At 42.4% G+C, this 57671-nt stretch carries 59 protein-coding genes, 2 tRNA genes and 3 pseudogenes (1 of these 64 cut by a window edge); 57 read left to right on the top strand and 7 right to left on the bottom strand.

The features are described from left to right. The 9 genes from A3I3_RS11005 to dnaJ all read left to right on the top strand — a co-directional run. Positions 1-741, top strand: a 741-nt coding sequence (locus A3I3_RS11005) for a MucBP domain-containing protein (protein WP_018371928.1), incomplete at its 5' end; no start/stop codon positions are given. 336 nt (positions 742-1077) lie between these two features. After that, positions 1078-1359 (top strand): PadR family transcriptional regulator, encoded by a 282-nt coding sequence (locus tag A3I3_RS0106560; RefSeq protein WP_115275960.1) that lies wholly within the window; start codon positions 1078-1080, stop codon positions 1357-1359. Beyond that, positions 1359-1913 (top strand): DUF2812 domain-containing protein, encoded by a 555-nt coding sequence (locus A3I3_RS0106565; protein WP_018371930.1) that lies wholly within the window; start codon positions 1359-1361, stop codon positions 1911-1913. Before A3I3_RS0106560 ends, A3I3_RS0106565 begins: the two co-directional genes overlap by 1 nt. Next, positions 1910-2464, top strand: a complete 555-nt coding sequence (locus A3I3_RS0106570; protein ID WP_018371931.1) for a DUF2812 domain-containing protein — start codon at positions 1910-1912, stop codon at positions 2462-2464. Before A3I3_RS0106565 ends, A3I3_RS0106570 begins: the two co-directional genes overlap by 4 nt. 164 nt (positions 2465-2628) lie before the next feature. Next, positions 2629-3663, top strand: a complete 1035-nt coding sequence (gene hrcA / locus A3I3_RS0106575; RefSeq protein WP_018371932.1) for a heat-inducible transcriptional repressor HrcA — start codon at positions 2629-2631, stop codon at positions 3661-3663. 39 nt (positions 3664-3702) lie between these two features. Continuing rightward, on the top strand, positions 3703-4245 hold the full coding sequence (gene grpE / locus A3I3_RS0106580) for a nucleotide exchange factor GrpE (RefSeq protein ID WP_018371933.1): 543 nt from the start codon (positions 3703-3705) through the stop codon (positions 4243-4245). A 381-nt stretch (positions 4246-4626) separates the two neighbouring features. Then, positions 4627-6459, top strand: a complete 1833-nt coding sequence (dnaK, locus tag A3I3_RS0106585) for a molecular chaperone DnaK (protein WP_018371934.1) — start codon at positions 4627-4629, stop codon at positions 6457-6459. A 21-nt stretch (positions 6460-6480) separates the two neighbouring features. Continuing rightward, on the top strand, positions 6481-6825 hold the full coding sequence (locus A3I3_RS0106590) for a hypothetical protein (protein WP_018371935.1): 345 nt from the start codon (positions 6481-6483) through the stop codon (positions 6823-6825). A 386-nt stretch (positions 6826-7211) separates the two neighbouring features. Then, positions 7212-8345 carry a molecular chaperone DnaJ gene (dnaJ, locus tag A3I3_RS0106595; protein ID WP_018371936.1) on the top strand — a complete coding sequence of 378 codons (1134 nt, stop codon included), beginning with the start codon at positions 7212-7214 and terminating at the stop codon, positions 8343-8345. 38 nt (positions 8346-8383) lie between these two features. On the opposite strand, the gene A3I3_RS0106600 is transcribed toward dnaJ, so the two are convergent. Next, the gene (locus A3I3_RS0106600) at positions 8384-9622 is read right to left on the bottom strand and encodes an acyl-CoA thioesterase/bile acid-CoA:amino acid N-acyltransferase family protein (protein WP_018371937.1); all 1239 of its coding nucleotides are present in this window, start codon (positions 9620-9622) and stop codon (positions 8384-8386) included. Positions 9623-9678: 56 nt separating this feature from the next. Continuing rightward, a complete protein-coding gene (locus tag A3I3_RS0106605) occupies positions 9679-10131 on the bottom strand; it encodes a MarR family transcriptional regulator (protein WP_018371938.1) in 453 nt (150 codons plus the stop codon). Positions 10132-10326: 195 nt separating this feature from the next. Here A3I3_RS0106605 and A3I3_RS0106610 point away from each other — a divergent pair, with 195 nt between their 5' ends. Beyond that, a complete protein-coding gene (locus tag A3I3_RS0106610) occupies positions 10327-10521 on the top strand; it encodes a hypothetical protein (RefSeq protein WP_018371939.1) in 195 nt (64 codons plus the stop codon). 50 nt (positions 10522-10571) lie between these two features. Here A3I3_RS0106610 and pepF read toward each other — a convergent pair whose 3' ends face one another. After that, on the bottom strand, positions 10572-12368 hold the full coding sequence (gene pepF, locus A3I3_RS0106615; protein ID WP_018371940.1) for an oligoendopeptidase F: 1797 nt from the start codon (positions 12366-12368) through the stop codon (positions 10572-10574). Between the two features lie 228 nt (positions 12369-12596). Between pepF and pnp the strand changes: the two genes are divergently transcribed. From pnp to A3I3_RS0106660, 9 genes are all read left to right on the top strand, one after another. Next, positions 12597-14786, top strand: a complete 2190-nt coding sequence (pnp, locus tag A3I3_RS0106620; protein ID WP_018371941.1) for a polyribonucleotide nucleotidyltransferase — start codon at positions 12597-12599, stop codon at positions 14784-14786. Positions 14787-14808: 22 nt separating this feature from the next. Continuing rightward, entirely contained in the window at positions 14809-15393 is a 585-nt protein-coding gene (gene cysE / locus A3I3_RS0106625) for a serine O-acetyltransferase (RefSeq protein WP_018371942.1), read from the top strand. A 93-nt stretch (positions 15394-15486) separates the two neighbouring features. Continuing rightward, positions 15487-16752, top strand: a complete 1266-nt coding sequence (locus A3I3_RS0106630) for an AAA family ATPase (protein ID WP_018371943.1) — start codon at positions 15487-15489, stop codon at positions 16750-16752. Continuing rightward, positions 16745-17293 (top strand): hypothetical protein, encoded by a 549-nt coding sequence (locus tag A3I3_RS0106635; RefSeq protein ID WP_018371944.1) that lies wholly within the window; start codon positions 16745-16747, stop codon positions 17291-17293. The genes A3I3_RS0106630 and A3I3_RS0106635 overlap by 8 nt, the downstream gene beginning before the upstream one ends. A gap of 61 nt (positions 17294-17354) precedes the next feature. Beyond that, positions 17355-18698, top strand: coding sequence for a cysteine--tRNA ligase (gene cysS / locus A3I3_RS0106640; protein WP_018371945.1), 1344 nt, complete (start codon positions 17355-17357; stop codon positions 18696-18698). Continuing rightward, positions 18691-19098: a Mini-ribonuclease 3 gene (locus tag A3I3_RS0106645; protein WP_018371946.1), complete on the top strand. Its 408-nt coding sequence runs from the start codon at positions 18691-18693 to the stop codon at positions 19096-19098. The genes cysS and A3I3_RS0106645 overlap by 8 nt, the downstream gene beginning before the upstream one ends. A gap of 364 nt (positions 19099-19462) precedes the next feature. Then, the gene (locus A3I3_RS11250) at positions 19463-19588 is read left to right on the top strand and encodes a hypothetical protein (protein ID WP_263399431.1); all 126 of its coding nucleotides are present in this window, start codon (positions 19463-19465) and stop codon (positions 19586-19588) included. Then, complete coding sequence (locus tag A3I3_RS11010; RefSeq protein WP_018371948.1) at positions 19588-19728, top strand: hypothetical protein; 141 nt, start codon at positions 19588-19590, stop codon at positions 19726-19728. The genes A3I3_RS11250 and A3I3_RS11010 overlap by 1 nt, the downstream gene beginning before the upstream one ends. Before the next feature lie 581 nt (positions 19729-20309). Further along, complete coding sequence (locus A3I3_RS0106660; RefSeq protein WP_018371949.1) at positions 20310-20831, top strand: DUF308 domain-containing protein; 522 nt, start codon at positions 20310-20312, stop codon at positions 20829-20831. A 33-nt stretch (positions 20832-20864) separates the two neighbouring features. Here A3I3_RS0106660 and A3I3_RS0106665 read toward each other — a convergent pair whose 3' ends face one another. Then, entirely contained in the window at positions 20865-21818 is a 954-nt protein-coding gene (locus A3I3_RS0106665) for an aromatic acid exporter family protein (protein WP_018371950.1), read from the bottom strand. Between the two features lie 90 nt (positions 21819-21908). On the opposite strand from A3I3_RS0106665, the gene rlmB reads away from it, so the two are divergent. The 4 genes from rlmB to rpsI all read left to right on the top strand — a co-directional run bounded on the left by rlmB (position 21909) and on the right by rpsI (position 24202). Continuing rightward, positions 21909-22637: a 23S rRNA (guanosine(2251)-2'-O)-methyltransferase RlmB gene (gene rlmB / locus A3I3_RS0106670; protein WP_018371951.1), complete on the top strand. Its 729-nt coding sequence runs from the start codon at positions 21909-21911 to the stop codon at positions 22635-22637. After that, complete coding sequence (locus tag A3I3_RS0106675) at positions 22634-23152, top strand: NYN domain-containing protein (protein WP_018371952.1); 519 nt, start codon at positions 22634-22636, stop codon at positions 23150-23152. The genes rlmB and A3I3_RS0106675 overlap by 4 nt, the downstream gene beginning before the upstream one ends. Before the next feature lie 191 nt (positions 23153-23343). Next, entirely contained in the window at positions 23344-23790 is a 447-nt protein-coding gene (gene rplM, locus A3I3_RS0106680) for a 50S ribosomal protein L13 (RefSeq protein WP_018371953.1), read from the top strand. 19 nt (positions 23791-23809) lie between these two features. After that, positions 23810-24202, top strand: a complete 393-nt coding sequence (gene rpsI / locus A3I3_RS0106685) for a 30S ribosomal protein S9 (protein ID WP_018371954.1) — start codon at positions 23810-23812, stop codon at positions 24200-24202. Between the two features lie 106 nt (positions 24203-24308). On the opposite strand, the pseudogene A3I3_RS0106690 reads toward rpsI, so the two are convergent. Beyond that, positions 24309-24503 (bottom strand): annotated as a pseudogene (locus A3I3_RS0106690) (tyrosine-type recombinase/integrase); the annotation flags it as partial. A 696-nt stretch (positions 24504-25199) separates the two neighbouring features. Between A3I3_RS0106690 and A3I3_RS0106695 the strand changes: the two are divergent. The 25 genes and pseudogenes from A3I3_RS0106695 to A3I3_RS0106815 all read left to right on the top strand — a co-directional run bounded on the left by A3I3_RS0106695 (position 25200) and on the right by A3I3_RS0106815 (position 45457). Continuing rightward, entirely contained in the window at positions 25200-25415 is a 216-nt protein-coding gene (locus tag A3I3_RS0106695; protein ID WP_018371956.1) for a hypothetical protein, read from the top strand. Positions 25416-25489: 74 nt separating this feature from the next. Beyond that, the gene (locus A3I3_RS0106700) at positions 25490-25810 is read left to right on the top strand and encodes a hypothetical protein (protein ID WP_018371957.1); all 321 of its coding nucleotides are present in this window, start codon (positions 25490-25492) and stop codon (positions 25808-25810) included. Positions 25811-25837: 27 nt separating this feature from the next. Further along, complete coding sequence (locus tag A3I3_RS0106705) at positions 25838-26194, top strand: hypothetical protein (RefSeq protein ID WP_018371958.1); 357 nt, start codon at positions 25838-25840, stop codon at positions 26192-26194. A gap of 457 nt (positions 26195-26651) precedes the next feature. Then, positions 26652-27182, top strand: a pseudogene (locus tag A3I3_RS0106710) (DDE-type integrase/transposase/recombinase); the annotation flags it as partial. A 221-nt stretch (positions 27183-27403) separates the two neighbouring features. Next, a complete protein-coding gene (rpoE, locus tag A3I3_RS0106715) occupies positions 27404-27994 on the top strand; it encodes a DNA-directed RNA polymerase subunit delta (RefSeq protein ID WP_026129830.1) in 591 nt (196 codons plus the stop codon). A 161-nt stretch (positions 27995-28155) separates the two neighbouring features. Next, positions 28156-29766 (top strand): CTP synthase, encoded by a 1611-nt coding sequence (locus A3I3_RS0106720; protein ID WP_018371961.1) that lies wholly within the window; start codon positions 28156-28158, stop codon positions 29764-29766. Positions 29767-29877: 111 nt separating this feature from the next. Next, positions 29878-29963: transfer RNA gene (locus A3I3_RS0106725), tRNA-Leu, on the top strand. Between the two features lie 154 nt (positions 29964-30117). After that, positions 30118-30999, top strand: a complete 882-nt coding sequence (locus tag A3I3_RS0106730) for a class II fructose-bisphosphate aldolase (protein WP_018371962.1) — start codon at positions 30118-30120, stop codon at positions 30997-30999. A gap of 100 nt (positions 31000-31099) precedes the next feature. Beyond that, positions 31100-31172 (top strand) — tRNA-Thr (locus A3I3_RS0106735). A 228-nt stretch (positions 31173-31400) separates the two neighbouring features. Further along, a pseudogene (locus tag A3I3_RS0106740) lies at positions 31401-31775 on the top strand (GNAT family N-acetyltransferase); the annotation flags it as partial. 143 nt (positions 31776-31918) lie between these two features. After that, positions 31919-32365, top strand: a complete 447-nt coding sequence (locus A3I3_RS0106745) for a LytTR family DNA-binding domain-containing protein (protein ID WP_026129829.1) — start codon at positions 31919-31921, stop codon at positions 32363-32365. A 3-nt stretch (positions 32366-32368) separates the two neighbouring features. Further along, positions 32369-33055, top strand: a complete 687-nt coding sequence (locus A3I3_RS0106750) for a LiaF transmembrane domain-containing protein (RefSeq protein WP_018371965.1) — start codon at positions 32369-32371, stop codon at positions 33053-33055. 115 nt (positions 33056-33170) lie between these two features. Further along, positions 33171-33359, top strand: coding sequence for a 50S ribosomal protein L28 (gene rpmB, locus A3I3_RS0106755; protein ID WP_018164578.1), 189 nt, complete (start codon positions 33171-33173; stop codon positions 33357-33359). Positions 33360-33490: 131 nt separating this feature from the next. Beyond that, complete coding sequence (locus A3I3_RS0106760) at positions 33491-33856, top strand: Asp23/Gls24 family envelope stress response protein (protein WP_018371966.1); 366 nt, start codon at positions 33491-33493, stop codon at positions 33854-33856. 2 nt (positions 33857-33858) lie between these two features. Next, a complete protein-coding gene (locus tag A3I3_RS0106765) occupies positions 33859-35523 on the top strand; it encodes a DAK2 domain-containing protein (RefSeq protein ID WP_018371967.1) in 1665 nt (554 codons plus the stop codon). Positions 35524-35830: 307 nt separating this feature from the next. Then, positions 35831-36721 (top strand): ABC transporter ATP-binding protein, encoded by an 891-nt coding sequence (locus A3I3_RS0106770; RefSeq protein WP_018371968.1) that lies wholly within the window; start codon positions 35831-35833, stop codon positions 36719-36721. A gap of 6 nt (positions 36722-36727) precedes the next feature. Further along, positions 36728-37462 (top strand): ABC transporter permease, encoded by a 735-nt coding sequence (locus A3I3_RS0106775; RefSeq protein WP_026129828.1) that lies wholly within the window; start codon positions 36728-36730, stop codon positions 37460-37462. After that, positions 37463-38563, top strand: a complete 1101-nt coding sequence (locus tag A3I3_RS0106780) for a sensor histidine kinase (RefSeq protein ID WP_018371970.1) — start codon at positions 37463-37465, stop codon at positions 38561-38563. Then, positions 38560-39159, top strand: coding sequence for a response regulator transcription factor (locus A3I3_RS0106785; RefSeq protein ID WP_018371971.1), 600 nt, complete (start codon positions 38560-38562; stop codon positions 39157-39159). Before A3I3_RS0106780 ends, A3I3_RS0106785 begins: the two co-directional genes overlap by 4 nt. A gap of 179 nt (positions 39160-39338) precedes the next feature. Beyond that, positions 39339-41045: an acetolactate synthase large subunit gene (locus tag A3I3_RS0106790; protein ID WP_018371972.1), complete on the top strand. Its 1707-nt coding sequence runs from the start codon at positions 39339-39341 to the stop codon at positions 41043-41045. Next, the gene (ilvN, locus tag A3I3_RS0106795; RefSeq protein WP_019231888.1) at positions 41038-41514 is read left to right on the top strand and encodes an acetolactate synthase small subunit; all 477 of its coding nucleotides are present in this window, start codon (positions 41038-41040) and stop codon (positions 41512-41514) included. Before A3I3_RS0106790 ends, ilvN begins: the two co-directional genes overlap by 8 nt. A 151-nt stretch (positions 41515-41665) precedes the next feature. Further along, positions 41666-42688: a ketol-acid reductoisomerase gene (gene ilvC, locus A3I3_RS0106800; RefSeq protein WP_018371974.1), complete on the top strand. Its 1023-nt coding sequence runs from the start codon at positions 41666-41668 to the stop codon at positions 42686-42688. A gap of 106 nt (positions 42689-42794) precedes the next feature. Next, complete coding sequence (ilvA, locus tag A3I3_RS0106805; protein WP_018371975.1) at positions 42795-44045, top strand: threonine ammonia-lyase IlvA; 1251 nt, start codon at positions 42795-42797, stop codon at positions 44043-44045. Between the two features lie 193 nt (positions 44046-44238). Beyond that, on the top strand, positions 44239-45135 hold the full coding sequence (locus A3I3_RS0106810) for an SPFH domain-containing protein (RefSeq protein ID WP_018371976.1): 897 nt from the start codon (positions 44239-44241) through the stop codon (positions 45133-45135). 106 nt (positions 45136-45241) lie between these two features. Next, entirely contained in the window at positions 45242-45457 is a 216-nt protein-coding gene (locus tag A3I3_RS0106815) for a capsule biosynthesis transcriptional regulator (protein ID WP_018371977.1), read from the top strand. A 77-nt stretch (positions 45458-45534) separates the two neighbouring features. Here the strand turns inward: A3I3_RS0106815 and A3I3_RS0106820 are convergent, their stop codons facing one another. Both A3I3_RS0106820 and A3I3_RS0106825 read right to left on the bottom strand, forming a co-directional pair. Continuing rightward, positions 45535-46275: an amino acid ABC transporter ATP-binding protein gene (locus A3I3_RS0106820; protein WP_018371978.1), complete on the bottom strand. Its 741-nt coding sequence runs from the start codon at positions 46273-46275 to the stop codon at positions 45535-45537. After that, entirely contained in the window at positions 46272-47837 is a 1566-nt protein-coding gene (locus tag A3I3_RS0106825; protein WP_018371979.1) for an ABC transporter substrate-binding protein/permease, read from the bottom strand. The genes A3I3_RS0106820 and A3I3_RS0106825 overlap by 4 nt, the downstream gene beginning before the upstream one ends. A gap of 124 nt (positions 47838-47961) precedes the next feature. On the opposite strand from A3I3_RS0106825, the gene A3I3_RS0106830 reads away from it, so the two are divergent. The 9 genes from A3I3_RS0106830 to sufB form a co-directional block, all read left to right on the top strand. After that, on the top strand, positions 47962-49848 hold the full coding sequence (locus tag A3I3_RS0106830) for a DUF2207 domain-containing protein (protein ID WP_018371980.1): 1887 nt from the start codon (positions 47962-47964) through the stop codon (positions 49846-49848). Positions 49849-49936: 88 nt separating this feature from the next. After that, positions 49937-50779 carry an undecaprenyl-diphosphate phosphatase gene (locus tag A3I3_RS0106835; RefSeq protein WP_018371981.1) on the top strand — a complete coding sequence of 281 codons (843 nt, stop codon included), beginning with the start codon at positions 49937-49939 and terminating at the stop codon, positions 50777-50779. A gap of 103 nt (positions 50780-50882) precedes the next feature. Next, entirely contained in the window at positions 50883-51620 is a 738-nt protein-coding gene (gene mecA / locus A3I3_RS0106840) for an adaptor protein MecA (protein WP_018371982.1), read from the top strand. Next, positions 51617-52777 carry a glycosyltransferase family 4 protein gene (locus A3I3_RS0106845; RefSeq protein ID WP_018371983.1) on the top strand — a complete coding sequence of 387 codons (1161 nt, stop codon included), beginning with the start codon at positions 51617-51619 and terminating at the stop codon, positions 52775-52777. The genes mecA and A3I3_RS0106845 overlap by 4 nt, the downstream gene beginning before the upstream one ends. Before the next feature lie 91 nt (positions 52778-52868). Continuing rightward, positions 52869-53639, top strand: coding sequence for a Fe-S cluster assembly ATPase SufC (gene sufC, locus A3I3_RS0106850; RefSeq protein WP_018371984.1), 771 nt, complete (start codon positions 52869-52871; stop codon positions 53637-53639). A 113-nt stretch (positions 53640-53752) separates the two neighbouring features. After that, entirely contained in the window at positions 53753-55015 is a 1263-nt protein-coding gene (sufD, locus tag A3I3_RS0106855) for a Fe-S cluster assembly protein SufD (protein ID WP_018371985.1), read from the top strand. Positions 55016-55027: 12 nt separating this feature from the next. After that, positions 55028-56260, top strand: a complete 1233-nt coding sequence (locus A3I3_RS0106860) for a cysteine desulfurase (RefSeq protein ID WP_018371986.1) — start codon at positions 55028-55030, stop codon at positions 56258-56260. Then, complete coding sequence (gene sufU / locus A3I3_RS0106865; RefSeq protein ID WP_018371987.1) at positions 56247-56684, top strand: Fe-S cluster assembly sulfur transfer protein SufU; 438 nt, start codon at positions 56247-56249, stop codon at positions 56682-56684. Before A3I3_RS0106860 ends, sufU begins: the two co-directional genes overlap by 14 nt. 15 nt (positions 56685-56699) lie before the next feature. Then, a protein-coding gene (gene sufB, locus A3I3_RS0106870) for a Fe-S cluster assembly protein SufB (protein ID WP_018371988.1) crosses the window boundary here: on the top strand, positions 56700-57671 show its 5' portion. Its footprint extends 441 nt past the window's final position; 972 of the gene's 1413 nt are visible here — the first part of the coding sequence; its start codon is at positions 56700-56702; the stop codon falls past the right edge of the window.

Here is a 57671-nt window from a genome sequence, read left to right on the forward strand (position 1 = left end):
GACTACGCTACAAGTCAAAAGACCTTCAACGGTTATGAATTCAAGGGTATGTCATCAGATTCCGCTTCAGCGAGTGGTAAGGTGACGGAAGGCGACAGCCATGTCATTTATGTCTATAAGAAGAAACCAGCTCCACAACCAAAAACTGGTAATGTAGATGTGAAATATGTTGATGAAGACGGCAATGAAGTTGCTCCTTCAGAGCAAGTGAAGACTAATGCCCCAGTGGGTGAGGACTACACTACAAGTCCGAAAAATGTTGACGGCTATGAATTTGTGAAATTATCTCCAAATTCTGCTCCAGCAAATGGTAAAGTCAAAGAGGGTGACACCAACGTTATTTACGTTTACAAGAAGAAAGCGCCAGCTCCTCAACCAAAGACTGGTAATGTAGACGTGAAATACGTTGATGAAAACGGCAAGGAAATTGCTCCTTCAGAGCAAGTGAAGACTAATGCCCCAGTGGGTGAAGACTACACAACAAGTCCGAAAGAAGTTGACGGCTATGAATTTGTGAAATTATCTCCAAATTCCGCGTCAGCTAATGGTAAGGTGACGGAAGGCGACAGCCATGTCATTTATATCTACAAGAAGAAAAAAGTTTTACCAACAGACGAACCAAAACAAAAACAACTTCTTCCTAAGACGGGAGAACAAGTGAATGTGTGGTTTACAATTGCAGGATTTGCTCTTGTAGCGGTATTAAGCTTATTCGCGAAATATCAACTTCGTCGTGACTAAAACAAGGGGTTATACCCTAGAGAGTGCATCTGCACTCTCTTTTTTGTTGTGAAAAGCAATTATTTATATGTGTTTGGCTCTAGACTTTTTAAATTTTGAGGGTGGTAATCGCCTCATTTCTTCCAATTTTATATTCGCTGAAATACCTGATTTTTCGCCTATTTGAATTATTCTGTGTGGGATTGGGGGAGGCAAAATAAATATTGCTTAATATAAGATTTTACATAGTATAGATACTTGACAAGTATATCGAACTGCGATATACTAATTATATCAAGGTTCGATATATCGAGGTGAGAAGTAGTGGATAAAAAATTAAAAAGAATTTACGTGCCTATGACCGAGACAGGCTTCTACATTCTTTTTTGTCTGAGAGAGGCCATGCACGGCTACAGCATTACACAAAAGGTCAAGGAAATGACCGAGGGACAAGTGACAATTAGCCCCGGTACCATGTACGGCACCCTGTCCAAAATGGAAAAGGACGGTTTGATTGTCTTTGCGCGCGAGGAAAATAAACGCCGCATTTACCACATTACCGATGTTGGGCGGGAAATTCTTGATTTGGAACTCAAGCGTATTGAACGCCTCTACCGCAATATTCAGGAGGAACCATGATGAAAAATAAAAAAGTGTTTATGACGTTTCAGACTTCCGATGCTTTTGTAAATAGCGACTGGCTGGAGGAGCGTCTGCGAAAGGAGCACGCTCAAGGCTGGAAGTTGATTAACTATAGTTGGTGGGGCCTTTTCACCTTTGAGGAATGTGAGCCAGCAGATGTCGTTTATCGTTTTGATTTTGCCCAAGATGTCTGGACACCTGGCATGGTTCGGATTTATCAAGATGCTGGTTGGACCAAGGTTTTGGATAAAAGTGGCATTTTGCTGCTGAAAAGAAAGTTGGCAGAAGGAGAGCTTGCTTCTAGCGCCCTCCTCTATGAAGATCGTCGTACCCAGCTGGAGGCAAGATTGCCTATGTTGAAAAGGCTCGTCTGGTTGGAAATTGCTAGCTTCTGTTTCATCCTTTATCTTTTGTACACTATTTTTACAGATAATCATTTTAGTACAAAGATTTATTGGTTATCAATCCTGTTCTTCTTATCTTATCTATCACTATCAAGATTAAACGTTTTTCGAGCCTATTATCGCGCAAAAAAGGAGTTGACTGAATGATGAAGACTAAAACAAAATGGCGGATTTTTACAATCGCAGATTACGAAAGAGAGGGAAAATGGCTGCGCAGCATGCACGCTCAAGGCTGGAAGTTTGTTGGTTTCAACGGTTTCTTTCATTTTGAGGAATGCCAGCCAGAAGATGTGGTCTACAAGCTAGACTATTGTCAGCTTGCAAGCGAAGAAAGGGACTCTTATGTCCAGCTGTTTACAGATTATGGTTGGGAATACATTGATACTTACGTCAATTTTTCTTACTTCAGAAAGCCAGCCAAGGACGTCCAGCAGGAGGAAGAAGGGGACTTGTACAATCCCCAAAGTAAGACCATGATGATGCAGCGGATTGCCAGACAATTTGCTTTCATTTTACTGTCTATGATTTTTTCAGGCTACCTATTTTGGGAGCGCCTGCTTCACCGTTCGTTTGGTAAAGAGTTGTTCTATGATGCCTTTTATATCTTGCTGACAGGTTTTTATCTATTTATCGCCTGGCTTGCTGTGCGCTTTTTGCTGCAATATGTAAAATTGAAAAGGGAATTTTCTAAGTCTTAAGATGTATTTTTAGCACTCTTTTTACAAGAGTGCTAATTTTTTGAGTTTTTGTCTTGACTTTAAAAATGAACCGTGTATAATAGAATCATAACTTAGCACTCGGGTATGTAGAGTGCTAAACAAAAAATCTCATATTCCAGCTCAAAGCTGAAAGGGGTGATGTCATGGTAACGGAACGTCAGAATGAGATTTTAAACTTGATCATTGACATCTTTACAAAGACCCATGAGCCAGTCGGCTCCAAATCCCTACAAGAATCAATCCAGTCTAGCAGCGCGACGATTCGTAATGACATGGCTGTTCTTGAAAAGCAGGGGCTTTTGGAAAAAGCGCACACATCAAGTGGACGCAAGCCAAGTGTGGCGGGGTTTCAATACTTTGTCAAGCATTCGCTGACCTTTGAAAGCCTAGCGGAAAATGAGGTTTACGAGGTTGTCAAAGCCTTCGACCAAGAATTTTTCAAGTTGGAAGACATCTTGCAGCGAGCGGCGGATGTGCTGTCGCAACTGACCGATTGCACGGTGGTGACCCTAGATGTGGAGCCTAGTCGGCAGCGGCTGACTGCTTTTGACATCGTGGTTATCAGCCAGCATGCAGCTCTAGCCGTCTTCACCTTGGATGAGTCGTCTACCGTCACCAGTCAATTTAGAATTCCTAAAAATTTCTTGCAAGAGGACTTGCTTCGCTTACGCGATTTAATTCAGGAGCGATTTTTGGGACAGACGGTTTTGGATATTCATTACAAGATTCGGACGGAAATTCCGCAGATTATCCAGCGTTATTTCACAACGACAGACAATGTTCTGGATTTATTCGAACATATCTTTGCGGAGATGTTCGCAGAAAAAGTTCAGATGTCTGGCAAGATGCACCTGCTTCAGTACGCAGACTTAGAGACCTATCAATTCTTCGACCATGAGCAAAAGGTGGCTTTCGAGCTACGTGAGAGCTTAGCTGAGGAAGAAATGCAGACGGTACGTGTCGCGGACAGTCGGGAGGTTAGCCTTGCCAATCTCACCCTGATTACTAGTAAGTTTCTAGTTCCTTATCGTGGCTTTGGTTTGCTGGCCTTGATTGGACCGATCAATCTGGATTATCAGCACTTGGTCAGTCTGGTCAATGTGGTCAACCGCGTCTTGACGATGAAGCTGACGGATTTCTATCGCTATCTTAGCAGTAATCATTATGAAGTTCATTAAATCTGCCAATTTATTATCATATATAAAGGAGGTCACCTAGTGGCAAAAGACCAAAAAGAAAAGAATGAGCAAGTCGAGGACTTGAAAGAGGAAGTGGTGGAAGAAGTTCTTGAAAAAACGGAAGCTGCTCCTGAAAAATCAGAACTAGACTTGGCAAAGGAACGCGCTGACGACTTTGAAAACAAGTACCTGCGCGCTGTCGCGGAAATGCAAAATATTCAGCGACGCAGCAATGAAGAACGGCAAAGCTTGCAAAAATATCGCAGTCAAGATTTGGCGAAGGCTATCCTGCCTTCCTTGGACAATCTCGAGCGGGCTCTCGCTGTTGACGGTCTAACCGACGATGTCAAAAAAGGGCTTGAAATGGTGCAGGAAAGTCTCGTTCATGCTCTGAAAGACGAGGGTATTGAAGAAATTCCTGCGGAAGTTGGCGGCGACTTTGACCACAATTTCCACATGGCCATTCAAACCGTGCCTGCTGATGAAGAACATGCGGCTGATACCATTGCGCAAGTCTTCCAAAAAGGCTATAAACTACATGAGAGGGTGTTGCGCCCTGCCATGGTAGTAGTTTACAACTAAGAGGCTGATTTTCTCTGACTCGTCGTTAAGTTGCTTCGGCATACTTTAGTATAGCCCGCAGCGACTTGCCTAGATTTAGAAAAAATCATCACCCTTAGCGACTCGACCGAAAAGTCGCTAAACTAGGCGGTAAGTCAGAAATCTATGATTTCGTTGACGCACCTCCGCAAGGATGTCTAGATAGGTGTTGAGTGATAGCGAAAACAGCTATCAGACAGCTACTGCGACAAATAAAGTAAAGAAAAAATAAATTTAAATATGTGAAAGGAATTGAACCCGAACGAAATGCTCGGAAAATAGATAAACCGCCTGGCATTCATCGAATGCTTCGTTGGTTCCCTAATTTTCAGTCGCATTGTCGGCGTTCTTGGTATCATTATTATGTCTAAAATTATCGGTATTGACTTAGGTACAACAAACTCAGCAGTTGCAGTTCTTGAAGGAACTGAAAGCAAAATCATCGCAAACCCAGAAGGAAACCGCACAACTCCATCAGTAGTGTCATTCAAAAATGGCGAAATCATCGTTGGTGATGCTGCAAAACGTCAAGCAGTAACAAACCCAGATACTGTTATCTCTATCAAATCTAAGATGGGGACTTCTGAAAAAGTTTCTGCAAACGGCAAAGAATACACTCCACAAGAAATTTCAGCGATGATTCTTCAATACTTGAAGGGCTACGCTGAAGAATATCTTGGTGAAAAAGTAACTAAAGCAGTCATCACAGTTCCAGCTTACTTTAACGATGCGCAACGTCAAGCGACTAAAGACGCTGGTAAAATCGCTGGTCTTGAAGTAGAACGTATCGTTAACGAACCAACAGCAGCAGCCCTTGCTTACGGTTTGGACAAGACTGACAAAGAAGAAAAAATCTTGGTATTTGACCTTGGTGGTGGTACATTTGACGTATCTATCCTTGAATTGGGTGATGGTGTCTTCGATGTATTGGCAACTGCAGGAGACAACAAACTTGGTGGTGACGACTTTGACCAAAAGATTATCGACCACATGGTTGCAGAATTTAAGAAGGAAAATGGTATTGACTTGTCTACTGACAAGATGGCTCTTCAACGTTTGAAAGATGCTGCTGAAAAAGCTAAGAAAGACCTTTCAGGTGTGACTTCAACTCAAATCAGCTTGCCATTCATCACAGCAGGAGCTACAGGACCTCTTCACTTGGAAATGACTCTGACTCGTGCCAAATTTGATGATTTGACTCGTGATCTTGTAGAACGTACAAAAACTCCAGTTCGTCAAGCCCTTTCTGATGCAGGCTTGAGCTTGTCAGAAATCGACGAAGTCATCCTTGTTGGTGGTTCAACTCGTATCCCAGCTGTTGTAGAAGCTGTTAAAGCTGAGACTGGTAAAGAACCAAACAAATCAGTTAACCCTGATGAAGTAGTTGCCATGGGTGCGGCTATCCAAGGTGGTGTCATCACTGGTGATGTCAAAGACGTTGTTCTTCTTGACGTGACTCCATTGTCACTTGGTATCGAAACAATGGGTGGCGTATTCACAAAACTCATCGACCGCAACACTACTATTCCAACTTCTAAATCACAAGTCTTCTCTACAGCAGCAGACAACCAACCGGCCGTTGATATCCACGTTCTTCAAGGTGAACGCCCAATGGCAGCGGATAACAAGACACTTGGACGTTTCCAATTGACAGATATCCCAGCTGCACCTCGTGGAATTCCTCAAATCGAAGTAACATTTGACATTGACAAGAACGGTATCGTGTCTGTTAAGGCCAAAGACCTTGGAACTCAAAAAGAACAAACAATTGTCATCCAATCTAACTCAGGTTTGACTGATGAAGAAATCGACCGCATGATGAAAGATGCAGAAGCAAACGCTGAAGCAGATAAGAAACGTAAAGAAGAAGTAGACCTTCGTAACGAAGTAGACCAAGCTATCTTTGCAACTGAAAAGACTATCAAGGAAACTGAAGGCAAAGGCTTTGATGCAGAACGTGACGCTGCTCAAGCTGCTCTTGATGAACTTAAGAAAGCCCAAGAAGACAACAACTTGGACGATATGAAAGCCAAACTCGAAGCGCTCAACGAAAAAGCGCAAGCCCTTGCAGTCAAACTCTACGAGCAAGCAGCGGCAGCCCAACAAGCCCAAGCAGGTGCTGAAGGAACAAGCCAAGCAAATACAGGCGACAACAAAGGCGATGATGTCGTAGACGGTGAGTTTACGGAGAAGTAAACTATAAGTCAGGAGGATTTAATGAAAGTTGATGAATTAATTGCCAAACTTGAGAAAAACTGTTTAGAAATCTACCGTAAGAATAATGAACAACAAATTTCTTTGTATTATTTGGATGATATCGTTGGTAATAAATTTTTAGAAATCTATTATAGTCAAGATGATGAAATTACAAGAGTAAAATTTCATACAGATACAGTCTTTCCAACATATTTAGAAGGTATCGAGGAAAACTCAGGTGATGACGATTATTCTATAACACGACAAGTAAGGGCTGAGAATTACAGTAATGAAGACATTATTATGATTGCAGTTGCTAGCTATGACGCAGTAGAGAAAAAGTATCAGTTGAAGTATAAAAAATAAAAGAGTCATTTCAATTTAAATGGATTAATTAATACAAATTGGAAATCCAGAGGTTGCAACCCAGCCTCTGTTTTTCGGTGAAAAGGGATAGGACTTGAGTGGTTTGGGTTTTATCTCATCAATATAAAAGAAAGGAAATGAACCCGCCCTAAAAGCTCGGAAATTAGATAATTGTCTTGCTTTCATCGAAAGCTATATCGATTTCCTAAATTTCAGTCGTGGGTAGGAGCAGCTCTTTCTTAGAATTTACAGAAAGGAATACAGGTGTTCTCTGAAATGAACACAGGCTAAGCGCTGTGTAAAAAAGATAAATCGCCTAGTGCGCAAGCGCACATCGTTGATTTCCTATTTTTACTTTGCGCTTCACGCCTTTTGTATCTTACATTATGAACAACACAGAATTTTACGATCGTCTAGGAGTGTCAAAAAATGCTTCGCAAGACGAGATAAAAAAGGCTTACCGTAAGCTGTCCAAGAAATATCATCCCGATATTAACAAGGAGCCGGGTGCCGAGGAAAAATATAAGGAAGTCCAAGAGGCTTATGAGACCTTAAGCGATGAGCAAAAGCGGGCTGCCTATGACCAGTACGGTGCGGCTGGGGCCCAGGGCGGCTTTGGCGGCGGCGCAGGCGGTTTCGGTGGTTTTGACGGTGCAGGCTTCGGCGGCTTCGAAGACATCTTCTCTAGCTTCTTTGGCGGTGGTGGTACTCGCAATCCTAATGCTCCGCGTCAGGGCGATGATTTACAATATCGGGTGCAGCTCAAGTTTGAAGAAGCGATTTTTGGTGTGGACAAGGAAATCAAGTACAATCGCGAAGCGACTTGTCATACCTGTGACGGCTCAGGTGCTAAACCGGGCACTAGTCCAGTGACTTGTAGCCGCTGTCATGGCGCAGGGGTGATCAATGTCGATACCCAAACTCCGCTTGGCATGATGCGCCGTCAGGTGACTTGTGATGTCTGTCATGGTCGTGGGAAAGAAATCAAAGACCCATGTACGACTTGTCACGGTACCGGTCATGAAAAGCAGGCGCACAGCGTCCATGTCAAAATCCCAGCAGGTGTGGAAACTGGTCAACAAGTTCGCTTAGCTGGTCAAGGAGAAGCAGGATTTAACGGCGGACCTTATGGCGACTTGTATGTAGTCGTTCAGGTAGAGCCTAGCAAGGAATTTGAGCGCGACGGATCAACGATTTACTATAAATTAAATCTAAACTTTGTCCAAGCAGCACTGGGTGACAGTGTCGAAGTGCCGACTGTTCATGGCAAGGTTGAGCTGACCATTCCGGAAGGAACGCAAACGGGCAAACGTTTCCGCCTGCGTGGAAAAGGTGCGCCGCAGTTGCGCGGCGGCGGAACTGGCGACCAATTTGTCACGGTTAATGTGGTGACGCCGACAGGCCTTAACGATAAGCAAAAAGCAGCGTTGCGCGAATTTGCGGCAGCTGGTGATATAAAAGTCAATCCTAAGAAAAAAGGCTTCTTCGACCATATCAAAGACGCCTTTGAAGGGGAATAAAAAATGGACTGAAACATGATTTTCAGTCTTTTTTGCTTTTATAAATATCTTTTGAAGAAGTTGACAGTCTTTTGCCAAGAGTCCGTGTTGTCCTGTAAAATTCTTTCCCAAGGAATACGTTTATAGCGACTGTTAGGCTGATAAGCGAGGGTCATCATGTGCCCGCAGTTAGGATAAAGAGCGATTTCTAGCGTTTTACTACTTGCTCGCTCCTTAATTTTCCAAGCCGCCTGAGTAGCAGGCCAAATTTCGTCACAGGTAGAGGCAATGACTAGTAGTGGCGCTTCAACCCTTTCTACTGGAAGAATACTAGCAGGATTGATAGGTAAATCAGACTTTCCTAACCATTTTTCCTTTAAAAAATATCGCCATGAAAAACGCGTGTAAGGTAGTTCCTGACCGTCATAAGTCCAAGAAGAAGTCTTGGAATTTTTCCAGCCCTTAATCCCTTCTAAACTGATATTAGTCGGAGAATTCAGGACAAGGCAGGAAATCTGGTCGGGGAATGTCGTTGCAGCAAGTAGGGCGAATTCAGCGCCTTTGGAGCGTCCGTAGAGTCCAATCCTAGTAGAATTAAGTTGAGACTGAGCTTGTAGGAAACTGAGAGCGTCTTTGATGATTTCCAGTGGAATTCTTTCCAAATGTTGGGCAAGACCCTCAAAACCAAAATAAGCCAACGCCAAGCTGGCAAACCCATGGCTGGCAAGAACTTGCGCGATATTTTGAGCCTTTTCAATCCGACCGTCACTGCCGCTCAACACAATAATGCTAGGGAGCGCAGTCTGATTTTCTGGATAAAAGAAACGACCATAAGCTCGCTTGAAAGTTAGATTTTGACTGACAATATTGGGTATTTGAAAATAACGTTTGAAACAGCGCGTCGCGATAATTTTCCCTTTCACTATCACTGTGATTTTAAGTTCAAAGTCAGCAAAAAGGGGAACCTCAGCCATATCAGAACTTAACTGTATCAACTTTTGTTTACTGGGCTTGGCATTGAAGAAAAGCCCCATTTGAGCAATCCCTGTATAAGAACCGACTAGGGCGGGTGTGCTCTTGCAGGATACCTTACCTTTGACATCTGATAAAAAGCTTGCTTCAGAAGTCCAAGGAACTTTGGGATCTAGACGCATAGGAGCGTTAATATTATAGTAATTGTCAAGTCTCATTTGAATGGTCGTTAACTGTTGCGGTGGCAACCCTCTAATTTCGATGTTAAAGGGTTGGTCTGCTAGCGGGCTAGCCTGTTCTAGTAAAATTTCAATATCTTTTGTCATTATCTTTATCCTTTTAGTTAATATACTTAACAAATGACTAAAAATTACTCTTGCAACTAAGGTAATTTCTGCCAGATCTTTTCCAAATCATCCATAAGCGCTTTAAATTCTTCTAATCTAGCTGTAGGATAATTCTTTAAAACATCCAAGAGTTGCTGATTTAGATAGGCATGTTGTTGCTGATGAATCTGATAGACTTCCCTTCCTTTACCAGTCAATCGTAGCTGATAGCTAGCTTTAAACTGCCGATTTTCCTCTCGAAAAATCAATCCTTTCTTTTCCAGTCGCTGAATCATTTGGGTAATGGCACTACGAGAAACCTCTTGTAGTTTGGCAAGCTCGGTCAGACTTGTGCCTTCATTGCGGGCAATGCTGACCAGCGTATGGACTTCTGCCAGTGTCAAGTCAGGGAAGTTTGCAATATAGTGCTGTCGCTCTTTTAGTTGTAAGTATTGGTCGGTAAATGCTTGCAATTTCTGACTAAATTGCAATAAATCTTCTTCTTTCATCTTTATTTTCCTTTTTCGTTAAGCTGCTTAACATTGTAAAACAATTTCTCGACTTGGTCAAGTGAAAATCATGAATAAATCTGTTCCCCGTACAGTTGAATCTTTTCTGTCTTGAGGCTGGCTTTCATTCTTTTTAAAATAAAAACATGACACGATATCCTGAATTTACAAGATAAAACCTCCTATTTTGTTGATTTGACTGATTTTGGATTGTCCCATGGCAAGGATTGGATAAAAGACATTAAGCGTTATGATGAGCGTAGACTTCTCGTTTTAGCTGGAGATCAACTTTTACTCTATGATATTCAAGAGAAAAAGGTTGTCCTTAAAGAAAAAGTCGCTTCAGGTAAAAATGAATCTTTCCATGTTTGGGTAAATCACAAAAATTAGCATACAAAAAGACACAGAGTTTTTTAGTTCCGTGTCTTTTTTTGTGAAAGTTATTCCCCGAGCTCTTCGCTATAAGCGATAATCTGGTCAACTGTGTCAGAAAGAAACTGGATTGTATCTCGGAGTGGTTTGTCTGTAGAGATGTCAGCTCCGATGATCAGAGCTGTGTCAAGCGGTGTTTTGCTGCCGCCTGATTTGAGGAAGTTTAGCCAGTCTTGTGCGCCATTTTCAGAGTTTTTAAGGTGGAGATAACCAGCCGTTGAGATGACAAGCCCTGCTGAGTAAGTGTAACTGTAAAGCCCCATGTAGTAGTGGCTTTGACGCATCCAAGTCAGAGCAGCATCATCATCAATTTCCACAGCGTCACCCCAGAAGTCAGTCAAGACTTCCTTCATAATACTGTTAAGCTTGCTTGCACCGAAAGTTTCGCCATTTTCCACCAGCGTATAAACCTTGCGTTGGAAAGCGGCTTCGAGTAAGTGGGTGATGAAGTTGTGGAAGTAAGTATCGGTCAGGCGATGTGCTAGGGCAAAGCGTTTTTGGCGCGGATTGTCAAACTGGTGCTCCAAATAATCGCTCAAGAGCAGTTCATTAAAAGTAGACGGTGCTTCAACATAGTAGGTAGACATGCCTGTGTTGAAATAGCTTTGGTGATTGTCTGAAAAGATAAACTGTCCAGAATGGCCGATCTCATGGATCAACGTGTAGACATCACTCATGCGACCTGTCCAGCTCATGAGAACATAAGGGTGAATGCGGTAAGGATCTGTCGCATAGCCTCCAGAGTCTTTTCCGGCATTTGCTGCAAAATCAACCCAACGCTCGCTCTGATAGCGCTCGATTTCGCGCGTGTATTCTTCTCCTAGCGGAGCAACAGATTTCATAACAAGATCGTAAGCGTCGTTGATGGTTACATCAGGATTGAGCTCGCTGTCAAGATCTAATTTCCAATCGGCGAAGGTCATCTTTTCAAGTCCATTGACCTTGGCAACATGTTTGAGAAATTTTTGTGCGACAGGAGCAAACTCACTCATGATCAGATCAATCTGACGGTCAAACATCGCCCGATCCACTTCTTGCTCTGCAAGTAGATAGTCAAAAACAGAGTCGTATCCCCGCATATCGGCAATGAGTTTTTCAGATTTGACTTGAGCAAGATAACTGGCTGCTGCGGTATTTTGGTGCTTGCGTAGACCTTCTGAGAATGAACGGAAGGCTTGCTCGCGAATTTGAGCATTTTCGTGATTTTGATAAAAGTTTTCATAGGTGACAAAGCTGTTTTTGTAAAGTTTGCAGTCTACTTCAAAGTCGGCCATTTCAAAGTCACTGGCTCGCATTTTTGTATAAATATCCTGTGGTCCGTAGAAAACCTCACTCAGATGTGTCAATGTTTTTTCAGCTTCTGCCCCCAGATAATGAGCTTTTTTGATCTTTGCTTGACGAATAGCACTGGTAAGTTGTGGCAGTTGGGCTAATTTTTCTAAAACCTGCTCGTCAGCATTGACTAAAGCATCGTCGAAAAAGGCAAGTTCTACATTTGCCCATGTTCCAAAATCCATGCCGGCTTGGGCGATTTGGGCAAAACTCTCGTCGTTGTAGTCAGTGGTCTGTGGCATGAAAGCGTAGTTGCCGATATGGCTGAGCTGGATGTAGATTTGTTCCAGTTCTGCAAAAGCTTGCTCAAAGTTTGTAAAAGTTACTAATTTTCCTTTATAATTACGGCTAAATTGCTGAATGTCCTCGCGACATTTCTCAATGGCACGCAAGAAATCTTCCCGATCTTGGTAGAGAGCGGTCAGATCCCAAAGTTCGTTTTCTGGGAATTCTGAACGTAGTTTTTGTTCCATAATAGTCACCTCATCATGTTTTTTTACTAGTATATCAAAAAAATTCGTTTTTAGGCTGTTCTCGCCTTTTTCTTTTGCCTTAAAATATGGTAGAATAAAGTCTGTACGTGCTTGATTACAAAGATGAGTAGCGCAGATGAGGAGAAGCTGCCTATTGATTTTTGTAGACAAGACGTATAAAAATACCGAGCAAGAGGCTCTGCCTTTTGTATCTAAAAAGGAGTCTATATGACAAAACAAATCTTTGAAACCACCTTTGCTGGTAAAAAGTTGGTGGTTGAGACTGGCCAAGTGGCTAAGCAGGCAAATGGAAGCGTTCTAGTGCGCTATGGCGACAGCACCGTGCTGACAGCGGCTGTTATGTCCAAGAAAATGGCGACCAGTGATTTCTTCCCGCTCCAAGTCAACTATGAAGAAAAGATGTATGCGGCTGGGAAATTCCCCGGCGGCTGGAATAAGCGCGAAGGTCGTCCGTCAACCGACGCTACTTTGACGGCTCGTTTGATTGACCGTCCTATTCGCCCTATGTTTGCAGAAGGCTTCCGCAATGAAGTGCAGGTCATCAACACCGTGCTTTCTTACGACGAAGATGCTTCTGCTCCAATGGCGGCCATGTTTGGTTCCTCTCTTGCTCTGTCTATTTCAGATATTCCTTTCAATGGGCCAATCGCAGGTGTCCAAGTCGGCTATGTAGACGGTGACTTGGTCATCAACCCTGACAAGGAAGCAGCGGAGCGTTCTCTGCTCGAATTGACCGTTGCAGGTACCAAGGAAGCCATTAACATGGTGGAGTCTGGTGCCAAGGAATTGTCCGAAGACTTGATGCTCGAAGCCCTACTCAAGGGGCACAGAGCTATTCAAGACTTGATTGCCTTTCAGGAAGAAATTGTAGCAGCAGTCGGCAAGGAAAAAGCTGAGGTCGAGTTGCTCCATGTGGACGAAGAATTGCAGGCTGAAATCATCGCTTTTTACAATGAAGATTTGAAAAAAGCTGTGCAGGTCGAAGAGAAGCTGGCGCGTGAAGCTGCGACAGAAGCAGTCAAAGAGCAAGTAATAGCGACTTACCAAGAAAAATATGCGGATCACGAAGAACTTGAGCGGATTATGCGCGATGTGGCAGAAATCTTGGAGCAAATGGAACACGCAGAAGTGCGCCGCCTCATCACTGAAGACAAGGTGCGCCCTGACGGTCGTCGGGTGGATGAAATCCGCCCGCTGGACGCCGAAGTCGACTTTTTGCCAAAAGTGCACGGCTCAGGTCTCTTTACGCGCGGACAAACTCAAGCCTTGTCAGTCTTGACTTTGGCGCCAATGGGTGAGACGCAAATCATTGACGGGCTTGACCCGGAGTACAAAAAACGCTTCTTGCATCACTATAATTTCCCGCAATACTCTGTAGGAGAAACAGGTCGTTATGGTGCTCCAGGTCGTCGTGAAATCGGTCACGGTGCTCTTGGTGAGCGTGCCCTTGCTCAAGTCTTGCCAAGTTTGGAAGAATTCCCATACGCTATCCGTCTGGTAGCAGAAGTCTTGGAATCAAATGGTTCTTCATCTCAGGCTTCTATCTGTGCAGGAACTCTTGCCCTTATGGCTGGTGGTGTGCCAATCAAGGCGCCAGTAGCTGGGATTGCCATGGGGCTTATCTCAGACGGTACCAACTACACAGTCTTGACCGACATTCAAGGTCTCGAGGACCACTTCGGCGACATGGACTTCAAGGTTGCGGGAACTCGTGAAGGGATTACCGCCCTGCAAATGGATATTAAGATTGAGGGAATTACGGCTGAAATCTTGACTGAGGCTTTGGCGCAGGCTAAGAAAGCTCGTTTTGAAATTCTTGATTTGATTGAACAGACCATTCCTGAAGTTCGTCCAGAATTGGCACCGACTGCACCGAAAATTGATACCATTAAGATTGATGTGGACAAGATTAAGATTGTCATCGGTAAGGGTGGTGAAACCATTGACAAGATTATCGCAGAAACTGGCGTGAAAATCGATATTGACGAAGAAGGAAATGTAGCGATTTACTCTAGCGACCAAGACGCCATTAACCGTGCCAAGGAAATCATTGCAAACTTGGTGCGCGAAGCCAAGGTGGATGAAGTCTACCATGCCAAGGTCGTCCGCATTGAGAAGTTCGGCGCTTTTGTCAATCTTTTTGATAAGACAGATGCCCTCGTGCATATTTCAGAAATGGCTTGGAGCCGCACCAATAATGTTGAAGATGTTGTCCAAATTGGCGACGAAGTTGATGTGAAAATCATCAAAATCGATGCTAAAGGACGCGTGGATGCTTCTATGAAGGCTTTGCTGCCTCGTCCGCCAAAACCAGAGAAAAAAGACGGCGACAAGGAGCACCGCGGCCACAAACGTCATCACAAGCCAAAAGCAGAAACGGCTGAAAAATCAGACTAAAGATTTAAAAGAGAGGAAAATTATGGGTTGGTGGAAAGAAACCATTGATATTGTAAAAGAAAATGACCCGGCTGCCAGAACGTCACTGGAAGTTCTTTTGACCTATCCAGGGATTAAGGCCTTAGCGGCGCACCGCCTTTCTCATTTTTTGTGGAAGCACGGCTTTAAGCTCCTCGCTCGCATGCACAGCCAGTTTTGGCGCTTTTGGACTCAGATTGAAATTCATCCGGGCGCAGAAATTGCCGAAGGGGTCTTTATTGACCACGGGTCGGGGCTAGTGATTGGCGAGACCGCTATCGTGGAAAAAGGCGCTATGCTCTATCATGGCGTGACGCTTGGCGGGACAGGAAAAGATGTCGGCAAACGACATCCAACCATTCGGCGAGGCGCCTTGATTTCGGCGCATTCCCAGCTGATTGGACCGATTGAGGTCGGAGAAAATGCCAAGGTTGGTGCGGGGGCGGTCGTTGTGGCAGATGTACCGAGCGATGTGACCGTTGTTGGCGTGCCTGCCAAGATTGTCCGCGTTCACGGTCAAAAAGATGAGCCGACCATTAAATCTTTGGAAGAAATCCGCGAGGAAAGCTATTATTCGTCCAAGTTGTGAGGGGATTACGAATAATAAGTAAATGAAGGATGATTTATATCTGATGGTAAAAATAATTAGGGGGAACATATCCTGATTATAGAGGTAAATAATATGAAATTAAGTATCACAAATATTGCAAAAATAAAAGATGTAGATATTGAAATTAATGGTTTGACAGTATTAGCTGGGGAGAATAATTCAGGAAAGAGTACAATAGGGAAAGTTCTATTTGCGATTTTTCAAAGTTTTAATAACCCAAAGAGTAATTTTTATAGAGACAGGCAGCAATCAGTAAGTAGAGAGTTAAATGAATTACAGTTAGAACTATCAATGAAGAGACTTTCTGAGGACATAGATATTGATTTTGATAATATCATCAGCCAAATAATCTCAGACTTTGATAAATTTGATCAAGTAAAAAATACTGATATTATAGAAGTTTTAAAAGATACTTACTCTACTGAAGGATATCAAGAAAAGTTAAATTCTGTTAAAAAAATTCTCTCTATATCTGAGGAAACGGTAATTAATGGCTTTTTACAACGAACGTTGGATTTAGAATTTAATGGACAGATAAACTCAGTTTTCTCACGAGATTTAGGAAAAGTAGAATTAAAAATCAAAGAGTCAAGAATCTCATTTGAAATTGACGAAAATAAAGTAGAAAATGTAGCTGGAGTTATTCCTTTGGCTACAGATATAGTCTATATAGATAATCCTCTTATTATTGAAAACTTTGTGGATAGTCATAGTTTTACTCGTACACTCATTAAAAATTTAGAAAATAGTGGTACAATGAGAGCTCATGCTCAGCAACTAGAGGTGCAATTTGAGAGAGAACCATCATCTAATATTGTAGATTTAACTTTGATTAAAAATCGTTTTGAGGGTATTGAGCAACTTTTATCTAAAGTATATGACTGGGATTTGATTTCTGATAATCAACATATTAAAACGACCGAGCAAAAAAATAAACTAAATATTAAGAATATTTCTTCGGGAATGAAATCATTCTATTTGATTAAAAAATTGATTGAGAATGGCACAATTAAAGAAAATGGAACAATTGTATTAGACGAACCAGAAGTTCACTTGCATCCCGAATGGCAATTAATTTATGCTGAAATTATAGTTCTGTTACAGAAAGAGTTGGGATTGCATATTCTGTTGAGTACTCACAGCCCCTATTTTTTAAATGCTATTGAAGTTTTTTCTAAAAAATATGGAACAGAAGATAAATGCAAGTATTATCTTTCAGAGAATAATGGGTATTACTCTACCATAACAGAAATGACTGACGGGAACGAGCCAATTTATAAAAAACTTGCAGCTCCATTACAATATTTAGAAAATGTGAGGTTTTCAGAAGATGATTGATGGAAGCTTATTCAAAAATGAGTTTTTTGATAGTGCAAAGAAAACATTAGATTTGGCTACGGATAAAATGATTACTCATAATTTTGAAGTTTATGACTTTGATGATGTTAAAAAAAATTATTGCAATAAGTATAATTCTTCAAATGAAGCTTCAAAATCAGTGGACACAATTTTAATAAATAAGCAACATGATAGGATAGTTTTTATCGAGTGTAAATCGGGTTCCTTAATAGGTAGGAATAGTGGTAAGAAAAAATCAGATATAAAAAGTAAGTTAAGAGATAGTTTATTAATTTTTAATGATATCAATTCTAAAAATTTAGATTTTTCAAGAGATAAAGCAGAATTTATATTGCTTTATGATGAGTCTGAAAATCCTAGTTTAGGTGCCATTCAAAAAAGATTATCCCAAAAAGCAGGAGAAGAATTTATAAAGTTTGATTTAGGAATTATGAGAGGAGTATTTGTTAAAAATGTACATACCTATACGGTTGACGAATTTAACAAATATCTTGCTGATAATAATGTTCAATGGACCTAGTATAACGTTAATCTTTATAAAAATGTTTTGCAAAAATATTGTATGCTCATAAGGAGTTACTATGATTAAAATTTACGATACCATGACCCGGAGCCTGCGTGACTTTGTGCCGCTGGAAGCTGGCAAGGTCAAGATGTATGTCTGTGGGCCGACGGTTTACAATTATATCCATGTTGGAAATGCTAGAAGTGCGGTGGCTTTTGACACCATTCGCCGTTATTTTGAATATCGCGGTTTTGAGGTGGATTACATTTCCAACTTTACCGATGTGGACGATAAGATTATCAACCGCGCCAAGGAAGAGGGGATTAGCCCTAAAGAAGTGGCTGACAAATACATCGCCGCCTTTCTAGCCGATGTGGCGCAGCTCGGGGTCAAGCCTGCTAGTCAAAATCCGCGTGTCATGAATTTTATGGAGCAGATTATTGAGTTTATCAAGGTTTTAGTGGATAAGGGCTTCGCTTATGAAAGCCAGGGGGATGTCTATTTCCGCGTGGAAAAATCCCACAACTATGCCAAACTTGCCAACAAGTCCCTAGAAGACCTGGTGCAGGGAGCGTCTGGGCGGACGGATGAGGAGACCGAGCGCAAGGAAAATCCGCTGGACTTTGCCCTTTGGAAGAGAGCCAAGAGCGGTGAGATTTTCTGGGATAGCCCTTGGGGGGCTGGACGTCCCGGCTGGCACATCGAGTGCTCGGTTATGGCGACAGAAATCTTGGGCGACACTATTGATATTCATGGTGGCGGAGCCGACCTGGAATTTCCCCACCATACCAATGAAATCGCGCAATCCGAAGCCAAGACTGGGCGAACCTTTGCCAACTACTGGATGCACAATGGTTTTGTCAATATCGACAATGTCAAGATGTCCAAGTCACTGGGCAATTTTATCACCGTTCACGATGCGCTTGAGATCATTGACGGACAAGTGCTGCGCTTTTTCTTTGCTAGCCAGCACTATCGCAAGCCCATTAACTTTACGGAAAAAGGGGTAGCAGATGCGGAGACAAATCTCAAATATCTGAAAAATACTTACGAGCAGACTTTTGCTACAGATGTTGACACAGAGCCGCTTGAGGCTTTGCTGGACAAATTCACGACTGTTATGGATGAGGATTTCAACACGGCAAACGGGATTACAGTGGTCTTTGAGATTGCCCGCTGGATTAACTCTGGCAACTACAATGCCGAGGTCAAGGAGAAGTTTCGTCAAGTGCTAGAAGTCTTTGGCATTGTTTTTGCCGAAGAAGTGCTGGACGCTGATATTGAAGCCTTGATTGAGGAGCGCCAGGCTGCGCGGGCTGCCAAGGATTTTGCGACAGCCGACCGTATTCGGGAGGAATTAGCCAGCAAGGGCATCAAGCTCCTTGACACCAAGGACGGGGTGAGGTGGACGCGTGATTGATGTCAATCTCATCAATGGTATCGCCCTTGCCTTTGAAGGGGACGCTGTTTACTCGCTCTATATCCGTAGGCATCTGATTTTTCAAGGCTTGACCAAGCCTAATAAACTGCATCATCAAGCGACCAAGTACGTGTCTGCCAAGGCGCAGGCAAGTCTGGTTGTCGCCATGTTAGAGGCGCAGCTATTGACTGAAAAAGAAGAAGAAATCTACAGGCGCGGGCGCAATGCCAACAGCCACACCAAGGCAAAAAATGCGGACATCGTGACCTACCGTATGTCAACAGGCTTTGAGGCGGTCATGGGCTACCTGCACATGCTGGATCAAATCGAGCGCTTGGAGGAGCTGATTGCTTGGTGTATTGATTTTGTGGAGAATGATAGAAAAGATAAACCAGAATGAAATGACAGATAGTAAACTTCTTTATGTAAAAAGCGATTAGAACACTTCCATTGGAATTTGTCATTACCCTAAGGGCACAAAACGTGCTCTTTTTATATTTGGAATAAAAATGCTCGTTCAGGAATAAAAACCGACGGATTAGGAATTGATGTACCAAAAAGAAAAAAATAGTGTACAATAAAATTATAAAAGAAAACGTTTTCGAGTTAACGTGTTTACTGGAAAACAACAGAACACTTCTATTTATTTTTAAGGAATAGGAATCATTATGAGTACCTTAGATAAATTTAGCACATTGGATATTGAAACACTTGCTACTGTTGAAGGTGGGGGATGTTCTCAAAGAGGAGCTGGTATTGCAACAATGCAAGGAATTATTGGTGGAATGTTTGGTGTCATTCTTGGTGGTCCAGCGACAATAGCAGCCGGTGGATTTTGGGACGCAGTAGGCGGTCGTGCTGCATACTGGGCAACTTGTGGAGGATTATAATGATAAAAAGGTTTGTTATAAGTGTTGTAATAGCACTGCTAGTATTTATCATTACTCCTATTCCATATAGAGGATATGCGGGTCTTGTTTCAGGATTTATGATAGGTTTAGCCATAAGTTATGTATCGAAAAATAAATAACTTTTTATAGCAGGAGGCTGGGACAAAAGTCTGCAACCTCGAAAATCTATTCGGAATATGTACAAGACGCGGTAGCCGCGTCGAAGATCCTTTCGCTCTGCACTTGCTTTCCGCAAGCTAATGGCTCCCGGTCTTCTCCTTCTTTCAAGTCATTCATCGAATGCCTTGAAGCTTTGTTCGCCATTACGGGCTTCGGATTTTGACACAAGCTTTGCTTGTTTTATCCGCAACCTTACACAGTCCAGTGGACTGTGTAAGCCTACTAGGCATCGCGGGGGTGGGACAACGAACTATTCCTCTTAAGGAATGAGTTCTGTCCCACTCCCTTGCTTTTTAATGAATTTTCAAGAGAAAACATTTATGATTTGCTTATCAATTAGAACACTCTTCAGAAGTGAATATGACGTTTCATTTATAAAAAGATTTTTCGCATAATTTTAATTGATAAAATAGAGTTAGAAATTTTAAAAAATGTGCAGGGATCTAGTACAATAGCCAATTTTTATGTTTAACCGTTTTGTCTATACTTTTCCAAATAACTTTGCTATAATGGAGAGATAAAATAAAAGGAGACTTATTTCATGAAAACTTTCGGGAAATGGTTATCTGTTCTAGCAGGGGTTCTCTATGTGTGCTTTGCTATTTATCTCTTTTTGCACCCACTTACTAATTTGGCAGCTATGAGCTGGCTCTTTGCTTTCTTTATCTTTCTTGGGGCAGTTTCTAGCTTTGTGAATTATTTTGCAGCGCCGGAGACAGAGCGTCGCGGTCACCTCTTTTATGCGGTGGTAAATCTGATTCTTGCAACACTTTTTCTCGCTTACGGCTATATTACTTTGCCAATTTTACTCCCAACGCTTCTCGCTGTTTCGTTGATTTTAGCTTCTATTGGCGGTCTGATTCGAGCAAGTCGGATCAAAAAGCTATTGCCAAGACTAGGTTCATCACTTCTTTGGACTTCTGTTGTCGGCTTGGTTCTGGGAATTTTGTTGCTCTTTCACCCCATGATTGCCAGTCTCTTTGTTTCTTATTTAGTAGCTCTGGGCTTTATCTATGGCGGTATTACCTACCTGATTAACGCTTTGGCTCGTTTAGATGATTAATATAAAATGCTACTTAATAATGAGTAGCATTTTTTAATCTTTGTAGCGCTCATAAAAATCGACTTTTAGCTGAATGAAGCGCTCCATATCGCGCAAAAGTTGAAAGAGCTGCGCCCGTGTTTCAAACTCAGCGCGAGTCTGCGGCAGAGGCCGCTGGTCAAAAGTCTGATGAAAGTGCTCGATTTCCGCTAGCAAGTCGTGGGCAGGGTTGGTTTGGCTGAGCTGCTGGGCGGTTTTGGCAAATAGCTGCGCTAAAATCCGACTTTCTTCCCCCTCAAACTGACAGTGATTGATGTCAGACGCCATATCTTGCAAGATTTTGTTTTGTCGCTGCCGCATTTCAAAATAATGGACTTCATAGTTGGTCTGCTGGAAGACTTGATTGTGGCGGTCGTGGTAGACGACTTGCAGAGCCTGCTCCAGCTGCTGGTCAAGTTCCTTGATGAGTTTTGCGTCGTTGCTGCCGTCGCCCGTCAGGAGAAAGTGCTGAAAACGTAGCAGAATTTTTTTGAGCTGTTCTTCGATTTGCTGGTGAAAAAGCTCGATTTCCTTTTGCTTAGAGGGCATGTAGCTATTGAAAGCGAGGGCAACCAAGGCACCAATTAGAAACAGCGCCAGCTCATTTCCCAAAAGACTAGGCGAAACCGACTGCTCGCTCAAAAGATGAGTGACGAGGACAGTGCTGGGGGCAATGCCTAGCTCCCAGCGGAGATGATAGGCCAGCGGGATATAGAGAGCTAGGTAAAGCCCAAGAGCAGGGAGCTGAAAACCGAGAAATTTAAAGGCAAGGACAGCGAGGTTGAGGGCTAAGAGCGTAGAAAAGAGGCGCTTGCTGGCTGCCTTGAGCGAGGAACGTCTGGTGTCTAAAAGGCTTAAAATAGCGATAATTCCTGCGGATGAGGCATATTTGAGTCCCAAAATCTGTGCCAGCCAAATGGCAATGACGGTGGCCAGGGTGAGTTTAACGGTGCGTTGCAGCAGTGACATAAAAACCTCCAAAATCTTCTTCTTTTATTTTATCATATTTCTTTGACGCTCCACCTTGGTTATGCCCGGTATTCGTGGTACAATAGAAGCATGGAAAAAAACGATATGGTCTACGGTGTACATGCGGTGACAGAAAGCCTCATGGCAAACACTGGAAATAAACTTTATATTCAAGAGGACTTGCGTGGCAAGAATGTCCAGAAAATCAAGGACTTGGCGGCAGAGAAAAAAGTAGCCATTTCTTGGACGCCTAAAAAAACCTTGCAGGAGATGACCGACGGTGCCACTCACCAAGGGTTTGTGCTGCGTGTGTCAGCCTTTGCTTACGCCGAATTGTCGGACATTTTGCAAAAGGCTGAGACGGAGGAAAATCCACTGATTTTGATTTTGGACGGCTTGACCGACCCGCACAATTTAGGCTCAATCTTGCGAACGGCTGACGCGACCAATGTGACTGGAGTCATTATTCCCAAGCACCGCGCGGTGGGTGTAACGCCGGTGGTTGCTAAGACTTCAACAGGTGCGGTGGAGCATGTTCCTATTGCGCGGGTGACCAATCTCAGCCAGACCCTGACTCAGCTCAAAGAGAAAGATTTCTGGATTTTTGGTACGGACATGAATGGAACGCCGTCTAACAAGTGGAATACAGCGGGCAAGCTCGCTCTCATCATTGGCAATGAAGGCAAGGGCATCTCTGTCAGCATCAAAAAGCAGGTAGACGAGATGATTTCCATTCCCATGAATGGGCATGTTCAAAGCCTCAATGCCTCTGTCGCAGCGGCTATTCTCATGTATGAGGTCTTTAGGAATCGCCTATGAAGCGCAAAATTTTACTGGTTGACGGCTATAATATGATAGGCTCTTGGCGGGAAACGCGTCCGCTTTTTAAAAAGAGTCAGCTGGATGCGGCGCGGACTATTTTGCTCAATCGACTGAGCAACTACGCTAGTTTTGAAGGTCTGGAAATTATCTGCGTTTTTGACGCCCAATATGTGCCAGGACTTCGCCAGCGCTACGATGAATTTAATGTGACCGTTATTTTCACCGAGGAAGAAGAGACGGCAGATAGCTACATTGAGCGCCTAGCAGCCGAGCTCAACAATCCGCTCAATCAAGTTTCGGTTGCAACGAGCGACCTTAACGAGCAGTGGACAGTCTTTGCCCAAGGAGCGTTGCGCGTGTCTGCGCGGGAGTTGGAAAAGCGGGCTTGCTCGGTCAAAGCAGACTTAGATAAGCTGTTCGACCAGATTGACCTCACGACGCCACCTTTGCGACCCTGGAATGAGAAGCAACTAGAGGGCTTGAACAAGATGTTGAAAGAGCTGGACGATTAGCAAGCCTTTTCATTGAGAAATCAAGCCCTTTCGCAAATTTTTTTACCAAATATATTGACTTTTACCTCAAGAATTTGGTATGATAGAAGACGGTATTGTTTACCCCATTTGTAAGGCCCCGGAACCTTCCAAATAACTCGTGGACCGGAACATCCACACCGTAAACAAAAGCAATCGATATAGGAGAAATCATGAACAAAACAACATACATGGCTAAGCCAGGTGAAGTTGAACGCAAATGGTATGTCGTAGATGCTACTGATGTGCCTCTTGGACGCCTTTCAGCAGTCGTTGCCAGCGTACTTCGTGGAAAAAATAAACCAACTTTCACACCTCACACAGATACAGGTGACTTCGTCATCGTTATCAACGCTGAAAAAGTAAAATTGACTGGTAAAAAAGCAACCGATAAGATTTACTACACTCACTCAATGTATCCAGGTGGATTGAAATCTATCTCAGCAGGTGAACTCCGTTCTAAAAACGCTGTTCGTTTGATTGAAAAATCAGTTAAAGGGATGCTTCCGCACAACACACTTGGACGTGCGCAAGGTATGAAATTGAAAGTATTTGTTGGTGGCGAACACACTCATGCTGCTCAACAACCAGAAGTTCTTGACATTTCAGGACTTATCTAAGGAAAGGAGCAGATAAAACATGGCACAAGCACAATATGCAGGTACTGGACGCCGTAAAAACGCTGTTGCACGCGTTCGCTTGGTTCCAGGTACTGGAAAAATCACTGTCAACAAAAAAGATGTAGAAGAGTACATCCCACACGCTGACCTCCGTCTTGTCATCAACCAACCATTCGCTGTGACTTCAACAGCTGGTTCATACGACGTTTTCGTAAATGTTGTCGGTGGTGGCTACGCTGGTCAAGCTGGAGCAATCCGTCACGGTATCGCTCGCGCTCTTCTTCAAGTAGACCCAGACTTCCGCGACTCACTCAAGCGCGCAGGACTTCTTACACGTGACGCTCGTATGGTTGAACGTAAGAAACCAGGTCTTAAGAAAGCACGTAAAGCAAGCCAATTCTCTAAACGTTAAGAACCAGCTACAATACAGCAATTCAAAGCACTCAAGAGTTTACCTCATGGGTGCTTTTTTCGTATTTTTTTGAAAAGTTCACCTCAAAATTTACCTTATTTTCACCTTATTGATTTAGAGATTTTAGTGTAAATTCTCCAACAGTCATAGGAACGATATTAGAAGTATTGACATAAATTTGAGTTGTAGCAGTGTCACTATGTGTTAGAGCTTCTGAAATGGTTTCTAAGCTCATGCCAGCTTGTTTAGCAAGTGTGGTTCCAGTATGGCGTAACATATGAAGTGTAGCGTGCGCAAGATCTCTGTCGGTCACTATCTCACATTCTTGATATTACTAGTACGTTAAAACCAATTTCGTAATTTTCGTTCTAGATTGTCAAATTCAATCATTTCTATATAGTTAGAGAAATTCATCTCAAGCTCGAATTTTACTTGAGGTAGAAGAAGCTCTTTTTGAGAGAGCCATGCTTTATATGTAGTAAATTTTTCTGTTAGTTTACTACCCTCAAATTTAATTTGTGGCTCAAGTTCGGTATTTAACCAAATAATGTCTTGCTTTGAGGTGACGTATTCAGCTGGAGTGTTGGCTGAGTAGATTTTTTAATGATTATAAGCTTTCATTTGAGTTTTTCCTTTATTCTACGCATTAGGAATCAGCAACTTCCTAACCAGTGAATCAAAAGATTTGCAACTCTTTTGATTGTTTATTACTAAAGCTTTGCTATTCTTTAGTAATTTTAGTATATAAAAAGTAAGTGTCTAGAGTTTTGAGAAAGTCAAAAAGTTAAATATTTTAGTACGAGAATATGAGAAATTATGTTCTCGTTTTTTGTATTTTCAAATTGAAAGTTAAGGAAGTTTATCAGAAATTCATGATAAAACGTAACCTTTCTATGAGTGATATAAAAACTTCTCAGAAGAATTATTGAAATGTAATTAAGAAAGAGAGAAATAGTATAGTTCTAAGCAAAAAACAACCACGAATTTAGGAGTGTTTATGTTTGATAATACAGTGAACTTCTTGTATGATGCGATAATAAAACGATTAGAATTTAAAAGAACTAAGCTAGCTGATAGTGAAAATGTAAAGCGTATTACCTTTGAAAATTTATCGAATTATACTGGAACAGATGGAGTCGAAATATCTTACGATTTAGCAATGATAAAACATGTATTCGGGAAAAAATTTATAAGAATAAAAATCCGTATTTAGTACCGAATTCTTGTTTGACGTATCTAACTCATCGTTTAGGATTTAAAAATGAATTAGAATTATTATGGGGCGACTTGAAGGAAGATGAAAATTTTCAAGAAATATTTCATCGTTTATTGCAGGATTGTATTTTAGAAAATAATGAACTGAAAGGATTAGTTAATCAGTTTTTAATAGACTATGTTCCATATGCAGAATGTTCATCATTATTTGATATGATTTTATTTCCTAAAAAGCTTGGTATGAAGAAAATTCAGGGTACGGATTGTTATTTACCTTTATACTTTTATGGAGTCTTAGAGGATGAAGTCATAGAAAAAATTGCTTCTTGTCGGCAAGAGGCGGTTGATTTCTTATATAAAAAGTGTCACAAAGATTTTAAATTTATTTTTTAAAAATTCATTCATAAAAAAGGAAATTCGTTGAAAAAAATTGATAAGAAATTATACGAATTTACTAATATAGACCTTAAGAAACTTTTAGTACGTTATACTCCCGCTGAATCCTCTCTGGGAATTTGGGGAAGAAATATTATGATTTCAGATTTCATTTCCCAAGGAGATCTAATCATGGCAATTTTTAATAACGAGAGATTAAATGAGGAATTACTGTATAAAAAATTACTATACGAAACTTCAATGGACTATGTAAAATGTTTAAAAAATTACAACAAAGTATTTATAAATATAAGTGATACAGATTTTTATTGTTTTAGTAATTTTATTAAAAATATAGAACATTTATATGTTAGATTTTTGTACACACTAGTTATTTTATGAGTGGCGAAAGTATATATTGAAATACAGTGGAATAAGTCCTAGTCTCTTTTGAGTGATAAGAGTTTACACAAATAATATTTAAAGGTTATTGTAAGTATAATCAAAAATACTTTTTAAAATTACGGTCAAGAACAGTAAATCTTCAATATTATAAAGTTGATAGCTTATTTTATGGTATCAATTTAATTTAAATCAAATGTTTTTAGTCTAATTTTATGAAATTTTTAAATTTTAAACAGTTAACTTTAAAGTTTTTGAAACTGGCTGAAATAGAGTATACCCTTACCAGGTCTTAAGAAAGTACGTAAAGCTTCATAATTTAGTAAACGATCAAAATCAGAACATCCTGGAGATTTCTCTGGGATGTTTTATGATTTTTCATGAAAATATCCCGCTACAATAGATGTGAGACCAATTGAAGCCAAAAAGAAGAATCCTTGATATGATAAGAGTCACGACACAACTGGGAATAAAGTGGCAGATGGACGTCAAATATGTCCCAAAACACTGTTATACAGGCAAACTTCCTGATCAGTTTTACCAGTACACCATGATTGACGAAGCCTCCAGAGAGCGCTTTATCTTCCCTTTCAAGGAGCAGTCCTCACATTCGACCGTGCAATTTGTCAAAATGGCCATCAAACACTTTAAATACCAGCCCAAAATGATTCAAACCGATAATGGTGTGGAGTTCACTCATTTCAAGGAAACCAAGCAGATCCATCCTTTGGATATCCTTTGTCAGGAGTTAGGAATTGAACACAAGTGCATCCGACCTCGAACGCCACGACACAATGGGAAAGTCGAACGCAGCCACCAAAATGACAATAGGCGCTTTTATCAACGCTTGCAGTTTTACTCTTACGATGACCTTATCAAGCAGATGAAAAACTATCTTTACCTGTCTAACCGCCTCCCCATGCAGACTCTTAACTGGTTATCGCCTATTGAAATCAGAAATTCTTTACAAGGGGATAGCCCCTTGTAAAGAATAACATAGCAGGATTCTATTTCTTAGATTGTTGGTCTCACATCATTGACAATGGGACAATGTTTTATGATTTTTCATGAAAATTCTTTTTACATTCTAAAAAAATATGGTACAATAAAGAGTAACGGTTAAGCGGAGATTGGGCGGTTAGCGTCTAATATCTGATAAAGTTGATGAGTCTAAAAAGGCTTGATACTTAATATAAAAGGAGAATGGCTTTGGAATTAGAAGTATTTACTGGGCAAGAAAAAAGTGAGCTTTCAATGATTGAAGTAGCCCGTGCGATTTTAGAAACGCGCGGTCGTAATAACGAGATGTATTTTAGTGATCTGGTTAATGAAATTCAAAATTATCTAGGAAAATCAAATAGCGAAATTCGAGAATTTTTACCACTTTTTTACACAGAATTAAATGTAGATGGTAGCTTTATTCCTTTAGGAGATAACAAGTGGGGTCTTCGTTCATGGTATGCCATTGATGAAGTTGATGAAGAGATCATTGCCCTTGAAGAAAACGACGATGATGATGCGCCTAAAAAACGCAAGAAAAAACGGGTTAATGCCTTTATGGATGGCGATGATGATGCGATCGATTATAGCGATGACGATCCGGAGGATGAAGATAGCTACGAAGCTGATCCAACGCTTAGCTATGATGAGGATAATCCTGATGATGAGAAGAGCGAAGTAGAAGCTTACGATGCAGAAATCAATGAAATCGCTCCAGATGATTTAGGTGAGGAAGAAACCGAAATCAACGAAGAAGACGATGATGATTTTGATGACGATGATAGTGAAAGTGAAGAATAATTTTCTTATTTGACAAATGTTCTAATTTACGATATTCTATTATCGGGCACCTCTTTTTGAGGTCAGAAGGCTCCCTATTCAGGGAGCTATTTTTGTTTTTCAGCCCAATGCTTTTGAAAAGCTCTCTTATGATGATTTGGTAGATGATGAAAGGAAGTAGTATGACGACAAAATATATTTTTGTTACTGGCGGTGTGGTTTCTTCAATTGGGAAAGGTATTGTGGCAGCAAGCCTCGGACGCCTCTTGAAAAATCGTGGTCTCAAGGTGACCATTCAAAAATTTGACCCTTATATCAATATTGACCCAGGGACCATGAGCCCTTACCAGCACGGGGAGGTGTTCGTGACAGATGACGGGGCAGAGACCGACCTTGACTTGGGGCACTATGAGCGCTTTATCGATATTAACCTCAATAAATATTCCAATGTAACGACTGGGAAAATTTATAGCGAAGTCTTGCGCAAGGAGCGCCGCGGTGAGTATCTAGGGGCAACAGTGCAGGTTATTCCGCACATTACCGACGCTCTCAAGGAGAAAATCAAGCGGGCGGCTTCGACGACAGATTCGGATGTCATTATCACCGAGGTCGGAGGAACAGTCGGAGATATTGAAAGTCTGCCTTTCCTTGAAGCCTTGCGTCAGATGAAGGCAGACGTTGGCTCTGACAATGTCATGTACATCCATACCACCTTGCTTCCTTATTTGAAGGCGGCAGGAGAAATGAAAACCAAGCCAACGCAACATTCGGTCAAGGAATTGCGCGGCCTAGGCATTCAGCCAAATATGCTGGTCATTCGGACGGAAAAGCCAGCTAGCCAAGGCATTAAGAATAAATTGGCGCAGTTTTGCGACGTGGCGCCAGAGGCAGTTATTGAGTCGCTTGATGTGGAACATCTCTATCAAATCCCGCTTAATTTGCAGGCGCAAAACATGGACCAAATCGTTTGCGATCACTTAAAACTAGACGTACCAGCGGCAGATATGACTGACTGGTCAGCTATGGTTGACAAGGTCATGAACCTCAAAAAGCAAGTCAAGATTGCCCTTGTCGGAAAATATGTCGAGCTGCAGGATGCTTATATTTCTGTGGTTGAAGCCCTCAAGCACTCAGGTTATGCTAACGATGCCGAAATCAAGCTGGACTGGGTCAACGCCAACGATGTGACCGCTGAAAATGTGGCGGAGCTTCTGGGGGCTGCCGACGGAATTATCGTGCCCGGTGGTTTTGGACAACGCGGAACCGAAGGCAAAATCCAAGCCATTAAATATGCGCGGGAAAATGATGTACCTATGTTAGGTGTCTGCTTGGGTATGCAGCTGACTTGTGTCGAGTTTGCCCGCCATGTGCTCGGTTTTGAAGATGCTAATTCTGCTGAGCTCAATCCAGAAACCCACTATCCAGTCATTGATATTATGCGTGACCAGATTGATGTGGAAGACATGGGCGGCACCCTTCGTTTGGGACTTTATCCGTCTAAGCTCAAGCGGGGCAGCAAGGCTGCCGCAGCCTATGACAATCAAGAAGTGGTGCAACGCCGCCACCGCCACCGTTATGAATTTAATAATGCCTACCGTCAGCAATTTGAAGACGCTGGATTTGTCTTTTCAGGTGTTTCGCCAGATAACCGCTTAGTGGAAATCGTAGAAATCCCGGAAAACAAGTTCTTCGTGGCTTGTCAGTACCACCCAGAACTATCCAGTCGGCCAAATCGCCCCGAAGGCCTCTACACCGCCTTTGTTACGGCGGCGATTGAAAATCAAGAAAAGTAATTATCAAAGGGAGAAAGAAATTTCTTCCTTTTTCTTTCTTAATTGTGAAAAATCGGCGAAAAAGTATTGACAGCAAAATGTAGAAATGATATACTAATCAGGTACTCAATCGCGGGGATGGCGGAATTGGCAGACGCGCAGGACTAAGGATCCTGTGACCGCTTTAGGTCGTGAGGGTTCAAGTCCCTCTCTCCGCATAGAATGGTCAGCTTTGGCTGGCCTTTTCTTTTTCTATTTTTATAATAAGTAAACGATTTCAACTTCAGTATTCTCTGGCTTTTTTAGGTAAAAAGTGATAAAATAAACAATGTAAATGGGAATTTCCCAAAAAATATATAGGAGGCCTAAAAAATGGCAATCGTTTCAGCAGAAAAATTTGTCCAAGCAGCTCGTGACAATGGTTATGCAGTCGGTGGATTTAACACAAACAACCTTGAATGGACTCAAGCTATCTTGCGTGCAGCAGAAGCTAAAAAAGCTCCAGTCTTGATCCAAACTTCAATGGGTGCTGCTAAATATATGGGTGGTTATAAAGTATGTAAACTCCTCATTGAAAGCCTTGTAGAATCAATGGGAATTACTGTACCAGTTGCTATTCACCTTGACCATGGTCATTATGAAGATGCACTTGAATGTATCAAAGTTGGTTACACTTCAGTTATGTTTGATGGTTCACACCTTCCAGTTGAAGAAAACCTTGAAAAAGCTCGCAAAGTTGTTGAGTTTGCACATGCTAACGGTGTATCAGTAGAAGCTGAAGTTGGTACTATCGGTGGTGAAGAAGACGGCATTATCGGTGATGGAGAATTGGCTCCAATCGAAGATGCGAAAGCAATGGTTGCAACTGGAATTGACTTCCTTGCAGCAGGTATCGGTAACATCCATGGTCCATACCCAGCTAACTGGAAAGGTCTTCATCTTGACCACTTACAAAAATTGACAGAAGCTGTTCCTGGCTTCCCAATCGTACTTCACGGTGGTTCAGGTATTCCTGATGACCAAATCCAAGCAGCTATCAAATTGGGTGTGGCAAAAGTTAACGTAAATACTGAATGTCAAATTGCTTTTGCTAAAGCTACTCGTAAATTTGCTGCTGAATACGAAGCAAACGAAGCAGAATACGATAAGAAGAAACTCTTTGACCCACGTAAATTCTTGAAACCAGGTTTCGAAGCAATTACAGAAGCTGTTGAAGAACGTATTGACGTATTCGGTTCAGAAGGCAAAGCCTAATCTAGCTGGAACTCATACATCAAGGCTCGCTTAATAGCGAGCTTTTTTTCATTTCCTCTTGACAAGATTTTTCAAAATGCTAAAATAATACTAGTAAAGAGCCGACTTAGCTCAGTTGGTAGAGCAACGCACTCGTAACGCGTAGGTCGTAGGTTCGATCCCTATAGTCGGCAGATTTTTCAGTCTTGCAGTTTTGCAAGGCTATTTTTATAGGGGAAATATGATAAAAGAGGTTTTTAGTTCAGATGAAAAAGCTCAAATTGTGGCGGAAGTATTAGCGGATTTGCCGGATTGATTCAGGGAGTAGTACAGAACCCAATTATCTAGGTTCGTTGTACTACCCCCACAAGGTTGACTAGATTGGTAACAAGCGTTAGCTATCAGTCAACTACTGTGAAAAGAAAGAAGCTAGGCAAGCATATATAGAAAAAGCACGCTCCCTCCAAGTTTGGGCTGCTTATAGCAAAGAAAATTTGCAAGGATTTATCAGTTTGTCTTATTCCAGTCCTGATTGTGCAGAAGTTTATTGCATGGGAGTAAAACAAGCCTATCATGGCAGAGGTATTGGGCGTGAATTACTTTCCGCTTTAGAAACAGAGGCTATTAAAAAAGTTGATTATTTGCAGGTCAAGACAATAGCGCCGAGTTATTATGCGGCCTATGATCAAACCAATCGTTTTTATCAGGCAATGGGCTTTAAGCAACTAGAAATTTTTCCTCAGTTGTGGGAAGAACATATCCCTTGCCTCATTCTTATTAAGTCTATCAAAAATTAAGTAGAAAGATTTTAGCTCCAGCACATCTTAGCTCACTCTTTTAACCACTTAGCAGTCGAAATCTACCACTTACTGAAAAGGTCTTGTATTTGAACTGAAAATTGTTAGAATAGAGGTATAGAAAAAGTGGAAGGGGGATGCTTGTGAAAATCAGGATTGAGTTAGACGAAACGATAACTGAGGCAGAACTCGTTATTCGTGCACCCCAACTTACAGATCAAATTCAGCAAATTCAGGCACTTTTGAAAGAGTTTGATAGAAAACCTTTGATTTTTTACAAAGGAACGAGCGAGTATTTTCTAGATGTGACAAAAATTCTATTTTTTGAGACAGATGGTGATAAAGTATTTGCTCACACGGGAGACAATGCTTATGAAGTTAAATTGAAATTATATGAGTTGGAAGACTATTTGCCGCGGATTTTTTGTAGAATATCTAAATCCACCATTGTCAATGCCAAGAAGATCTATTCTTTAGACAAGTCTTTTTCAGGCACCAGCAGCATTAGTTTTTATGAGACGCACAAGCAGACACATGTGTCACGACATTATTATCAGTTTTTAAAAGAACGATTGCAGGAAATGAGGTAAAAAATGAAGAAATATATTTTAGGAATCGGCTTTTTGCTATTAGCAGGATGGGTTCTCTTGCAGGGAAACTTTGGAATTCCACCAATTAATGTTAATATTTGGCCCATGTTGGGGATTGCTTTTTTCGTCTACTGGGGGCTCCAAAAATTAGTAGAAGGAGAGTTTATTTCTGGAGCAGTATTTGCACTGATTGCTCTGGTAATTGCAAATTCTGTCTATGATCTGCTACCGATTGGCAATGGTCCGCTCATTTTAGGAGTGATACTGGCTTTGGTCGGTTTAAATATTTTGTTTAAACCTAGAAAAAAATGGAAGAAATATATAAAACTCTACAAACATGGTAAAAGTCATAATTTGAGTGAAACGGCTGAAAGTATTGAGATGTCGTTTGGTTCCAGTACCAAGTACATCAATTCAGATAATTTTACTTACGGATCAGCTGAAATTGCTTTTGGGAATTGTACGATTTATTTTGATAATGCTACTATTCTGGGAGAAAGTGCGCAGTTTGATGTAGAAGTTGCTTTTGGCGAGATGAAAATATATGTTCCTAAAGAATGGGAGGTCATTACGGAGATAGATCGTGTTTTTTCAGGCGTAGACCATTCTAAAAATGTCAATGCTAAGGATAAAAAGCTTTATTTAACAGGTGATGTAGCCTTTGGCTCACTAAAGATTTTCTATTTGTAAGGCAGAAAGAATTTTAAATAAAAGGTCAAATCCCCTTGCAAAAAGCTTACTTTTGTGTTAAAATTTTACGGTATGTGGTGAAAACCCGTAAAACTAATCAGGAGGACAAGTATCAATGGCTAAAGTATGTTACTTTACAGGTCGTAAAACTGTATCAGGAAACAACCGCTCTCACGCGATGAATCAAACAAAACGCACTGTCAAACCAAATCTTCAAAAAGTGACCGTTTTAATCGATGGCAAACCTAAAAAAGTTTGGGCTTCAGCTCGTGCCCTTAAATCAGGGAAAGTTGAACGCGTTTAATGCGTAGGAAGAGAACCTTCGGGTTCTTTTTTTGTGACGAAAGGTTTTATATAAAGGATTTTCTAGCCTTCTCTTTTACACTCTGCTTAAAATGTGGTAAAATAAGGTATCAAAAGATTGAGGTATAAACGATGACAGTAAAAATCAATACAAAAGATGGTCAAATCGAGTTGACTGATGATGTCATTGCTACTATCGTTGGTGGCGCAGCGACAGAAATTTTTGGCGTAGTTGGAATGGCTAGTAAAAATGCTATTAAAGATAATTTTCAAGCACTTTTAGGTAAGGAAAACTATGCTAAGGGTGTGGTTGTTAAAACGACTGAAGATGGCAGTATAGCGGTAGATGTTTATACCGTTTTGAGCTATGGTACTAAGATTAGTGAGGTATCAAAAAATATTCAAGAACGAGTGAAATTCAGCCTTGAAAATCAGTTGGGCATCACCGCTCATACGGTCAATGTCTATATCCAAAATATCAAAGTCGTGGGAGAATAATCGTGTCAAATATTACAACGAGTTTATTTCAAGAAATGGTACAGGCGGGGGCTACCCGTTTAAATAAACAAGCCGAATATGTTAATTCGCTTAATGTCTTTCCAGTACCAGATGGAGATACTGGAACCAATATGGGCATGACCATGGAAAATGGTGCCAAGGAAATCGCAGATAAACCAGCTTCAACGGTTGGACAGGCGGCAGGCATTTTTGCAAAAGGTTTGCTCATGGGTGCGCGAGGAAATTCAGGAGTTATCACTTCTCAGCTTTTTCGTGGCTTCTCACAAAGCGTGGCAGATAAGGATGAGTTGGACGGTCAAGCTTTGGCACAAGCTTTTCAATCTGGTGTGGAAGTGGCCTATAAAGCGGTTATGAAACCTGTTGAAGGAACAATTCTGACAGTTTCGCGTGGAGCAGCCATTGCAGCCAAGAAAAAAGCAGAAAGCACAAATAATGCAGTAGCAGTCATGGAAGCAGCGCTTGAAGGTGCTAAACTGGCCTTGGCTAAAACGCCAGATATGTTGCCGGTTCTGAAAGAAGTTGGTGTAGTGGACTCTGGTGGGCAAGGCTTGGTTTTCATTTACGAAGGTTTCCTGTCTGCTTTGAATGGCGAATACATCGCTTCTGATGATTTTGTAGCAACTCCTGCTAATATGACTGAGATGATCAATGCTGAACATCATAAATCTGTGGCAGGTCATGTGGCGACAAAAGATATTAAATTCGGTTACTGTACCGAGATTATGGTCGCGCTGAAGCAAGGTCCGACCTATGTCAAGGACTTTGATTATGATGAATTTCGCACATATCTCAATGAACTAGGAGACTCACTTCTAGTTGTCAATGACGATGAAATTGTCAAAGTTCATGTCCACACAGAAGATCCAGGCTTGGTTATGCAAGAAGGACTTAAATATGGAAGTCTTGTCAAGGTCAAGGTTGATAACATGCGCAACCAGCACGAAGCACAAGTTAAGAAAGAAGAGCAGATTGAGAAACCAGTTGTTCGTAAGGATTATGGGATTATCGCAGTAGCAGCTGGAGATGGCTTGTCGGAAATCTTCAAAGCTCAAGGTGTGGATTACATCATCTCTGGCGGACAAACCATGAACCCTTCAACCGAAGACTTTATCAAAGCAATTGAGCAGGTTCATGCAGACAAGATTATTATTTTGCCAAACAACAAAAATATCTTTATGGCAGCTCAATCCGCTGCAGAGGTTGTTGATGAGGCGGCAGTAGTGGTCGAAACAAGAACTATTCCGCAAGGATTGACCAGTCTGTTAGCTTTTGATACCAGCAAGTCGATCGAAGAAAACCACGACCGTATGACGGCGGCTCTGGCAGAAGTTAAGAGTGGTAGCGTGACAACGGCTGTGCGTGATACGACGATTGACGGTTTAGAAATCCACGAAAATGACAACCTTGGTATGGTGGACGGTAAAATTGTCGTTTCCAATCCAGATATGTTTATGACTTTGAACCAGACATTTGATAAGATGCTGGATGAGGATAGTGAAATTGTCACGATCTATGTCGGCGAGGACGGTAGTGAAGAAGTCGCCAATAACCTCGCCCAAGATTTGACTGAAAAATATGAAGATGTCGAAGTGGAAATCCACCAAGGCAACCAACCAGTCTATCCTTATCTCTTTAGTGTAGAATAAAAAGGAAGTGAGACAGAACTCGTTCCTTTCAAGGAATAGTTCGTCGTCCCACCCCCGCGATGCCTATTAGACTTGTACGGAGCCTGTAAAGGTGAACGTAGAAGTCAAGAGGCTACCGCGTCTAGTACATAAATCGAACATGTTTCAGAGGCCAGAGACTTTTGTCTCAGCCTCTTTTTTAGTGACTTTTGTCATATCGGCTGGTGACAAAAATATCTAGTAGGAAAAATCGTCAACTGCTATAATGAAAGTGTTGAAAAGGAACATAAAGAATTCTTTATTTTACAGCTAGGGAAAGGAAAATATTATGTCTTTAATTACAGTGAAAAATCTAGCCAAAAGCATTCGCGGCAAAGAAATTCTCAAAAAAATTTCTTTTGACATTGAAGACGGGGACTGTGTCGCTTTGATTGGCCCCAACGGTGCTGGGAAGACGACGCTTATGGATTGCCTCTTGGGCGATAAATTTGTCACATCTGGCGAGGTTGCCATAAAAGGACTCCAGCCGACAGATGACAAACTCAAGGTCAGCGTTGCTGTTTTGCCACAGGAAAATGCGGTGCCTGCCAAACTCAAGGTCAAGGAGCTCATTCGTTTCTTCCAAGAAGTCTATCCCAATAGCCTGAGCGACCAAGAAGTGGATAAATTGCTGCGCTTTTCTGATAAGCAAAAAGACCAGTTGGCTGAAAAATTATCGGGCGGGCAAAAGCGGCTTCTGTCTTTCGTTTTGACCTTGATTGGGCGTCCGAAAATTCTCTTTTTGGATGAGCCGACGGCCAGCATGGACACCTCCACTCGTCAGCGTTTTTGGGAAATTGTCGCAGAACTCAAAGCTCAAGATGTGACTATTGTTTATTCTTCCCACTATATCGAGGAAGTAGAGCACACGGCAGACCGGATTTTGGTGCTGCACAAGGGCGAGCTTATTCGTGATACGACGCCTTATGCCATGCGCAGCGAAGAGCAGGAAAAACACTTCACTTTGCCCTTGTTTTATCAAGAACTGGTGGACAATTTGCCAGAGGTTACTGGAGTGGAAATCAAGCAAAACACGCTCTCTTTTGCTACCAAGGATGCTAATCGTGTCTGGCAAGTCCTACAAGAAAGGGGTTGTACTATTGAAGAAATCGAAGTGCGCAATCGGACGCTTCTGGATAGTATCTTTGAAACAACCCAAGATGAAGATGAAAAGGAGTAGACTATCATGAAACATCTTATAAGTTTAATGAAAATTGAATTAATCGCTACCAAACGGCAAGCAGCTTATTTCATCCTATCAATTGGTATGCCGACAGCCTTTTACCTTCTCTTTTCTGGATTTATGGTTGGAAGTACAACACCACCAGATGCTGTTCGTGCCTATCTTTTTTCTATGACTCTTTTCAGTATGACCTCTATGTCATTTTTCAGTCTGCCAAGTGATTTGTATACGGACAAAATCAATAATTGGAAAAAAACGATGCAACATTCACCTGTTTCTGTGTTAGAATATTATATATCTAAGTTTTTGAGATTAATGTTCGAGTTCTTTTTGGCTATTGTGGTTGTCTTTTCTGTTGGACACTTCGTTCGTGGGGTCGATCTGCCTCTACTTGACTGGATTACCATTGCCTTGATTCTCATCATCGGAAGTATCGTCTTTATTGCGATGGGGGCTATGCTGACCTTGTTACCAAGCATGCAACTGATGTCCGTTGTCGGTAATATTGTATACATGCTTCTGGCTGTTTTAGGTGGACTCTGGTTTCCGATTACCATGTTTCCAGATTGGATGCAAAGTATTGGCAAAACTACACCAACTTATCAGCTTATGCAGGTGGTTAATTCTTATCTGAAAGACCATACTTTCAATATCAATGCCATGCTGATTTTGCTGGCTTATACGGTACTTATCATCGTGTTAACTATTCAATTGAACAAAAAAATTGAGGTAAAATAAATGTTGCAAAAACTCAAGCAAATCAATTTTATGTTTTATATTGCTCTGATTTTTCTCATTTTTCCAATTGTGGGAGTTCTCAGTGGAGAATATTCGCCCATTTTATTACTTTGGACGCTATTCTTTGTTTTGGCTTATTTTTACATTTTAATTGAGGAAAATCCTGTCGGGCAATGGCTTGCTTGGTTTGTTATGCTCATTTATATTGCCTACACAATATTTTCGGTCAACATTAACTTTATTTGGTACACTTTTTATCTTTCCAATCTCATGACTTATCGATTGAAAGAAGCCTCCTTTTTTTCTCTACGTTATTTAAGTTTTTGGCTCTTTCAAATTTTTATTCTAGCAAAAATCTATCTAGGAAAAACCACTGACTTATCTGGTTTCTTTTACATTTTCTTAATATTGCTTTTTATGGATTTGTTGACATTTGGCTTTAAGCGTGAACAATCCATAGCAGCTCTTAAAGCAGAACAAGTCAAACAAAACGAACAAATAAATCTACTGCTTGCTGAAAGTGAGCGCAATCGGATTGGGCGGGATTTGCACGATAGCTTGGGGCACACTTTTGCCATGCTGAGTCTGAAAACCGAGCTCGCGCAGCAATTTCTCCAGATGAATGAGCTGGAGCGCCTGGGCAAGGAATTGCAGGAGGTGCACGACATCAGTAAGCAGTCTATGGCGGATGTGCGGCGGATTATTGATAATCTGAAAACGCGAACGCTGCCTGAGGAACTCGCGACCATTGAGAAAATGCTAGAGATGACAGGAGTGGAGGTCGAGCTGACCAACGAGCTCAATATCGCTAGTCTGCCGCAGCATTTGCAGGCGAGCATGAGTATGATTTTGCTGGAAACGGCGACCAATATCATCAAGCATGCTAAGGCAGATCATTGCTCCATTCGTCTGCACGAGGAGCTGGGGCAGATTTTGCTGGATGTGGAAGATGACGGGCAGGGTTTTAAGGAAGTGACGGGGCAGGAGCTCCGCTCTATTCGCGAGCGCCTCGAGGCTCTGTCAGGGGAAATTGAGATTTTAAGTTCGAGTCAACCGACCTTGATTCGAGTGATTTTGCCTTATGGAGGAGGGAAATCATGAAATTGTTAGTTGCAGAAGACCAAAGTATGTTGCGTGATGCTCTCTGTCAGTTGCTGGAAATGCAGCCAGATGTGGAGCAGGTTTTGCAGGCGGAAAATGGAGCGGAGGCGATTACCCTCTTAGAAAAAGAGCCTGTTGATGTGGCGATCTTGGATGTGGAAATGCCTGTGAAGACAGGGCTTGATGTTTTAGAGTGGGTCAAGGAAAATTTGCCAACCGTCAAGGTGGTAATTGTCACGACTTTTAAGCGGCCGGGTTATTTTGAACGAGCGGTCAAGAGCAATGTCGATGCTTATGTATTAAAGGAGCGTAGTATTTCTGATCTCATGCAGACCATTCACACGGTTTTGGCAGGGCAGAGAGAATATTCGCCCGAGCTCATGGAAGTCATGCTGACCAGCAAAAATCCCCTGTCCCACCAAGAAAGTCTGGTCTTGCAAGCGGCAGCCACCGGCATGAGCAATCAGGAGATCGCTGCTAAATTATTCTTGTCTAATGGCACTGTTCGCAATTACATGTCTTCCATTTTAACCAAGTTGGATGCAGATAATCGCGTAGAAGCTGCGCGTATTGCCCAAAAGCAGGGCTGGATATAGAGAGGAGTTAGCAAGTCAACTCCTTTTTTTATTGGCAATGTTCGGAAATTGCCCAAGGGAAATCCTGAATTTTCAAAAAAGTCAGAAAATACTTGAAATATCCTTGCAAATATCTCAAAAAATGGTATCATAGAAGCATACTTTTTAAATGATTAGAAAATTATGGTGAAAGGGGAACTATGGAAAAAATCAAGCTAGAAACTTCCAAATCGGGCTCGGAGTTAGTCTTAGAGACCTTGAAAAGTTTAGGGATTGATACCATTTTTGGTTATCCAGGCGGAGCTGTTTTGCCGCTCTACGACGCGATTTACAGCTTTGAAGGAATTCGTCATATTTTGGGGCGACATGAGCAGGGTTGTGTTCATGAAGCAGAAGGCTATGCCAAATCAACTGGTAAAATTGGTGTTGCAGTCGTCACGAGTGGACCGGGGGCAACCAATGCCATTACAGGCATTACAGATGCCATGAGCGACAGCGTTCCCCTGCTGGTCTTTACGGGTCAGGTGGCGATTGCGGGTATCGGTAAGGACGCTTTTCAAGAGGCGGACATTGTCGGTATCACCATGGCGACAACCAAGTACAATTATCAGGTGCGTGATACGGCGGATATTCCGCGGATTATCACCGAGGCTGTCCATATCGCAACGACTGGGCGTCCGGGTCCTGTTGTCATTGACCTGCCTAAGGATGTGATGGCTAAGGAAGTGGACTTTTACTATGATACGACGGTCAATTTGCCTAGCTATCAGCCGACTATTGTACCCAATGAATTGCAGATTAAGCGTCTGTTGAAGCAGCTGTCCAAGGCTAAAAAGCCAGTCATTTTATCGGGCGGCGGGGTCAATTATGCTTCTGCGACCAAGGAACTGCTAGAATTTGCAGAACGTTATCAAATTCCAGTAGTGACCACGCTTTTGGGGCAAGGGACGATTGCTACGGAGCACCCGCTTTTCCTCGGAATGGGCGGTATGCATGGTTCTTATGCGGCTAACATCGCTATGACTGAGGCGGATTTTCTCATCAATTTTGCTTCGCGTTTTGATGACCGATTGACGGGAAATCCTAAGACTTTCGCTAAAAATGCGACGGTTGCCCACGTAGATATTGACCCAGCGGAGATTGGCAAAATCATCAGCGTGGATATTCCCATTGTCGGTGATGTCAAAAAGACCTTGGAAATGCTCTTGGCAGAGCCTCTAATCAAAAACAAAACGGATAAGTGGCTGGAGCGCGTGACGGAGAATAAACGCCGCGTTCGCTCCTATGATAAGAAAGAACGGGTCGTGCAGCCACAAGCGGTCATTGAGCGTGTCGGCGAGTTAACCAAGGGTGATGCGGTGGTCGTGACGGACGTTGGGCAGCACCAGATGTGGACAGCCCAGTATTATCCATATAAAAATGAGCGGCAATTAGTCACTTCAGGCGGGCTTGGAACGATGGGCTTTGGTATTCCAGCGGCTATCGGTGCCAAACTAGCTAATCCAGACAAGGAAGTCATTCTTTTCGTCGGTGACGGTGGCTTTCAGATGACCAATCAGGAGTTGGCAATCCTAAACAGCTACGGCATTCCGATTAAGGTCATCTTGCTCAACAACCACTCACTCGGTATGGTGCGCCAGTGGCAGGAATCCTTCTACGACGGACGGACTAGCGAGTCGGTCTTTACTGCTGACAATGAGCCTAATTTCCAGCTTTTGGCGGAGGCTTATGGCATCAAGCATTATAAGTTTGACAATCCAGAAAGTCTAGATCAAGACTTGGAAGTCATCAAGGAAAATATTCCCATGCTGATTGAGGTGGATATTTCGCGCAAGGAGCATGTTTTCCCAATGGTGCCGTCAGGCAAGAGCAATCATGAGATGTTGGGGGTGAAGTTCCATGCGTAGAATGTTGACAGCTAAACTTCGGAACCAATCGGGAGTTCTCAACCGCTTTACAGGCGTCTTGTCTCGCCGTCAGGTCAATATTGAGAGCATTTCGGTCGGCACTACCGAAGACACAACCATTTCGCGGATTACCATTATCATTGATGTGGCGTCTTCTAGTGAAGTCGAGCAAATCATCAAGCAGCTCAATCGTCAGATTGATGTCATTCGCGTGCGCGACATCACCGACCAACCTCACTTGGAAAGAGAAGTGATTTTGGTCAAGGTTTCTGCGCCAGCTAGCAAGCGAGCAGAAATTTTAGCTATTATCCAGCCTTTCCGAGCAACCGTTGTCGATGTGGCGCCGAGCTCGATTACCATTCAAATGACTGGTGACGCGGAAAAAAGCGAAGCCCTCTTGCGGGTCATTCGCCCTTACGGCATTCGCAATATCGCACGAACCGGTGCGACTGGCTTTACCAGAGACTAGTTAAGATGTGGGAGTTAAAAATTAAGGGAAAAGAGGAATCATATTTTCCAAGATTTTCGCTCCAAGTCGATTAAGAATTCTTAATCAAGCAAATTTGTTACAACCGCCTAAAAGGCATGTTTAAATAATTTTAGAAAAGAGAGTAAACACTATGGCAGTAGAAATGCAATACGAAAAAGATGTGAAAGTTCCAGCGCTTGACGGAAAGAGAATCGCCGTTATCGGTTATGGGTCACAAGGTCATGCCCATGCGCAAAACTTGCGTGACACGGGTCATGATGTCATCATCGGTGTGCGTCCTGGTAAATCATTTGACAAGGCCAAAGAAGACGGCTTTGAAGCCTACGAAGTAGCAGAAGCTACAAAATTGGCAGACGTCATCATGATTTTGGCTCCAGATGAAATCCAAGCAGACTTGTATGCCAAGGAAATCGCTCCAAACTTGGAAGCTGGAAATGCTCTCGGCTTTGCTCACGGTTTCAACATCCGCTTTGAGTACATCAAGGCACCAGAAAGTGTCGATGTCTTCATGTGTGCGCCTAAAGGACCAGGTCACTTGGTTCGTCGTACCTTTGAAGAAGGCTTTGGGGTACCAGCTCTTTACGCTGTCTATCAAGACGCTACTGGTCATGCCAAAGAAATCGCTATGGACTGGGCTAAAGGTGTCGGTGCAGCCCGCGTTGGACTCTTGGAAACCACCTTTAAGGAAGAAACAGAAGAAGACCTCTTTGGGGAACAAGCTGTGCTCTGTGGTGGCTTGACTGCTCTTATTGAAGCAGGTTTTGAAGTCTTGACAGAGGCTGGCTACGCTCCAGAATTGGCTTACTTTGAAGTCCTTCACGAAATGAAACTTATCGTTGACTTGATTTACGAGGGGGGATTGAAGAAAATGCGTCAATCAATCTCAAACACTGCCGAATTTGGTGATTATGTATCAGGTCCACGTGTCATTACTGCACAAGTTAAAGAAAATATGAAAGCTGTCTTGGCTGACATCCAATCTGGTAAATTTGCACAAGAATTTGTTGACGACTACAAGGCTGGTCGCCCACGTCTTGAGGCTTACCGCAAAGAAGCAGCAGAACTCGAAATTGAAAAGGTCGGAGCGGAATTGCGTAAGGCCATGCCATTTGTCGGTCAAAATGATGACGATGCTTTCAAAATTTACAATTAATCCGATTTACGGATAAAAGTAGACTCCGTTGGGATTCCTCCAGCGGAGTTTTTAGTCAGTGAAGTGGACACAAGTCCTAGCTTAATCTTAAAATAGAGGAGAAGGTATGTTATTAGCAAAAGAAGTGGTACGTGCACACAAAATCCTAAAAGATGTAGTAGTCTACACTCCTTTGGATTATGATCACTATTTATCAGAAAAGTATGGTGCTAAAATTTATATTAAAAAAGAGAATGCTCAGCGAGTTCGTTCTTTTAAAATTCGTGGAGCTTATTATGCAATTTCGCGCTTGACGGAAGACGAGAAGCAGCGGGGTGTAGTTTGTGCTAGTGCAGGTAATCATGCCCAAGGTGTTGCATATACTTGCAACGAAATGCAAATCCCTGCAACTATTTTTATGCCAGTAACTACACCCCAGCAAAAAATTGGACAAGTGCGCTTTTTTGGTGGGGATTATGTAGAAATTAAGCTGGTTGGGGATACTTTTGATGCCTCAGCTCAGGCAGCCATGGACTTCACTAAGGCTGAAAATCTGACTTTTATCGATCCTTTTGATAATCCTCATGTACAAGCTGGCCAAGGGACAGTCGGTTTTGAAATTTTAGAAGAGGCAGTGCGCGAAGGGATTGACTTTGATGAGGTTTTAGTCCCTGTTGGAGGAGGCGGTTTAATTTCTGGGGTAGCCACTTATTTAGGCGAAGCTGCACCACAAATTGAGGTGATTGGTGTCGAAGCAAATGGGGCACGAAGTATGAAAGCAGCTTACGAGGCGGGACGCCCGATTAGGTTGCCAGAAATTGATAAATTTGCAGATGGGATTGCTGTACAAAAAGTTGGTCAGCTAACATTTGATGCTACTCGTAAGTACGTTAAGCGGCTGCTTGGTGTGGATGAGGGGCTAATTTCTGAGATGATTATTGACCTTTATTCCAAGCAAGGAATTGTTGCTGAACCCGCTGGGGCAGCTAGTATTGCCGCTTTAGAAGTTCTCAAAGAAGACATCAAGGGCAAAACCGTTTGCTGCATTATTTCAGGTGGCAACAATGACATTAACCGCATGCCAGAAATGGAAGAACGTGCCCTGATTTATGACGGTGTCAAGCATTATTTCGTTGTGAATTTCCCGCAACGTCCAGGGGCTCTGCGCGAATTTGTAAATGATATTTTAGGTCCCAATGACGACATCACTCGTTTTGAATATATCAAGCGTGCCAGCAAGGGCAAGGGGCCTGTTTTGATTGGTGTCACGCTGGCTAACAAGCATGATTATGCTGGACTTTTAGAGCGCATTGAAAAATTTGACCCAGCCTATATCAATCTTCACGGCAATGAAACCCTTTATAATATGCTGGTCTGAGCTAGAAATTGCAATTTTCTACTATTTTTTAAACTCCTTTTAATACTTGACTAAACTCTTAAACCTGTTCGATCCGAAAGCTCTAACATATCTTTCCATTTTCATATTTCTAAAAAATTTAACCTAAATTCATAGCTCATTTTATCTATTTTAAGATAGGTATGTTATAATGTTAGCAAAAGGAGGTTGTCTTATGTACGGATTTTTTATCGTTATATTTGTCTTTTTGCTCGTCATTGTTTTAAGTGTTTTCCTGAGCGCTATTTATGTAGTGCGTCAGCAATCAGTAGCGATTATTGAACGTTTTGGTCGCTATCAAAGACTTAGCTCTAGTGGGATGCATTTTCGTCTGCCTTTGGGGATTGACAAAATTGCAGCGCGGGTTCAGCTTCGTCTTTTACAAAGTGAAATTATTGTTGAAACCAAGACACAAGACAATGTTTTTGTTACCATGAATGTTGCAACACAATACCGTGTTAATGAAAATAATGTCACTGATGCTTACTACAAACTTATGCGTCCAGAGGCACAAATTAAGTCTTATATCGAAGACGCCCTACGTTCTTCAGTTCCTAAATTAACCTTGGATGAGCTCTTTGAGAAAAAGGACGAAATCGCCCTTGAAGTGCAAAAGCAAGTGGCAGAAGAAATGTCTACTTACGGTTACATCATTGTTAAAACCTTGATTACCAAGGTTGAGCCAGATGCTGAAGTTAAGCAGTCCATGAATGAAATCAATGCCGCGCAACGTAAACGTGTTGCCGCTCAAGAATTGGCCGAAGCCGACAAGATTAAGATTGTCACAGCAGCAGAAGCTGAGGCAGAAAAAGACCGTTTGCATGGGGTCGGTATTGCTGAGCAACGGAAAGCTATTGTTGATGGATTAGCTGATTCGATCAAAGAACTAAAAGGTGCCAATATTGAGTTAACAGAAGAACAGATTATGTCTATCCTTTTGACAAACCAATATTTGGACACTTTGAATAATTTTGCAGATAATAAAGGCAATAATACTCTCTTCTTACCAGCAAATCCAGAAGGGGTTGAGAGCATTCGGACACAAATTTTGTCAGCTTTAAAGGCAAAATGATGAAAATTTGATTACGTTTTCATTTTACATGTTTAAACTATTGACAAATGTCTGTTTTTTAGTTAGAATAAATATTCGGAAATAACTTTAATAGGAGAAGGTGCACATGGCGAAGTCTAACTTTGAAAAAGTAGAAGCAGTTGTCGGCTGGGTTCGTGATAAGAAGATCACAGGTTACCGTATTAGTAAAGAAACCAATGCGCGTGAAATGTCTATCATTGCCCTTGCTCAAGGTCGTGCAAAAGTGAAGAATATCTCTTTTGAAACAGCTCTTGGTTTGATTGATTTCTATGAAAAAAATCACGAAAAATTTGAAAAATAATGGTGATCGTAAAAGAGATTAGGAAATTATCCTAATCTCTTTTTTTGTACTTTAAATTCAATATATAGAATTTTTATTTAGTGTAAGAAACGTTGCAAAAATTCCTTGGTGCGTTCTTCTTTTGGATTGGTAAAGATATCTTTAGGATTCCCTTCTTCGGCAATAACGCCCTTATCCATAAAGATAACGCGATCTGACACATCACGGGCAAATTCCATTTCGTGGGTCACGACGATCATGGTCAAGCCTTCTTTGGCCAGATCTTGCATGATTTTAAGAACTTCACCGACCATTTCAGGGTCTAGTGCTGAAGTTGGCTCGTCAAATAAAATGGCGTCAGGATTCATAGAAAGGGCGCGTGCAATGGCTACTCGTTGTTTTTGTCCACCTGAGAGTTGTTTCGGTTTGGCTTGCCAGAAACGCTCACCCATGCCAACTTTTTCAAGATTTTCTTTGGCAATTTTCTCTGCTTCAGAACGATCGCGTTTGAGCACAGTGGTTTGGGCAACAATGGTATTTTCCAAGACATTGAGATTTTCAAAAAGATTGAAAGATTGAAAAACCATGCCTAGTTTTTCACGATAATGGGTCAGGTCATAGCCTTCTGCTAATACATTTGTCCCCTTGTAGTGAATTTCGCCACCAGAAGGTTGTTCGAGAAGGTTAATAGAACGCAGGAGCGTTGATTTTCCACTACCAGAGCTTCCGATAATGGAGATAACTTCTCCTTCGTGAATAGTCAGTGAAATATCTTTTAAAACTTCGTTTTTTCCGAAGGATTTTTTGAGGTGTTTGATTTCGAGAATGGTTTTACTCATGATTTCAACTCCTTCGTTTGCATTTGATTGGCGCCAGTTGTGTAATCGTCAGCATCTATTTTCTTTTCAATGTAGCGGAGAATCCGTGTTACTGTGAAAGTCAAGATAAAGTAGATCACTGCGATAATGGTAAAGGTTTGGAAGTATTGGAAGGTTTGTGTTGCGACTGTATTTCCTGAGAAATAAAGCTCAACCACAGAGATTACATTAAGAACAGAGGTGTCCTTGATGTTGATAACAAATTCATTACCCGTTGCAGGTAGGATATTGCGGACGACTTGTGGTAAGACGACCTTGCGCATGGTTTGTCCGTGGGTCATACCAAGGGCTGTCGCCGCTTCAAATTGTCCTTTATCAACGGCGAAGATTCCCCCACGAACAATCTCACTCATGTAGGCGCCTGTGTTGATTGATACGATGAAAATCGCAGCCCAAGTACGGTCAAGAGAGATGCCGAAGGCTTGAGCGGTTCCGTAGTAAATAACCATAGATTGTACAATCATAGGAGTGCCACGGAAGATTTCGATATAGATATTTAGCAACCAACCAAAGGCTGTTTGGAGGCCTGCCATGACCTTGTTAGCTGCCTTTGGTGCAGTACGATAAACACCGATTAAGAGTCCGATAATGAGACCAACGATAGTACCGACCATAGAGATGAGAAGGGTCATACCTGTTCCGCGCAGCAGGGCTTTCCAGTTTTCTGTGAGAATTTTTGTAACCTGCTGGAAGAAAGAAGTTTTTTCGTCTGTGCTATTGGTATCCACAGGCTGTTCTTTGATCATCTTGTCCATCAGAGCTACTTGGTCAGCTTGTGAAATTTTCTCAATCGCTGCATTGATTTGGCTGATACGATCGTCATTTTTGCGCAAACCAATGGCGATAGAGGCATCTTCTTCTCCGACTTCAAAGCCTTTTTTGAATTGAATCATTTTGAACTTGCTGTTGGCAGATTCAGCGGTTAAGGCTTCGGGGCGTTCTGAGACATAGGCATCAATTACGCCAGACTCAAGTGCCTGCCGCATTTGAGCGAAGTCTTGCATGGCCGTTTCTTTTTTTGCACCTGTGAGTTGGGAGATGAGGTTGTAGAGGTAAACGCCTTGTTGAGAGGTCACCTTTGCGCCGTCAAAGTCTGCTAAAGTTTTGGCATTCGCAAACTTGCCATCTTTTTTGACCACCATGACAGGTTCACTAGTGTAATAGCTGCTTGAAAAGGCAATTTCTTTTTTACGTTCAGCGGTGGGGCTCATACCAGCAATAATCATGTCGATTTTACCAGAAGTTAGAGCAGGAATCAGTCCATTCCAAGATATTTTAACGACTAGTGGTTTTTTGCCAAGTTCTTCAGCGATTTTCTTAGCGATTTGTACATCGTAACCGTTGGCATACTGCTTGGTTCCCTCAATGGGAACTGCACCATTTTCGTCATTGTCTTGGGTCCAGTTGAAGGGAGCGTAGGCTGCCTCCATTCCGATACGTAGATAGTCGTCTGCTTGAGCAGCTGACATGGCACCGAAAGTCACCAAGAGTATCGCGAAAAGACTGAGAATATATTTTTTCATGATATCTCCTATGTAGAAAGTTGATCCTTGTCATTATACATTAAAAATCGGTACATTTCAATATTGGTAACCCCTTACTTGTAGAAAAATGTTATAATAATGTAGACAAGAGGAGGGAATTTATATGAAAAAGTTTCTGTCAATTTTTCTTTTACTTCTTTCGTGTATCTGTGTAGGTACGACGGTGCGGGCAGATGATGGTCCAGACTACACTATTCAGTCTTATAAGGGGATTTTACACCTGACGGATAAAAACACAGCGACTTATGAAGAAACTGTGACCTATCACTTTGATAGTTCCTATAATGGGCAAATCATTACTTTGGGAAGTGCAGGCAATATGCCCACAGGTTTCAAAATTCTGCCAAATCCTCAGGTAGAAGTTGCTGGACGTGGAAAAGTAACCAGTGAAGTCACTTCACTAGGAGATGGTTATCAAGTTAAGGTTTATAATAGCGGCGAAAGTGGAGACACAGTCATTGTAACCGTTACTTGGCAACTTGAAAACATACTTTTCGCCTATCAAGATATAGCTGAACTTAACTGGACGCCAATTAGCGATTGGGATCAGGCTTTAGAGAGTGTTGTTCTGGAAGTGAAGGGACTGAATAGTCAAGCGAGCAAGCTCTATGCACATACCGGATATTTTGGGAAAGAGCCGCTTGTTGAACAAAATGGGTCAACTTTTAGGGTGGAATTTGGTCGATTAGACGGTGGTAGGAAACTGGAACTTCATGGTTATTGGACGATAGATGCTTTAGCTAGTGATGTAGCAGATCGTAGCTCCGAAGAAAATTTACCAAAGTTCCAGCAAACTGAGGAAAAGATTAGCAAGCGAAGACAGCAACTTCATCTCTTGTTCTATCAAGTTTTTCCGGCTGGTTTATTAGTTGGTCTGGTTTTAGCGTTGATTCTTTTTGTTCGCTTTAAGCTGGGAATTCGTCCGCGAGTTCATTTTCCTGATAATGCTCGTTTGTATGAGGCGCCAGACGATTGGTCACCGCTTTTGGTTGCGGAACAAGTCTATTCCGTCGATATGCGTGAGGTCAATCCTGTAATCAAGGCACAATCCACACTTTCTTTTGGGAATATTGTTCAAGCGACTTTGCTAGACCTGATTGACCGAAAAATTCTGACCATTGAGGGAAAGGGCAGAGAGGCTGTGCTAGTTAGGCAAGCAGGTTCTCATACTGCTAGCGAAGCAGAGCTTGCTCTACTTCGAATGGCTATGGGAGATGAAAATCGTCTTGCCATTGAGGATCTTTTCCAAGCTTATGATATGGGCGATTTGGAGAAAAATAGTAGAACTGAAGAGCGAGTACGCAGGGAAGGTCAGGCTATGGTGAGACGTTTTGAAGAGGATCTAGGAACCATAGCGGATGCTGTCATTGCTGAAAAAGAAAAGCTGAAACTTACTAGCTTTTATCGAGAGTTAAGTGGGTCAGAAAAGATAAGTTGCCAGACTTCTCGCCTGTTAGCAGTAATAGTAGCAGGTCTAGCTGCTGTGATTTCAACCCTATTTTACTTTAAATACCACGTTCTTACTTGGCAGTACCCGCTTTTGTTTTTATTGGGAACAGGTTTAGGTTATTTTATCTATATTGCAAGTGCGACTCCGTTAAAGGATGGTGTGATTTCAGACCAAGGAGCAGAAGGTTACTATCACTGGCAAAGTTTTCGGAATATGCTGCGGGATATTGCCAAACTAGATAAAACAGAATTGGAAGGAATTGTCCTTTGGAATCGCCTGCTTGTTTATGCGACCCTCTTTGGATATGCCAAGGAAGTCAGTCGAGTTATGAAATTACGGGAGATTCATCTGGAAAATCCAGACATGGATCAGTTCGCTTATATGAACCTAAGTAATTCCCTAGCTTACAGTGTCAGCAACCTCAATAGTTACGGAGAGGCAGCAACAAGTGCCAGCCATTTCTCTGTTTCGTCTGGCAGTAGCTCTATTAGTGGAGGCTTCTCCGGTGGCGGAGGCGGCGGGGGTGGCGGCGCCTTCTAAAATATGGTATACTGTCTTCTAGCGTGGAGTCTGTTTTTAGCAGAATTTTTGCCAGTGAATGATTTATAAATAAGATTGGAGAGACGTGATGTTTATCATTGAAATTCTAAAGGCAATTTTATATGGAATTGTCGAAGGAATTACAGAGTGGTTGCCAATTTCAAGTACGGGTCACTTGATCTTGGTAGAAGAATTTGTCAAGTTTAAAAATGCCAATGCGCCCTTTCTTAGCATGTTTAATGTAGTAATTCAGCTAGGGGCTATCCTCGCGGTTGTTGTCATTTATTTTGATAAATTAAATCCTTTCAAGCTGGGGAAAACAGCCCGCGAAATACAAAAGACTTGGCAGCTTTGGGCGAAAGTTGTCATTGCAGCAGCGCCAGCCGCGATTATCGGTTTACCCTTAGATAACTGGTTTGAAAAACATTTTCACAATTTTGTTTCGGTAGCTCTGATGCTGATTATCTACGGGGTTGCTTTTATCTATTTGGAAAAGCGCAATAGAGACATCGAGCCTGAGATTACAAATCTTGAGAAATTGCCTTATAAAACAGCGCTTTATATTGGTTTGTTTCAAGTTCTTTCACTCTTTCCGGGAACCAGCCGCTCTGGCGCAACGATTGTTGGAGGTTTGCTCAATGGGACGAGCCGCTCTGTTGTGACTGAGTTTACTTTCTATCTAGGGATTCCAGTCATGTTTGGTGCCAGTGCTTTGAAAATTCTCAAGTTTTTCTTGGGTGGCAATGCTCTAAACTTTGGACAACTAGTAATCCTTTTGGTTGCCTGTGCAGTTGCTTTCGGAGTCAGCCTTTACGTCATTCGTTTCCTAACGGACTATGTGAAAAAGCATGATTTTACTGTCTTTGGTAAATATCGAATTGGCCTAGGTCTTCTTCTTTTAACTTATGCTTTCATCAAAATTTTCATTTAAAATGCAGCAGTTTACTCTGCTGTTTTTAAATGGCGAGCTAAGTTTTGAAAAAAACTGTTTTTTCTAGTATAATAAAAGGACTGATAGCGCGAGGTGATACAGGATGAAAATGAAACAAATTAGTGATTCAACGATTAAAATCACAATCAAATTAGAAGATTTAGAAGAACGCGGGATGGACTTATCAGACTTTTTAGTTCCGCAAGAAAAGACAGAAGAGTTTTTCTACGCTATTTTAGAGGAGTTGGAAATGCCGGAAAACTTTTTAGATAGCGGTATGCTTAGTTTTCGGGTAACTCCTAAAAGCGATCGTCTGGATGTTTTTGTGACCAAATCAAATATTGATAAGCATTTGAACTTTGGTGATTTGGGCGAATTGCCGGATCTTGAGGAACTCTCTCACATGTCGCCAGACGATTTTATTAAAACTCTAGAAAAAACGATTGGCGAGAAGACGCAAGCTGACATTGAAGCGATTGAAAGTTTGGCAAAAGTTGAAGCTGAAGAAGATGATGAAGCAAGTCAAGAGGATACAGTAGAGCCGGATCGTTATATCTACTACATCTTGCAGTTTTCAAATCTAACTGAGACGGTAGCTTATGTAAAAACCGTAGATTTTGAGGTGGACACTTCAGAACTCTACAAGATGGACAATCATTATTTTCTAACGATTTTGGTAGATTTAGAAAACAAGCCTAGTGCCTATCCAACATGGTTGCTTGCTCGGATGCGTGAGTACGCTGACGATACGGATATGACACGCGCTGTCTTGCAAGAGCACGGTAGGGCGATTTTAGTCGGTGAGGCGATTTCTCGTCTACGTGAGGTTGCGAGCGTATGATGAGTTTTTCACTGAAATATGTGTTTGTACTAATCGGAACTTTTTTGTTAGCAGTCATGGCTACTCCTTTAGTAAAGCTTCTGGCTTTTCGGATTGGAGCGGTTGATTATCCCAATGCTCGTCGAATAAATAAAAAACCAATGCCCAGTAGCGGCGGTCTAGCTGTTGTACTTGCATTCTCAATCACAAGCCTTTTTATTCTACCAACTATTGTTCCCATTACCCAACGCGGGGTTGATTACTTTCATTATATTTGGCCGGTTGTTTTGAGTGGTGCTATCGTTGCCCTTACTGGTCTAATTGATGATGTGAAAGAGCTCAGTCCAAGAAAAAAGATGGCAGGAATTGTCCTAGCAGCTTCTCTGATTTGGTTTTTAACCGATTTTCGTCTAAGTAATTTTAAAATTCCTTTCGGTGGGCCGATGCTCCATTTTGCGCCCTGGTTGTCTTTTATTTTAACAATCATTTGGATCGTTTCTATTACCAATGCCATGAACTTGATTGATGGTTTAGACGGTTTGGTCAGCGGCGTTTCTATTATTTCCCTTATGACCATGGGGCTGGTGTCTTATTTCTTTTTGCCAGTGCCAAATCTCTTTTTGACTTTAACGATTTTTGTTTTAGTGGCAGCGATTGTGGGCTTTTTCCCTTACAATTATCACCCGGCAATTATCTATGGAGGTGATACGGGGGCGCTCTTTATCGGGTTTATGATTGCGGATCTGTCCCTGCAAGGATTAAAAAATGCGACTGCGGTTGCAGTGGTGACGCCCATGATTATTTTAGGTGTACCGATTGCAGATACTTTTTTGGCAATCGTGCGGCGAACCCTTTCAGGTCAGAAATTCTACGAGCCAGACAAACGGCATCTCCATCATAGACTACTTTCACTCGGTTTAACTCATCGAGGAACCGTGTTGGTTATCTACGGGATTTCTTTTCTCTTTGCTATGATTTCTCTTTTGCTTAATGTTTCCAGTCGACTAGGAGGAATACTCTTAATTATCGGTCTTCTCTTGGGAATTGAACTGTTGGCAGAAGTGATTGGAATTTTAGGAGTAAATCGTACGCCTTTGTTGAATATTTTGCGCTTTATTGGAAACTCTGCTTACCGTGAGGAAGTGAGGCAAAGTCGTCGTAAGAAGCAGGGTAAATAAAATCGTCTGTAATCAAAATAAAAGCCTTCCGGGCTTTTTTTTGCTATAATAATGGGGAAGGAAGAATGTCATATGCTAGAAAGGAAAAGATATGTCAATTTTAGAAATCAAAGACCTTCATGTTGAGATTGAAGGAAAGAAAATCCTTAAAGGGGTCAACCTGACCTTGAAAACGGGAGAAGTCGCGGCTATCATGGGGCCAAACGGAACAGGGAAGTCCACCTTGTCGGCTGCAATCATGGGAAATCCAAACTATGAAGTGACCCAAGGAGAGGTGTTGTTCGATGGCGTCAATGTCTTGGAGCTGGAAGTAGACGAGCGCGCCCGTATGGGGCTTTTCTTGGCCATGCAGTATCCGAGCGAAATTCCAGGCATTACCAATGCTGAATTTTTGCGGGCTGCCATGAACGCGGGCAAGGAAGATGACGAGAAAATATCTGTTCGCGATTTCATCATGAAATTGGACGAAAAAATGGAATTGCTCAACATGAAAGAAGAAATGGCTGAGCGTTACCTCAATGAAGGCTTTTCTGGCGGTGAGAAAAAACGCAATGAAATCCTGCAACTCTTGATGTTGGAGCCGACTTTTGCCTTGCTTGACGAAATCGATTCTGGTCTGGACATCGATGCGCTTAAAGTCGTCTCAAAAGGGGTTAATGCCATGCGCGGTGAGGGCTTTGGTGCCATGATTATCACCCACTACCAACGCTTGCTCAATTATATCGTGCCCGATGTGGTTCACGTCATGATGGACGGTCGCGTGGTTGTCAGCGGTGGCCCAGAATTAGCTACTCGCTTGGAGCGCGAAGGCTATGCCAAGTTGGCAGAAGAATTAGGCTACGAATATCAGGAAGAAGGTTAAGGAAAAGCGTCAAATCTGGTCTGGATAGACTGGAGAAGTGGCGCTCTCCTTTTATTCGAGCTGATGAGAAAGAGCGATGAGGCTCTTTTGGCAAAATCTTACAGGAGAAAATCATGACCAAAAAAACGATTGAGCTTTTTTCACAAATGCACGCGGAGCCAGACTGGCTGGCGACTTTGCGGCAAAAAGCCTTGGCGAAAATAGATGAACTACCCTTGCCAGTCATTGAGCGGGTCAAATTTCATCGCTGGAATTTGGGCGACGGGACGATAGCAGAAAATGAAGCCCTGTCAGCCGTGCCAGACTTCACGGAAACGGGCGATAATCCCAAGCTCGTTCAAGTAGGCACGCAGACCGTTTTTGAGCAGCTGCCGGCGGATTTGGCGGCGCAAGGGCTGGTCTTTACAGACTTTTATAGCGCGCTTGAAGAAATTCCTCAAGTGATAGAGGAGCATTTTATGTCTTCGGTCGGCTATGACGAGGACAAGTTGGCGGCTTACCATACGGCTTATTTTAATAGCGGAGCTGTGCTCTATATTCCCGATAATGTCGAGGTTGATTTGCCTATCGAGGGGATTTTTTATCAAGATAGCGATAGCGATGTGCCCTTTAACAAGCATATTTTGATTATTGCGGGCAAGCATTCCAAGATCAATTATTTGGAGCGCTTGGAAAGTCTCGGTCAGGGCAAGAGCAAAGCGACCGCCAATATCACCATTGAAGTCATTGCTCAGGCTGGCGCACAGATTAAGTTTTCAGCCATTGACCGCTTGGGCGAAAAGGTCACTGCTTATATCAGCCGTCGCGGTAAATTGGCCGATGATGCGACCATTGATTGGGCGATCGGTGTGATGAACGAGGGCAATGTGGTGGCTGACTTTGACAGCGATTTGTACGGCAGAGGGAGCCACGCGGATATGAAAGTTGTGGCGCTGTCAAGCGGCAAGCAGGTACAAGGAATTGATACCCGCGTGACTAATTACGGCTGCAATTCCATTGGAAATATCCTGCAACACGGCGTGATTTTGGAGCAAGGAACCTTGACTTTCAACGGCATTGGACACATTATCAAGGGTGCCAAGGGCGCAGACGCTCAACAAGAAAGTCGGGTACTGATGCTGTCTGACAAGGCTAGAAGTGACGCTAATCCCATTCTTCTGATTGATGAAAATGACGTGACGGCTGGACACGCCGCCTCTATCGGGCAGGTGGATCCAGAGGATATGTACTATCTCATGAGCCGCGGCTTGGACAAGGCGACCGCCGAGCGCTTGGTTGTTCGTGGTTTCTTGGGCTCAGTTATCGTGGAAATTCCTATTAAGGAAGTGCGCGATGAAATGGTCGAAAGTATCGAAGAGAAGCTAGCCAAAATTTAGAGAGGAAAAGCTATGTCTGCACTAGATGTAAGAGCGATTCAACAAGATTTTCCCATTTTAAACCAAGCGGTTCATGATGAGCCCTTGGTTTACTTGGATAATGCGGCAACAACCCAGAAACCCCTTCAGGTTTTACAGGCAATCAATGATTATTATCAAGAGGACAATGCCAATGTCCACCGCGGTGTTCATACCTTGGCGGAGCGAGCGACTAAGTCTTATGAAGCGGCGCGTGAAAAGGTGCGTCGTTTTATCAACGCGGCTTCCAGCAGAGAGGTGCTTTTTACACGCGGGACAACAACGGGGCTAAATTGGGTAGCTGGCTTTGCAGCAGAAAATTTGCAGGCGGGCGATGAAGTGCTGATTTCTGTCATGGAGCACCATTCCAATCTCATTCCTTGGCAGGAGGCTTGCAAAAAGACCGGCGCCAAGCTGGTCTATGTCTATCTCAAAGACGGTGCTTTGGACATGGACGATTTTCGTGCCAAACTAAGCGATAAGACCAAGTTCGTCACGCTAGCGCATGCCTCAAATGTATTAGGTGTTATCAATCCAATCAAGGAAATCGCGGCTCTGGTTCATGAAAAAGGGGCGATTTTGGTGGTGGACGGTGCCCAGTCGGCTCCTCATATGAAAATTGATGTGCAGGATTTGGACGTGGATTTCTTTGCTTTTTCAGGGCATAAAATGGCTGGACCGACTGGAATTGGTGTCTTGTACGGCAAGGAAAAGTGGCTTCAAGCCATGTCGCCGCAGGAATTTGGTGGTGAGATGATTGATTTTGTCTACGAGCAGACGGCCACTTGGAAAGAATTACCATGGAAATTTGAGGCGGGCACGCCCAATATCGCAGGGGCAATCGGCTTGGGTGCGGCCATTGATTACTTGGAAGCTATCGGCATGGAGGCTATTGAGGCACACGAGCAGGACTTGATGAGCTATCTTTTTCCAAAATTGCAGGCAATGGACGGCCTGACAGTCTACGGCTCGCAAGATTTGGCGCAGCGCTCGGGCGTCGTCTCTTTTAATCTTGACGGCTTGCACCCGCATGATGTGGCAACTGCTCTTGACTACGAAGGTGTGGCTGTTCGAGCGGGTCACCATTGCGCACAGCCGCTGCTCGCTTATCTGGATACGCCAGCTACGGTGCGGGCAAGCTTCTATATATATAATAGCAAAGAGGATTGCGATAAATTGTTGGACGCCCTAGAAAAGACAAAGGAGTTTTTCAATGGCACTTTCTAAATTAGATAGTTTGTACAAGGCTGTGGTGGCTGACCATTCGAGAAATCCGCATCACCACGGAAAGCTAGCAGGCGTAGAGCAAATCAGTCTCAACAACCCTACCTGCGGTGATGTCATTAGCCTATCGGTCAAATTTAACGACCAGGATATTTTGGAAGACATTGCTTTTATCAATTCGGGCTGCACCATTTCGACGGCTTCAGCCAGTATGATGACCGATGTGGTGCTGGGCAAAAGCAAGGCAGAAATCAAAGAATTAGCAGAGATTTTCTCGCAAATGGTTCAAGGGCAAGAGGACAAGAGACAAGAAGAGTTGGGGGACGCAGCTTTTCTCGCAGGAGTTGCCAAATTTCCTCAGCGTATCAAGTGCTCGACCCTTGCTTGGAATGCCCTTAAGCGAGCAATGGAATTAGAAGAAAAATAAAGAAGAAAGGACATTATGTCGGAAGAAAGAGTAGAACCAAAACCAATCGACCTCGGTGAGTATAAATTTGGTTTTCACGATGATGTCGACCCAATCCTGTCAACGGGGAAGGGGCTGAATGAAAAAGTCATTCGTGAATTATCGGCTGCTAAAAATGAGCCGGAATGGATGCTGGATTTTCGTTTGAAATCCTATGAAACATTTTTAAAAACGCCCATGCACACTTGGGGGCCAGACCTGTCAGAAATCAATTTTGACGATTTGATTTATTATCAAAAGGTGTCGGACAAGCCTGCCCGCACCTGGGACGAGGTGCCAGAAAAAATCAAGGAAACCTTTGAAAAAATCGGTATTCCTGAGGCAGAGCGAGCTTATTTGGCGGGGGCTGCCACCCAGTATGAGTCAGAAGTCGTTTACCACAATATGAAAGAAGAGTTTCAAAAGTTGGGCATCGTCTTTACAGACACGGACTCAGCTCTCAAGGAATATCCAGAGCTCTTCAAGAAGTATTTTGCTAAGCTGGTGCCGCCGACGGACAACAAACTAGCAGCGCTTAATTCAGCCGTCTGGTCGGGCGGAACCTTTATCTATGTGCCCAAGGGTGTCAAGGTGGACATTCCTTTGCAGACCTATTTCCGTATCAACAATGAAAATTCAGGACAGTTCGAGCGAACCTTGATTATCGTTGATGAGGGGGCTAGCGTTCACTACGTTGAGGGCTGTACAGCACCGACTTATTCTAGCAATAGCCTACATGCGGCTATCGTGGAAATCTTTGCTTTAGACGGCGCCTATATGCGCTATACGACTATTCAAAATTGGTCGGATAATGTCTACAATCTGGTCACTAAGCGAGCGCGGGCTATGAAAGACGCGACGGTTGAGTGGATTGACGGAAATCTGGGTGCCAAGACCACTATGAAGTATCCTTCGGTCTATTTGGACGGAGAAGGCGCGCGTGGAACCATGCTTTCCATTGCCTTTGCC

The organism is Streptococcus massiliensis DSM 18628 (assembly GCF_000380065.1).
In the GTDB taxonomy this organism is placed as follows: Bacteria; Bacillota; Bacilli; order Lactobacillales; family Streptococcaceae; genus Streptococcus; species Streptococcus massiliensis.

What these genes read in the sequence shown, in the direction of transcription:
- rplM (WP_018371953.1), top strand. Translation starts at nt 23,344, where the DNA reads ATGAACAAAACAACATACATGGCTAAGCCAGGTGAAGTTGAACGCAAA.
- A3I3_RS0106695 (WP_018371956.1), top strand. Translation starts at nt 25,200, where the DNA reads ATGTTTGATAATACAGTGAACTTCTTGTATGATGCGATAATAAAACGA.
- A3I3_RS0106590 (WP_018371935.1), top strand. Translation starts at nt 6,481, where the DNA reads ATGAAAGTTGATGAATTAATTGCCAAACTTGAGAAAAACTGTTTAGAA.
- A3I3_RS0106775 (WP_026129828.1), top strand. Translation starts at nt 36,728, where the DNA reads ATGAAACATCTTATAAGTTTAATGAAAATTGAATTAATCGCTACCAAA.
- A3I3_RS0106570 (WP_018371931.1), top strand. Translation starts at nt 1,910, where the DNA reads ATGATGAAGACTAAAACAAAATGGCGGATTTTTACAATCGCAGATTAC.
- A3I3_RS0106630 (WP_018371943.1), top strand. Translation starts at nt 15,487, where the DNA reads ATGAAATTAAGTATCACAAATATTGCAAAAATAAAAGATGTAGATATT.
- A3I3_RS0106605 (WP_018371938.1), bottom strand. Translation starts at nt 10,131, where the DNA reads ATGAAAGAAGAAGATTTATTGCAATTTAGTCAGAAATTGCAAGCATTT.
- cysE (WP_018371942.1), top strand. Translation starts at nt 14,809, where the DNA reads ATGGGTTGGTGGAAAGAAACCATTGATATTGTAAAAGAAAATGACCCG.
- A3I3_RS0106730 (WP_018371962.1), top strand. Translation starts at nt 30,118, where the DNA reads ATGGCAATCGTTTCAGCAGAAAAATTTGTCCAAGCAGCTCGTGACAAT.
- cysS (WP_018371945.1), top strand. Translation starts at nt 17,355, where the DNA reads ATGATTAAAATTTACGATACCATGACCCGGAGCCTGCGTGACTTTGTG.
- A3I3_RS0106820 (WP_018371978.1), bottom strand. Translation starts at nt 46,275, where the DNA reads ATGAGTAAAACCATTCTCGAAATCAAACACCTCAAAAAATCCTTCGGA.
- ilvC (WP_018371974.1), top strand. Translation starts at nt 41,666, where the DNA reads ATGGCAGTAGAAATGCAATACGAAAAAGATGTGAAAGTTCCAGCGCTT.
- A3I3_RS0106635 (WP_018371944.1), top strand. Translation starts at nt 16,745, where the DNA reads ATGATTGATGGAAGCTTATTCAAAAATGAGTTTTTTGATAGTGCAAAG.
- A3I3_RS0106760 (WP_018371966.1), top strand. Translation starts at nt 33,491, where the DNA reads ATGACAGTAAAAATCAATACAAAAGATGGTCAAATCGAGTTGACTGAT.
- A3I3_RS0106790 (WP_018371972.1), top strand. Translation starts at nt 39,339, where the DNA reads ATGGAAAAAATCAAGCTAGAAACTTCCAAATCGGGCTCGGAGTTAGTC.
- sufD (WP_018371985.1), top strand. Translation starts at nt 53,753, where the DNA reads ATGACCAAAAAAACGATTGAGCTTTTTTCACAAATGCACGCGGAGCCA.
- dnaJ (WP_018371936.1), top strand. Translation starts at nt 7,212, where the DNA reads ATGAACAACACAGAATTTTACGATCGTCTAGGAGTGTCAAAAAATGCT.
- mecA (WP_018371982.1), top strand. Translation starts at nt 50,883, where the DNA reads ATGAAAATGAAACAAATTAGTGATTCAACGATTAAAATCACAATCAAA.
- A3I3_RS0106660 (WP_018371949.1), top strand. Translation starts at nt 20,310, where the DNA reads ATGAAAACTTTCGGGAAATGGTTATCTGTTCTAGCAGGGGTTCTCTAT.
- pnp (WP_018371941.1), top strand. Translation starts at nt 12,597, where the DNA reads ATGACAAAACAAATCTTTGAAACCACCTTTGCTGGTAAAAAGTTGGTG.
- A3I3_RS0106720 (WP_018371961.1), top strand. Translation starts at nt 28,156, where the DNA reads ATGACGACAAAATATATTTTTGTTACTGGCGGTGTGGTTTCTTCAATT.
- A3I3_RS0106810 (WP_018371976.1), top strand. Translation starts at nt 44,239, where the DNA reads ATGTACGGATTTTTTATCGTTATATTTGTCTTTTTGCTCGTCATTGTT.
- pepF (WP_018371940.1), bottom strand. Translation starts at nt 12,368, where the DNA reads ATGGAACAAAAACTACGTTCAGAATTCCCAGAAAACGAACTTTGGGAT.
- A3I3_RS0106830 (WP_018371980.1), top strand. Translation starts at nt 47,962, where the DNA reads ATGAAAAAGTTTCTGTCAATTTTTCTTTTACTTCTTTCGTGTATCTGT.
- A3I3_RS11010 (WP_018371948.1), top strand. Translation starts at nt 19,588, where the DNA reads ATGATAAAAAGGTTTGTTATAAGTGTTGTAATAGCACTGCTAGTATTT.
- rpsI (WP_018371954.1), top strand. Translation starts at nt 23,810, where the DNA reads ATGGCACAAGCACAATATGCAGGTACTGGACGCCGTAAAAACGCTGTT.
- ilvA (WP_018371975.1), top strand. Translation starts at nt 42,795, where the DNA reads ATGTTATTAGCAAAAGAAGTGGTACGTGCACACAAAATCCTAAAAGAT.
- A3I3_RS0106860 (WP_018371986.1), top strand. Translation starts at nt 55,028, where the DNA reads ATGTCTGCACTAGATGTAAGAGCGATTCAACAAGATTTTCCCATTTTA.
- A3I3_RS0106560 (WP_115275960.1), top strand. Translation starts at nt 1,078, where the DNA reads ATGACCGAGACAGGCTTCTACATTCTTTTTTGTCTGAGAGAGGCCATG.
- dnaK (WP_018371934.1), top strand. Translation starts at nt 4,627, where the DNA reads ATGTCTAAAATTATCGGTATTGACTTAGGTACAACAAACTCAGCAGTT.
- rpmB (WP_018164578.1), top strand. Translation starts at nt 33,171, where the DNA reads ATGGCTAAAGTATGTTACTTTACAGGTCGTAAAACTGTATCAGGAAAC.
- sufU (WP_018371987.1), top strand. Translation starts at nt 56,247, where the DNA reads ATGGCACTTTCTAAATTAGATAGTTTGTACAAGGCTGTGGTGGCTGAC.
- A3I3_RS0106750 (WP_018371965.1), top strand. Translation starts at nt 32,369, where the DNA reads ATGAAGAAATATATTTTAGGAATCGGCTTTTTGCTATTAGCAGGATGG.
- A3I3_RS0106815 (WP_018371977.1), top strand. Translation starts at nt 45,242, where the DNA reads ATGGCGAAGTCTAACTTTGAAAAAGTAGAAGCAGTTGTCGGCTGGGTT.
- A3I3_RS0106845 (WP_018371983.1), top strand. Translation starts at nt 51,617, where the DNA reads ATGATGAGTTTTTCACTGAAATATGTGTTTGTACTAATCGGAACTTTT.
- A3I3_RS0106825 (WP_018371979.1), bottom strand. Translation starts at nt 47,837, where the DNA reads ATGAAAAAATATATTCTCAGTCTTTTCGCGATACTCTTGGTGACTTTC.
- A3I3_RS0106835 (WP_018371981.1), top strand. Translation starts at nt 49,937, where the DNA reads ATGTTTATCATTGAAATTCTAAAGGCAATTTTATATGGAATTGTCGAA.
- hrcA (WP_018371932.1), top strand. Translation starts at nt 2,629, where the DNA reads ATGGTAACGGAACGTCAGAATGAGATTTTAAACTTGATCATTGACATC.
- A3I3_RS0106665 (WP_018371950.1), bottom strand. Translation starts at nt 21,818, where the DNA reads ATGTCACTGCTGCAACGCACCGTTAAACTCACCCTGGCCACCGTCATT.
- ilvN (WP_019231888.1), top strand. Translation starts at nt 41,038, where the DNA reads ATGCGTAGAATGTTGACAGCTAAACTTCGGAACCAATCGGGAGTTCTC.
- A3I3_RS0106600 (WP_018371937.1), bottom strand. Translation starts at nt 9,622, where the DNA reads ATGACAAAAGATATTGAAATTTTACTAGAACAGGCTAGCCCGCTAGCA.
- A3I3_RS11250 (WP_263399431.1), top strand. Translation starts at nt 19,463, where the DNA reads ATGCAAGGAATTATTGGTGGAATGTTTGGTGTCATTCTTGGTGGTCCA.
- sufC (WP_018371984.1), top strand. Translation starts at nt 52,869, where the DNA reads ATGTCAATTTTAGAAATCAAAGACCTTCATGTTGAGATTGAAGGAAAG.
- A3I3_RS0106675 (WP_018371952.1), top strand. Translation starts at nt 22,634, where the DNA reads ATGAAGCGCAAAATTTTACTGGTTGACGGCTATAATATGATAGGCTCT.
- rlmB (WP_018371951.1), top strand. Translation starts at nt 21,909, where the DNA reads ATGGAAAAAAACGATATGGTCTACGGTGTACATGCGGTGACAGAAAGC.
- A3I3_RS0106565 (WP_018371930.1), top strand. Translation starts at nt 1,359, where the DNA reads ATGAAAAATAAAAAAGTGTTTATGACGTTTCAGACTTCCGATGCTTTT.
- A3I3_RS0106780 (WP_018371970.1), top strand. Translation starts at nt 37,463, where the DNA reads ATGTTGCAAAAACTCAAGCAAATCAATTTTATGTTTTATATTGCTCTG.
- A3I3_RS0106770 (WP_018371968.1), top strand. Translation starts at nt 35,831, where the DNA reads ATGTCTTTAATTACAGTGAAAAATCTAGCCAAAAGCATTCGCGGCAAA.
- A3I3_RS0106785 (WP_018371971.1), top strand. Translation starts at nt 38,560, where the DNA reads ATGAAATTGTTAGTTGCAGAAGACCAAAGTATGTTGCGTGATGCTCTC.